This is a genomic window from Rickettsiella endosymbiont of Aleochara curtula, from assembly GCF_964030935.1.
Lineage (GTDB): Bacteria > Pseudomonadota > Gammaproteobacteria > Diplorickettsiales > Diplorickettsiaceae > Aquirickettsiella.
This window is the reverse complement of the sequence record NZ_OZ034990.1, coordinates 115344-173014: the sequence shown is the minus strand read 5'-3', so window position 1 is coordinate 173014 and position 57671 is coordinate 115344. Positions and strand designations below refer to the sequence as shown.

Annotated in this window: 49 protein-coding genes and 1 tRNA gene (2 of these 50 cut by a window edge); 17 read left to right on the top strand and 33 right to left on the bottom strand. The window is 39.2% G+C overall.

Annotated features, from left to right (window positions below):
* The 3 genes from AAHF87_RS00670 to AAHF87_RS00660 all read right to left on the bottom strand — a co-directional run.
* On the bottom strand, positions 1-661 hold the 5' portion of the coding sequence (locus tag AAHF87_RS00670) for an SPFH domain-containing protein (protein ID WP_342146298.1). It extends 248 nt beyond the left edge of the window; only the first 661 of its 909 coding nucleotides appear in the window; its start codon is at positions 659-661; the stop codon falls past the left edge of the window.
* Between the two features lie 43 nt (positions 662-704).
* A complete protein-coding gene (locus tag AAHF87_RS00665) occupies positions 705-2138 on the bottom strand; it encodes a hypothetical protein (RefSeq protein WP_342146297.1) in 1434 nt (477 codons plus the stop codon).
* 142 nt (positions 2139-2280) lie between these two features.
* On the bottom strand, positions 2281-3804 hold the full coding sequence (locus tag AAHF87_RS00660; RefSeq protein ID WP_342146295.1) for a hypothetical protein: 1524 nt from the start codon (positions 3802-3804) through the stop codon (positions 2281-2283).
* 137 nt (positions 3805-3941) lie between these two features.
* On the opposite strand from AAHF87_RS00660, the gene AAHF87_RS00655 reads away from it, so the two are divergent.
* Positions 3942-5180 (top strand): tyrosine-type recombinase/integrase, encoded by a 1239-nt coding sequence (locus tag AAHF87_RS00655; protein WP_342146293.1) that lies wholly within the window; start codon positions 3942-3944, stop codon positions 5178-5180.
* A 145-nt stretch (positions 5181-5325) separates the two neighbouring features.
* On the opposite strand, the gene hemF is transcribed toward AAHF87_RS00655, so the two are convergent.
* Positions 5326-6243, bottom strand: a complete 918-nt coding sequence (gene hemF / locus AAHF87_RS00650) for an oxygen-dependent coproporphyrinogen oxidase (protein ID WP_342146291.1) — start codon at positions 6241-6243, stop codon at positions 5326-5328.
* A gap of 46 nt (positions 6244-6289) precedes the next feature.
* Here hemF and hemJ point away from each other — a divergent pair, with 46 nt between their 5' ends.
* A complete protein-coding gene (hemJ, locus tag AAHF87_RS00645; protein WP_342146289.1) occupies positions 6290-6718 on the top strand; it encodes a protoporphyrinogen oxidase HemJ in 429 nt (142 codons plus the stop codon).
* Here hemJ and AAHF87_RS00640 read toward each other — a convergent pair.
* From AAHF87_RS00640 to ftsY, 3 genes are all read right to left on the bottom strand, one after another.
* A complete protein-coding gene (locus AAHF87_RS00640; RefSeq protein ID WP_342146287.1) occupies positions 6713-6892 on the bottom strand; it encodes a rubredoxin in 180 nt (59 codons plus the stop codon). The genes hemJ and AAHF87_RS00640 overlap by 6 nt on opposite strands.
* A gap of 236 nt (positions 6893-7128) precedes the next feature.
* Complete coding sequence (locus AAHF87_RS00635) at positions 7129-9525, bottom strand: hypothetical protein (protein WP_342146285.1); 2397 nt, start codon at positions 9523-9525, stop codon at positions 7129-7131.
* A gap of 72 nt (positions 9526-9597) precedes the next feature.
* Entirely contained in the window at positions 9598-10593 is a 996-nt protein-coding gene (gene ftsY, locus AAHF87_RS00630) for a signal recognition particle-docking protein FtsY (RefSeq protein WP_342146283.1), read from the bottom strand.
* 292 nt (positions 10594-10885) lie between these two features.
* Between ftsY and rsmD the strand changes: the two genes are divergently transcribed.
* From rsmD to epmA, 5 genes are all read left to right on the top strand, one after another.
* On the top strand, positions 10886-11458 hold the full coding sequence (gene rsmD / locus AAHF87_RS00625; RefSeq protein ID WP_342146281.1) for a 16S rRNA (guanine(966)-N(2))-methyltransferase RsmD: 573 nt from the start codon (positions 10886-10888) through the stop codon (positions 11456-11458).
* Between the two features lie 79 nt (positions 11459-11537).
* On the top strand, positions 11538-12020 hold the full coding sequence (gene dotD / locus AAHF87_RS00620) for a type IVB secretion system lipoprotein DotD (RefSeq protein WP_342146279.1): 483 nt from the start codon (positions 11538-11540) through the stop codon (positions 12018-12020).
* Positions 12007-12885, top strand: coding sequence for a type IV secretory system conjugative DNA transfer family protein (locus AAHF87_RS00615; protein WP_342146278.1), 879 nt, complete (start codon positions 12007-12009; stop codon positions 12883-12885). The genes dotD and AAHF87_RS00615 overlap by 14 nt, the downstream gene beginning before the upstream one ends.
* The gene (gene dotB / locus AAHF87_RS00610) at positions 12854-13996 is read left to right on the top strand and encodes a Dot/Icm type IV secretion system ATPase DotB (protein ID WP_342147851.1); all 1143 of its coding nucleotides are present in this window, start codon (positions 12854-12856) and stop codon (positions 13994-13996) included. The genes AAHF87_RS00615 and dotB overlap by 32 nt, the downstream gene beginning before the upstream one ends.
* Entirely contained in the window at positions 13983-14963 is a 981-nt protein-coding gene (gene epmA, locus AAHF87_RS00605; RefSeq protein WP_342146276.1) for an elongation factor P--(R)-beta-lysine ligase, read from the top strand. The genes dotB and epmA overlap by 14 nt, the downstream gene beginning before the upstream one ends.
* A 297-nt stretch (positions 14964-15260) precedes the next feature.
* On the opposite strand, the gene pncA is transcribed toward epmA, so the two are convergent.
* The 7 genes from pncA to prfA form a co-directional block, all read right to left on the bottom strand.
* A complete protein-coding gene (pncA, locus tag AAHF87_RS00600) occupies positions 15261-15878 on the bottom strand; it encodes a bifunctional nicotinamidase/pyrazinamidase (protein ID WP_342146275.1) in 618 nt (205 codons plus the stop codon).
* Positions 15879-16067: 189 nt separating this feature from the next.
* Positions 16068-21095, bottom strand: a complete 5028-nt coding sequence (locus AAHF87_RS00595; protein ID WP_342146274.1) for a pentapeptide repeat-containing protein — start codon at positions 21093-21095, stop codon at positions 16068-16070.
* A 179-nt stretch (positions 21096-21274) separates the two neighbouring features.
* Entirely contained in the window at positions 21275-22762 is a 1488-nt protein-coding gene (locus AAHF87_RS00590) for a nicotinate phosphoribosyltransferase (RefSeq protein ID WP_342146273.1), read from the bottom strand.
* Between the two features lie 236 nt (positions 22763-22998).
* Positions 22999-23982 carry an RNA polymerase-binding protein DksA gene (gene dksA, locus AAHF87_RS07275; RefSeq protein ID WP_425287988.1) on the bottom strand — a complete coding sequence of 328 codons (984 nt, stop codon included), beginning with the start codon at positions 23980-23982 and terminating at the stop codon, positions 22999-23001.
* Positions 23983-24138: 156 nt separating this feature from the next.
* Entirely contained in the window at positions 24139-24981 is an 843-nt protein-coding gene (prmC, locus tag AAHF87_RS00580; RefSeq protein WP_342146272.1) for a peptide chain release factor N(5)-glutamine methyltransferase, read from the bottom strand.
* 165 nt (positions 24982-25146) lie between these two features.
* The gene (locus AAHF87_RS00575; protein ID WP_342146271.1) at positions 25147-25476 is read right to left on the bottom strand and encodes a hypothetical protein; all 330 of its coding nucleotides are present in this window, start codon (positions 25474-25476) and stop codon (positions 25147-25149) included.
* 198 nt (positions 25477-25674) lie between these two features.
* Positions 25675-26757 (bottom strand): peptide chain release factor 1, encoded by a 1083-nt coding sequence (prfA, locus tag AAHF87_RS00570; RefSeq protein ID WP_342146269.1) that lies wholly within the window; start codon positions 26755-26757, stop codon positions 25675-25677.
* A 165-nt stretch (positions 26758-26922) separates the two neighbouring features.
* Between prfA and AAHF87_RS00565 the strand changes: the two genes are divergently transcribed.
* From AAHF87_RS00565 to AAHF87_RS00545, 5 genes are all read left to right on the top strand, one after another.
* Positions 26923-27246, top strand: a complete 324-nt coding sequence (locus AAHF87_RS00565; RefSeq protein WP_342146268.1) for a hypothetical protein — start codon at positions 26923-26925, stop codon at positions 27244-27246.
* Between the two features lie 295 nt (positions 27247-27541).
* The gene (locus AAHF87_RS00560) at positions 27542-28669 is read left to right on the top strand and encodes an ABC transporter permease (protein WP_342146267.1); all 1128 of its coding nucleotides are present in this window, start codon (positions 27542-27544) and stop codon (positions 28667-28669) included.
* A gap of 47 nt (positions 28670-28716) precedes the next feature.
* Positions 28717-29505: an ABC transporter ATP-binding protein gene (locus tag AAHF87_RS00555; protein WP_342146266.1), complete on the top strand. Its 789-nt coding sequence runs from the start codon at positions 28717-28719 to the stop codon at positions 29503-29505.
* Positions 29495-30295, top strand: coding sequence for an MlaD family protein (locus tag AAHF87_RS00550; RefSeq protein ID WP_342146265.1), 801 nt, complete (start codon positions 29495-29497; stop codon positions 30293-30295). The genes AAHF87_RS00555 and AAHF87_RS00550 overlap by 11 nt, the downstream gene beginning before the upstream one ends.
* A gap of 1 nt (position 30296) precedes the next feature.
* The gene (locus AAHF87_RS00545; protein ID WP_342146264.1) at positions 30297-30944 is read left to right on the top strand and encodes an ABC-type transport auxiliary lipoprotein family protein; all 648 of its coding nucleotides are present in this window, start codon (positions 30297-30299) and stop codon (positions 30942-30944) included.
* Between the two features lie 259 nt (positions 30945-31203).
* Here AAHF87_RS00545 and AAHF87_RS00540 read toward each other — a convergent pair whose 3' ends face one another.
* Both AAHF87_RS00540 and AAHF87_RS00535 read right to left on the bottom strand, forming a co-directional pair.
* Positions 31204-31413 (bottom strand): hypothetical protein, encoded by a 210-nt coding sequence (locus AAHF87_RS00540; protein WP_342146263.1) that lies wholly within the window; start codon positions 31411-31413, stop codon positions 31204-31206.
* A 245-nt stretch (positions 31414-31658) separates the two neighbouring features.
* Positions 31659-32714 carry a hypothetical protein gene (locus tag AAHF87_RS00535; protein ID WP_342146262.1) on the bottom strand — a complete coding sequence of 352 codons (1056 nt, stop codon included), beginning with the start codon at positions 32712-32714 and terminating at the stop codon, positions 31659-31661.
* Between the two features lie 180 nt (positions 32715-32894).
* On the opposite strand from AAHF87_RS00535, the gene AAHF87_RS00530 reads away from it, so the two are divergent.
* The 3 genes from AAHF87_RS00530 (at position 32895) to AAHF87_RS00520 (ending at position 35793) form a co-directional block, all read left to right on the top strand.
* Positions 32895-34070: an MFS transporter gene (locus AAHF87_RS00530; protein ID WP_342146261.1), complete on the top strand. Its 1176-nt coding sequence runs from the start codon at positions 32895-32897 to the stop codon at positions 34068-34070.
* A gap of 239 nt (positions 34071-34309) precedes the next feature.
* Positions 34310-34966, top strand: coding sequence for a hypothetical protein (locus AAHF87_RS00525; protein ID WP_342146260.1), 657 nt, complete (start codon positions 34310-34312; stop codon positions 34964-34966).
* 314 nt (positions 34967-35280) lie between these two features.
* Positions 35281-35793, top strand: a complete 513-nt coding sequence (locus AAHF87_RS00520) for a hypothetical protein (RefSeq protein WP_342146258.1) — start codon at positions 35281-35283, stop codon at positions 35791-35793.
* A gap of 115 nt (positions 35794-35908) precedes the next feature.
* Here the strand turns inward: AAHF87_RS00520 and hemA are convergent, their stop codons facing one another.
* Genes hemA through accB form a run of 5 tightly spaced genes read right to left on the bottom strand, consistent with a single transcriptional unit; the run spans position 35909 to position 40060 of the window.
* Complete coding sequence (gene hemA, locus AAHF87_RS00515; protein WP_342146257.1) at positions 35909-37123, bottom strand: glutamyl-tRNA reductase; 1215 nt, start codon at positions 37121-37123, stop codon at positions 35909-35911.
* 5 nt (positions 37124-37128) lie between these two features.
* Positions 37129-38019, bottom strand: a complete 891-nt coding sequence (prmA, locus tag AAHF87_RS00510; protein ID WP_342146255.1) for a 50S ribosomal protein L11 methyltransferase — start codon at positions 38017-38019, stop codon at positions 37129-37131.
* Positions 38020-38023: 4 nt separating this feature from the next.
* Entirely contained in the window at positions 38024-39364 is a 1341-nt protein-coding gene (gene accC, locus AAHF87_RS00505) for an acetyl-CoA carboxylase biotin carboxylase subunit (RefSeq protein ID WP_342146254.1), read from the bottom strand.
* On the bottom strand, positions 39354-39569 hold the full coding sequence (locus AAHF87_RS00500; RefSeq protein WP_342146253.1) for a hypothetical protein: 216 nt from the start codon (positions 39567-39569) through the stop codon (positions 39354-39356). The genes accC and AAHF87_RS00500 overlap by 11 nt, the downstream gene beginning before the upstream one ends.
* A 59-nt stretch (positions 39570-39628) precedes the next feature.
* Positions 39629-40060, bottom strand: a complete 432-nt coding sequence (gene accB, locus AAHF87_RS00495) for an acetyl-CoA carboxylase biotin carboxyl carrier protein (RefSeq protein ID WP_342146251.1) — start codon at positions 40058-40060, stop codon at positions 39629-39631.
* 150 nt (positions 40061-40210) lie between these two features.
* Here accB and recG point away from each other — a divergent pair, with 150 nt between their 5' ends.
* The gene (recG, locus tag AAHF87_RS00490) at positions 40211-42370 is read left to right on the top strand and encodes an ATP-dependent DNA helicase RecG (protein WP_342146250.1); all 2160 of its coding nucleotides are present in this window, start codon (positions 40211-40213) and stop codon (positions 42368-42370) included.
* A gap of 10 nt (positions 42371-42380) precedes the next feature.
* Here the strand turns inward: recG and AAHF87_RS00485 are convergent, their stop codons facing one another.
* From AAHF87_RS00485 to icmT, 11 genes are all read right to left on the bottom strand, one after another.
* Positions 42381-43232 (bottom strand): hypothetical protein, encoded by an 852-nt coding sequence (locus AAHF87_RS00485; RefSeq protein ID WP_342146249.1) that lies wholly within the window; start codon positions 43230-43232, stop codon positions 42381-42383.
* A 212-nt stretch (positions 43233-43444) separates the two neighbouring features.
* Positions 43445-44179 (bottom strand): hypothetical protein, encoded by a 735-nt coding sequence (locus AAHF87_RS00480; RefSeq protein ID WP_342146248.1) that lies wholly within the window; start codon positions 44177-44179, stop codon positions 43445-43447.
* 82 nt (positions 44180-44261) lie between these two features.
* Positions 44262-44642 (bottom strand): hypothetical protein, encoded by a 381-nt coding sequence (locus AAHF87_RS00475; RefSeq protein ID WP_342146246.1) that lies wholly within the window; start codon positions 44640-44642, stop codon positions 44262-44264.
* Between the two features lie 192 nt (positions 44643-44834).
* Complete coding sequence (gene lpdA / locus AAHF87_RS00470; protein ID WP_342146245.1) at positions 44835-46247, bottom strand: dihydrolipoyl dehydrogenase; 1413 nt, start codon at positions 46245-46247, stop codon at positions 44835-44837.
* A gap of 46 nt (positions 46248-46293) precedes the next feature.
* Complete coding sequence (aceF, locus tag AAHF87_RS00465; RefSeq protein ID WP_342146244.1) at positions 46294-47607, bottom strand: dihydrolipoyllysine-residue acetyltransferase; 1314 nt, start codon at positions 47605-47607, stop codon at positions 46294-46296.
* Positions 47608-47713: 106 nt separating this feature from the next.
* On the bottom strand, positions 47714-50380 hold the full coding sequence (aceE, locus tag AAHF87_RS00460) for a pyruvate dehydrogenase (acetyl-transferring), homodimeric type (protein WP_342146242.1): 2667 nt from the start codon (positions 50378-50380) through the stop codon (positions 47714-47716).
* A 68-nt stretch (positions 50381-50448) separates the two neighbouring features.
* On the bottom strand, positions 50449-51315 hold the full coding sequence (gene ampE / locus AAHF87_RS00455) for a regulatory signaling modulator protein AmpE (protein WP_342146240.1): 867 nt from the start codon (positions 51313-51315) through the stop codon (positions 50449-50451).
* Positions 51316-51578: 263 nt separating this feature from the next.
* Positions 51579-52754 carry a cation:proton antiporter gene (locus AAHF87_RS00450; protein WP_425288007.1) on the bottom strand — a complete coding sequence of 392 codons (1176 nt, stop codon included), beginning with the start codon at positions 52752-52754 and terminating at the stop codon, positions 51579-51581.
* A 4-nt stretch (positions 52755-52758) separates the two neighbouring features.
* Complete coding sequence (gene putA / locus AAHF87_RS00445; RefSeq protein WP_342146238.1) at positions 52759-55896, bottom strand: bifunctional proline dehydrogenase/L-glutamate gamma-semialdehyde dehydrogenase PutA; 3138 nt, start codon at positions 55894-55896, stop codon at positions 52759-52761.
* Between the two features lie 220 nt (positions 55897-56116).
* Positions 56117-56455 (bottom strand): type IV secretion IcmS family protein, encoded by a 339-nt coding sequence (locus AAHF87_RS00440; protein ID WP_342146237.1) that lies wholly within the window; start codon positions 56453-56455, stop codon positions 56117-56119.
* A 6-nt stretch (positions 56456-56461) separates the two neighbouring features.
* Entirely contained in the window at positions 56462-56722 is a 261-nt protein-coding gene (gene icmT / locus AAHF87_RS00435; RefSeq protein WP_342146235.1) for an IcmT/TraK family protein, read from the bottom strand.
* 325 nt (positions 56723-57047) lie between these two features.
* Between icmT and AAHF87_RS00430 the strand changes: the two genes are divergently transcribed.
* A tRNA-Phe gene (locus AAHF87_RS00430) sits at positions 57048-57123 on the top strand.
* 147 nt (positions 57124-57270) lie between these two features.
* Here AAHF87_RS00430 and AAHF87_RS00425 read toward each other — a convergent pair.
* Positions 57271-57671 carry the final stretch of a CocE/NonD family hydrolase gene (locus tag AAHF87_RS00425; RefSeq protein WP_342146234.1) on the bottom strand. The gene runs 1261 nt beyond the window's last position, so the window shows 401 of its 1662 coding nt (coding positions 1262-1662); its start codon lies beyond the right edge, outside the window; it ends in the stop codon at positions 57271-57273.

Here is a 57671-nt window from a genome sequence, read left to right as displayed (position 1 = left end):
TAGCTTTACGTTGGTTAGCAATACCCTCACCTTGTAAGCGCTTACTTTCTGCTTCGGCTTCCGCTTGTTTTACCTTCAGAATCTTTTCTGCTTCCCCTTTAGCTTGTGCTGCTACTTGTAAGCGCTGTTGCTCATTGATCTCATTCATGGCATGTTTAACTTTCTCATCAGGATCAATATTTGTGACTAAGGCTTTCACAATCTCGTAACCAAATTCTTGCATGGTACCGGTTAATTCATTTTTAACCGCATTCGCAATACTGTCTTTCTTTTCAAAGACGGCATCCAAACTCATGGTTGGTACTTCGGCACGCACCAAATCCAAAACATAAGCGGTGATTTGTTCTCTCGCATTCTCTAATTTATAAAACGCATCATAAACACGGTCTTCTTTAATGCGATATTGAACCGAAACCTGGATCTTAACGATCACATTATCTTGGGTTTTGGTATCTAAGGTGACATCCAATGGATAAATACGCAGCGAAATAGCGCCGGCAATACGTTCGATGAAAGGAATTTTGAAATTTAAGCCGGCATGTGCACAGCGGGTATATTTCCCAAAGCGTTCAATGACGTCAACGGATTGTTGACTCACGGTGAAAAAGCTCTTAAACAAGAGTATGCCTAGAGGTATAATAAGAATGATTAGTAGTGACATAGGATTAGCCTGGTTAAAATTTAACCTATACTAACATAGGTATTCATCCGGTGGCCACATTCGTTCGTCGTGCTTCCATGCCATAATCAGACTTTTGCTTCAACAACGCTTGGCAAGCGTCGCTAATATCTTCGCAATCCCCTTTTTTTCTAAAAAACGATTGTTTAAATAATTGTGAGGGAACTATCTCTTTTTTTCCAAACCTATCGTGTGCAGATAGAATTTCATCTAAAATAGTTACCTCAACCTTATCTTTTGTCTCATTTATAAAATTTTCAATATCGTCTTTGAGGATCAAAATTTTATTATTTTTCAATTCTTCATCGTCTTTATTTTTCTGCAAAGCACCTAAAACTTCATTGAGTAATGTTTGGTTTGCTTCATATTTATCGGTTAACAAGGTACTCGCAAGTTGTTTTAACCCTTCAATCTTTGCTTGTATTTTTGGTTTTTCAGAAAAAAAACGTATCAGTGGGGAAGAATTTTTTAGTTTGATTTCTAACTGAATAATTTTGACAACTATTTCTTTTAATAGATAAATTCTATTTCCTTCAAAATTCATAATGTCTAGCTGTAATCTGGCAGTACGGCATTTTCTGTAATAATAATTATTATTTGCAACATCGAAGAATGCATTGTCTTGGGATAATTGACCGGCCTTAGGCTCAGGTACACCGCTGCTTTTCACGTAGTAATAAATAGCCTTGGCCATATCGATTAATAGGAAAAAGCTCGCTATTGCAACCAGGGCCCAAAACCAAGGTCCAGTCACTAAACCCAGACTCACTAGCGTTAAAACTAGCGTTATGGGCACTGCGACCAATAATATTTCACGATGTTTTTTGAGGTTATTTTCGTATTGCTTTTTTAACCAAACTTGATCGAGATCAGTGTTCGCGTTTTTATGATGAATAAAACTAAACCCTAAAGTAAAAAAACTTATCGCAAGCTTCGATAAACTGTAAATAAGAAAAAAAACTTTAATGTTATGGTAAAGAATCAAACCTAACGGTGCTATCCCTTGCGCGAGCATCGCCATCATGAAAGCCAGCATCAACAGGGAAATAAAGACTTTAAAACAGGCATATAAAAATTTGGTGACTTCAACTAAATTTTTATTATCTTGATCAGCAAAATAATCAATAAGCGTTAAAAAAGCTCTAAAAAAATGTAGAAAATATAGAAAAAGATATAAACCCTCAAATGCAGCTAAATAAGATCCATGCAGAATCGCTTTAAGCCATTCATCAACTTTATTCTCTTTAAGCCAATTCTTGATAATACTGCCGAAGCGTTTCAGCACGAGCAAGATCAGCCGCCAAAGTGAAATGCTAGCCATAGACCGATACGTTTGCCGTAATTGGCGTGCAAAACCGTTAATTAAGCGGCGCAATTTTTCTAAAGCCAAGCAGGCTTTAAGCTGGGCAATATACTTCTTTACTTCGAAAAGAAACCAATCGTAAAGCACGTAAGGCATAGTCTTTACCCTATGACATGTTTCTTAATTTCAACCCTCATGGCATGAAGCGGCTCATTATAGTTAAGTTTCCTTTTACTATCCTTAACACCGCAAAAAATAATTTTTGGTTTAATTAGCTCAAATAGACCCCCAAGATGGATTAGCTAAATTTTAACTGCTCCTCTATATTTCGGGATTCTTTAAATGCCTGTGATAAGGCTTCACAAGCGCCGACTTTCTTCCAAAATGACTGATAAAATAACTTTGGTTTAACCACCTCTTGCTGTTCCAACAATTTTCGTCGTTTGGCCATAAAAAATAATTGTGCCAGGAAGTTTTTATCCCGTTGCGGATGTTGATAATCGATACCATTAAGCTCGGCGGCTATCCCCAATACATCAAATAACTCCAATAATTCGAATAAATTATCTTCTAATATGGCTGCTCTTTTATTTACAGGTAAATCAATAATTGCTTGGATAAAAAGATCAATTAAGGCTTCTTTGTTATTGGTATTTAAGGCCCAAGCTAGCTCTTCGAGTAAATATTCTTTTTTAATCGTGAGTTTTTTTTGTGGGGAAAAAAATCGACGCGTCGCACCTAATTTTGAAATTTTTTCTAATTTATTTTCTAACTGCAATAATTTCACAAAAGCAGCTTTTAAAAGAAGTTTTTTATTGGCTTCATTGACAGCTTCTGCATGCGGCAGCTTTTCTGAAACTTCCTTTTGTAAATATAATACCGGGGAAAAAGTTTGATAATAATCCCGACTGTTACGACCAAGGTTTGCATTTAATTGTGCTTCGCTAAGATTAACTGGCTCAGGATTCGGTATATAAACACTGTAAAAATAATAATAAATAGTCAATATGGCATCTTGTGCGCATAACAACACCAGCGCAAACGTAATCGCCGCAACCCCTAGACTAGGCGCAGCGACCGTTACTAGCAAAGCCACTATACCCAGACCGAACATCCATAAAAACTTTTTAATTTTTGCAATCTGATAGTTTTTTAACCATGCACTTTCACCCACTGTACGTTTATTTTTGGCGATTTTATAGCTTAAATAAACTGCAGCCGCAATGAATGCCACACACATCAACCCATCAGCCAACAGCAACAACGGATTGGTGAGTATTAAGATGCTAGCACCCGCGTTGAGCATACAAGTTAATAAGACAAACAACACACCCGCACCCAGCATGCAGATATGTTTACTGATATTATCGCGATATTGAGCACGCCTCCATTGCTGTTCGATACAGTATTTATCTATTTTTAGATAATAAATCGTACTTACCAGCAAAACTATCGAGCTATGGATAAGTTTTAGGATGCTGTAAGCAAAAAATGAGCTTAACAAAATGGTAGGCAGCGTAGCGAGGCCACATCCGAGTAAAACGATGGCAATAACCGCTATTGATACCTTAAATATCGCAAATAATAACTTACAGGTATCGCCCAAGTTTTTATTTTTAGTTTTATAAAAGTAGCTAAATATTCTTAAAGCGGCCCTTATTAGATGTAAGATATATAGGCTGAACGTAAAAGGCAGGGGAAGTTTAGTCAGATATTTTGCGATACTTTCGAGGCGCTTCAAGACGAACGACAAGGCCCGCCAAAACTCAGTGGTAGTGATATGTTCCTTTATACTAGAAACAATCCCGGGCATTAAGTTCATTTACCCCCTAACTAGGAAGGCCGGCATTATACTAAATTTTTTTAAAAATTTCTTGTGAAATATTAATTTTTTTTATTAATTCATTATTTTTTCATAAAAGCTTGTTAAACTAGATAAAATCTTATTAAAATATCCACATGCCATTTATTTCTCCGATTCCACTATTCGATAGTTTAAAATTTATTGATCCCAAAAAACATCCTCAACAAATTCTAGACATTAAGCAAAATAACGCTTACGCCGGCCAAGATTATTCTCAAGCCTCACAGTTTCTGTATAGTTACCGTGGCAGTGAAGCCACATTTAACGCTTATCGGCGCGAAATTGAACGTTTATTACAATGGAGCTGGTTTGTCTTGGGAAAATCTATTAAAGAATTGCGTCGTGAAGACTTTGAGACCTTTATAGAATTTTGCCAAAAACCTCCCAAGGAATGGATAGGTGTTAAGACCGTTGCACGTTATTTCGTGCATCAGGGCCAGAGAAGCCCGCATCCCGATTGGCGACCTTTTGTGGCTACGATTAATAAAATGGCCAGTCAACAAGGCATCATGCCGGATATAAAAAAGTACGCCTTGTCTCAAAAAGCCTTGCAAGCAATTTTTGCAGTCTGTGGAAGTTTTTATAATTATCTGATTCAAGAAGACTATATCGATTTCAATCCGGTAGCCCAAATTCGTCAAAAAAGTAAATTCATTCGGCAGCAAAAAAGCAATCATCAAGTGCGGCGCTTGAGTGAACTACAATGGTCGTATGTGATAGAAACCGCAGAAATATTATTTGAAGAAAAACCGGATCTGCATAATAGAACCTTATTTATTATGAAGGCCTTATATGGCATGTATCTACGAATTTCTGAACTCGCCGCGAGCGCACGCTGGGAACCTCAAATGGGTCATTTTCAAAAAGATGCGGATGGGAATTGGTGGTTTTTAACGGTGGGTAAGGGAAATAAAGAACGTTTGATCAGTGTCAGTGACGATATGTTAAATGCATTAAAACGTTACCGAGAAAGTTTAGGCCTAATGAGTTTGCCTAGTCGCGGCGAAACCACGCCATTAATAAGCAAAGCCAATGGTCAGGCCGCTATTCAGAGTACTCGGCAAATTCGCTGTATCGTGCAAGCTTGTTTTGATGCTGCTTTTGAACGTATGGTTAAAGACGGTCTCAAAGACGAAGCCATAGAATTAAAAACTGCGACGGTACATTGGTTGCGCCATACCGGAATTTCCGAAGATATCAAACATCGACCGCGCGAACATGTCCGCGACGATGCCGGGCATAGTTCTAGCGCCATTACTGATCAATATGTCGATGTTGAAATGCGCGCCCGGCATGCTTCGGCGAAAAATAAAAAATTAGATCCTTTGGCATAATCACTGTGGATGGCCACGCTCACTTCGTGAGCTCGCCATGACGCTGCTCTAGTTGTCGTTGCGAGCGCATGTTTTTTATTCGTCATTGCGAGCGCATGTTTTTTATTCGTCATTGCGAGCGCGTAGCGCGCGGCAATCCAGAAAATTAAGCTAACCAATCTCTAGCGACCAGAAAATTTTCGGTTAATTCGGCTTCTTTAGAACCTGCCCGCGGCTGCCAATTATACTGCCAATTCGCTTGTGGCGGCAGTGAAGTTAATATCGACTCCACTCGCCCGCCACTTTGTAAACCAAATAGTGTCCCACGATCATAAATCAAATTAAATTCCACGTAGCGACTACGTCGATAGGCTTGAAACTGACGCTCGCGCTTGCCATAAACCATGTCTTTACGTCGTTGCATGATAGGAAGATAGGCTGATAAAAAATGATCGCCGACACTTTGTATAAACTCAAAACATCGCTCAAAATCCCATAGCTTCAGATCATCAAAAAATAATCCACCGATACCGCGTGCCTCCTGTCGATGTTTTAAATAAAAATAGTCGTCACAATTTTTTTTGAATTGCGGATAAAGCGCTAACCCAAATGGGTCGCAGCTTCGTTTAGCGATTTGATGCCAATGACGGCAATCTTCTAAAAAAGGATAATAAGGCGTTAAATCAAATCCACCACCAAACCACCAATGCGCAGCTTGCTGATGCGTACCGGGCAATGCAATAAAACGCAAATTCATATGTACTGTAGGCACATAAGGATTACGCGGATGGATAACTAAAGAAATACCGGTTGCTTGAAAAGCGGCGGCGGCCAAGGATGGATGTCGCTGACTGGCACTCGGCGGTAAATTTTCACCAAACACATGCGAGAAATTAACCGCGCCACGTTCTATCAACGCCCCTGACGTCAAAACACAGGTTTTTCCGCCACCACCTTCGCTGCGTAACCAATCATCGATTAAAAATTTTTGTTTTTGTTCTTCTTTTTCTAAGCTTAAACAAATCTTAGCCTGTAATGCGAGTAAATAATCTTTGATTGTCGGAATAATTACGTCATAATTCATAGTAAAGATTGTATAATTAAATTATCAAAAGAACTTGGAGCTACTCATGCCCTGGATTAAAGCATTGCATATTATCGCAATGGTCGCGTGGTTTGCAGGTCTATTTTATCTACCACGCTTATTCGTTTACCACGCCGATGCCAGAGATAGTATCAGTATTGAACGCTTTAAGATCATGGAACACCGTCTTTTTTATTATATTATGACGCCAGCCGCTTTATTAACGCTGCTGTTCGGGTTTATTTTATTTAGCTTTGCCAGCAACTACTATGCTTCTGCCAGTTGGATGCAGCTAAAATTAGCTTTGGTCGCTGTATTAATCTTATTTCACCTCTATTGTGGAAAATGTTTACGCGATTTTAAAGTTGATCACAATCCACATTCGAGTTTATTTTATCGTTGGCTAAATGAATTTCCGACTCTGTTGCTCATCGCCATCGTTATCGTCGCCGAGGTACGTCCTTTTAGCTTATAACTCCACCATTTCAAAATCTTCTTTCATCGCACCACACTCAGGACAGCGCCAGGTCATAGGCACATCTTCCCAACGCGTTCCGGCTGGAATACCATCTTCTTCCCAGCCTTGTTCCTCATCATAAACATAGCCACAAAGTAAGCACATATATTTTCTAAAAACTGTGTCAGTCATTTTTCCACTCTTTATAGATTAACTCTAAACTTTATTATTATTTGGATTGCTGTTGCATAAAGCCGTTGCGGATAGAACTTAGCGTTCTTCATTGCGAGCGCCATAGTTTTTTACCCGTCATTGCGAGCACCGTAGGTGCGCGGCAATCTAGCCATGATGGCGATTTCAATTCGCGAAACTCCCGTTTAAATCCACGATAGAGAATATAAAGAAATTATTGCTTTTTAGCAAAGTTTTTAAGCAATTTTAGCTATATAAGACCTCTCAGCATCAATATCCTCAACTACTGCGCTGGCTTGATTATTCACAGCTGGCCGAGAAAAAAAGGCGAAAGGTCTTAATATTTTTTTTGAAAACACGGTACTACGCGCAACGCTCAGCGCATTAAAAAAATCTGCGTTAGCACTGAAAGTTTGTTGTTTAGAGGAATCCATTTCTTCAGCCGATGTGCTTAAACATTTCATAACGCCTTGAGTGGTCAGATAAGCAGCGGTTTTGAATGCCGGTGCTAATGCCATTTGCACGAATAATTTATTTAATAAAGCGATGCTTTCTGGAAAAATTTCAAGTGAGCCGCTTAATTGCCAAAGATTAGAGGGGGCATATTCTAACTCGGTAACCACAAGAAAAAATAATAAATTGATATAATTTTCTAATTTTCTAGAAACAAAACCCTTTAAGTTTTCTTGCATAAAATCGGTCAGTATAGATGCCAACGCAGCCAATCCACCACTTAAAAAATTCGTGTAACCTAAAGCCACTAAAATAATACGCGGTATGAATTTTAATACAGTTTTATGCGCATGCCCTATATAACAAACATCGATTAAACCTTCAAAAAACCCTTGTAGTAAAGGTATCGTTAGCAATGCTGAACATTGCTGTAACGGTTTAATAAACGCTTTGTCATAAATAGGCTGATTATTACTCAGCTCAGTAAAATATTCTTGTTTGCGAAGTGATGCCTGAATTACAGCGTCCTCAAGTAGGAATTCATTGGTTTCATTCAACACTAAACCTTCAACTTGTCTTGTCCAATTGAGAAAATTTAAAACTTGAATATGGCAAGTTTTTTTCGCTTCGTGATTAGTAAAAATAACCGTAAAATTATAATGATCGCTACGATTGGCCAGCATAGAACAATTTTCTAGGGACATATTGTTAGATAATGCATCCAATTGACAATTTAAACGCCGACCTCTCGGTAAAGCCACAGCACGGCAAAGAGCAATCAGATCAATAACCGTTTCATTACCCGCTAATAAATAGTTTACTTCTGGATTACCTAGTAAAACTCTATTTTCAGCTGGCACTTTTTGTTTAACTATTAAAATCACTTCTCGTTGTATGGAAGTCATACTATTCGTTAATGTGACTTTAAAAGGGAAAATACCACTTTCTCTGCTTTCTCCTTTAAGATTGCAATCGGAGTCTAATGTTAAAGACAATGAAGTATTTTCAGATTCGGTTAAAAAACAAGTAATTAATCCTTGGTCTAAGCTAACTATTTTAAAACTATCATACAAAGGAGCTGAAAAATTGTTGTACTGATAAGTTCTTAAGCTAATTTTATCTTGCGCTAGGATAGGATAAGTAAACCCTTCCAGTTGGCGTAAATTTTGTATCAGATGGATTAATTTTCGTTGATCCGAGTTAGGCATATAAATGCCTTCCACCAAATAATAACTTGGCAAAGCAAACATTAAGCCTACCAAACTATCAGGGGCTATCGAATAACTTGCTTGTGCCAATGCTGCTAAATCTTGATAAGTATACAACAAAGGACTACCCGCATATTTTTCAAATAAATAAAAGTAATTTTTTCTTAGCTCAACAGTTACATTGAACTCTGTCAATATCTGGTTAATTCTAGTTTTATTGACACTTAAATAAGGTTCGAGTTCTGTGAATGCATAATGTTGAATAGAAAAAAGCGAGACGAGTGTATAACGTGTAGTTTCTTGGTAAGAAGTGTAAGGATATATATTAATGACTTTTGAGAGTGCATGAAGCTTTTCATTCCAAGCCAAAGTATCATTCCAATAAATTTCTTCTATATCCGGCGGGGGAATATTTACAGTTAGAATATTATCGCTATCTTTCGCAAAATGCGCATGTTTCACTCCTAATAAATGATTAATTTCATGTAAAATAATTCCAGGGCCATAATTCAAAAAAAAATTATTTTCTACATTACAAATGACACTTGAAAAAGGCTGCAATTTGATGTCAGATTGATTATTTTCAGTATCATCAAAATAGTTTAAGTCTTGTTTGTTATAAAGAAGGCTGGCTCGAGTACCACAACCCTCAATATCGGTAATATTTTCGCCGATCTTAAAAATAATTTGATTTTTGTATTTGGATTTTAAATAAGGAAGATCTAAAGAACAAACATCAGGAACGGTTCCCATATCCATAGGTTCGTACTTTAAGCGCGCAAAGCCTAGCTTATTAAAAGTCTCTATAGCTATTTGTACTCTTTCCACATAATCGACTTTTTTAATGGCTTGCTGTGAGTAAGCGTAGGTTAGCGTCAAGGTTTGACCGGGCTGGCTAGTCCATAAGCTTTTTAATTGGTCTTGATCTTCTAAAACAAAACGTTTTTCACGTAAGTTTTGTTCTTCGATCATAAAAACTCCTTTTTTTATTCGTTTTGATTTTGCAATTTTACAATAGGTATGCCTAGTGTATTTTTATAGAATTTATTTATCAATAGAAAATAAAGCGCGAACGAATTCCTGTGCCGAGAAAACTTGTAGATCCTCAATACCTTCCCCTAAACCGACAAAACGGATCGGCAACGCTAATTTTTTTGCGATGGCAAAAATCATACCTCCTTTAGCAGTACCATCTAATTTAGTTAACATCACACTGGTTAAGGAAATAGCTTGGTTAAATGCCTCAGCCTGTACCAAAGCATTTTGTCCAGTACCTGCATCCAGTATTAACATAATTTCGTGAGGGGCTGTTACATCTAGTTTGCTGATGACTTTTTTTACTTTTTGTAATTCTTGCATTAAATTTTGCTTGGTGTGCAAGCGACCTGCCGTATCAGCAATTAATACATCTATATTCCGTGCTTTAGCTGCTTGAAACGCATCATAAATGACTGACGCACTATCTGCGCCCTGATGTTGAGCGATAATGGGGATATGATTGCGTTCAGCCCAAATAGTTAACTGCTCAGTCGCCGCCGCGCGAAAGGTATCACCTGCCGCTAACATGACTTGCTTGCCTTGCTTCTGCAAATAATGCGCCAGCTTCCCGATACTCGTTGTTTTACCAACGCCATTAACACCCACCACTAAAATAACCATAGGGTTGTGTTCAGAGTGAATCACTAGCGCTTGTTCGCACGGTTGCAGCAGCTCACTTAATTGTTGTTGCAATACCTCCCATACTGCCTGACCATCGGCTAATTGATTGCGTGCCAATTTCAACGTTAAATGCTGAATAACTTCTTCCGTCACCGCGGGGCCGACATCGGCCGTTAACAGCAAATTTTCGATTTCCTCAATTAATTCTGTATCAACCTTTTTTTTACCTAATACTAAACTCGCAAGGCTTTCGGTTAATTGATGACGAGTTTTCTGTAAACTTTTCTTTATGCGATTAAAAAAACCATTTTTACTGTTAAGTGAAACTTCTTCTTCAAGAATATCGGCTTGAGATTCTTTGCGTTTTAAAAATTTAAACATAGTCACTGCAGAGTCAGCTAAAAACGCTTATAATAAATGACTTATCACATTCAACGCAACGAAGAGTTTCGCGGATAGATGCCACGCTTATTAACATTCGCTCGCCATGACGCGAAGTGATTGTCATTGCGTGTTGTATACTTAATTGTCATGGCGAGTGCATAACAAATTAATCGTCATTGCGAGCACCGTAGGTGCGTGGCAATCCAAGAAATATAAGACAAAAGATGGCCACGCTCACGTCGTGAGCCCGCCATGAAGTTTGCGAACTTATGATTAGAGTGTATTTTTTATGAAAGAAAATGAAGTCAGGATCATTGGTGGGCAATGGCGTGGTAGAAAACTGCATTTCCCTGTTATCCCTGATTTACGTCCCACTCCGAATCGTATCCGAGAAACTTTATTTAATTGGTTAGCGCCCTATCTCAGCGATGCAAATTGCTTAGATTTATTTTCCGGTAGTGGTGCTTTAGGCTTTGAAGCACTGTCGCGCTATGCTAAATCAGTTAGTTTTATTGAAAGGTCCTCAGTATTAGTCGCCTATTTAAAAGCCCAGCTCAAGCATCTTGGGGCTGAAAACCGCGCCCAGGTTTATCAAGCTCAATTTCCTTTTGTGTCAACAGAACTATTTGAAACAAAAAAACCACTTTTTAATATAGTCTTTTTAGATCCTCCTTTCCATCAGAATTTGCTCGCTTCAGCCTGCACCTGGCTAGCCCAAGAGGGTCTATTGGCGCCTGAAAGCTTGATTTATATGGAAGCCGAAGCGAAGCTTAAAAAACTTATATTGCCTGAAAATTGGGAGATTCAACAGGCAAAAACCGCCGGCCAGGTGCATTATGCCTTAGTTAAATCGAACCCCTAAAAGCATGGCTTGACTTTACATTACCTTCTTGTTTCAATGCAGCGGTAGGGTACAAAATTTTATCTAAAATAAGATAAGCATGAAAAAAATAACAGTCGCGCTTTTTGTGAGTCTACTATCAGGGTGTGCTTCACAAAACTTACCGAATTCCATAACTCCTGCTATCAACGCTCACTCGGATGATGCCTCAATTAGGCTTGCCGAAGCAGCACGCTCGGTTAGCCAGTCATTAAATGAGTTGAAAGAGCTGGAAAAGGCTTCCAGCCCTCCCATTAGCAAGCCACTGCCCTATCCCAGCGCTTCAGGACTAGAGAAAACTATTGCCTCAGTCGATTGGTCAGGCCCCATAGAGCCGCTGTTACAGCGTATTGCCAAGCTTGCGCATTTCCATTTACGAATCATAGGAAAACAGCCAGCCGTTCCGGTTTTAGTGACTATTTCCTCACAAAATACGCCACTCAATTATATCATCCGCAATACCAATCTTCAGGCAGGCAAAAAAGCTAATATCATCGTCTATCCAGGTATTAAGACCATAGAACTACGTTATGCTAAATATTAATATTAAGTATTTCGAAAAATTTTTACGAAAATATCCGAGAATAGTATTTGGCTTGAGCCTATTTGCGCTGCTCAGTGCCTGTAGCACCGTACAACCTAATTATAAAACCGTTGGTAGTTTAGATAATTTAGCGCAGCTACAAGACTTACATGCCCAGGTCACGAAGGACAAGAAGCAAATGACCGCTTTACGTTCACAAGCACTACAAGACATCGCGATGAGTGTCGGTGCGCAAGCGGGTTTAGCTTGGCGTTCAGAACAGATTAATCAAGTATTAACTAAGAACTCATCACAATTAGATCGTATCTTTAATTTCAATTTAATTTTACTCGATCACAACGTCATACCTCCTGTGCTAGTCCAAGGAAATAATTCACTGAAACTCGCGGATAGCCAAACTTTACGTATCGACGATCGTACTTACCAGATTATTAGTCAGGCGCGCTTCACCACAGCACCGCCGCAGTGGCGTAATTATGTATGGATGGATTACCAACATCCCGAATTACCCTTACCCGCTTTTTTGCCAAAAACACCTGAAGAACGACTCGTCTGGAAAAAATATGCTACGTTGGGATGGCAAGATGGGATTGATCAAGCCGATGCTATTTTTAATGATAATTTAGCGCGCCTAACCCGCGATTACACTGGTATGGCTTTATATCGAAATTTATTATTGAAAGGCATGGTCAGTAAACCTTTTGTAGCACATACTGATCTTGGAGTTACCGGCGATAGTTCTGATTTACATATTAATGATCAAATATTGCGTATCACTTCCTTACCAAAATTACAAGTTAATCCGGGCCGATGGAAATCCATCGTGACGCATGATGATGATGACAGCCCATCTACTTCCCGATGAACCGGTACGCTTCACTTCGGCTTGTCTAGCGCGACTACTCATCCACTGTCAAAAGTTGGGCGCTTCGGATATTACGTTACAAACCGGCGAGCCCGTCTTTGCTGAAAGTTACGGTCGCCTACTGCGTATCACACAGCGTAAATTATCTAATACCGAAGTCTCTGAAACACTCAATCTTATCTATGGTCCTAATGGTAGTGCGCAAATTTTAAGTGGCGTTGATATCGATACACACTATGAATTTCGACCCAATCGCAACGAACGTTATCGATTCCGTGTCAATGCCACAGGTTGCTTAGTAGAAGGTCATGACGCGATACAAATAAGCTTTCGTACTATTCCGAGTACGCCACCTAAAATGTCGGATCTGAATTTAGAAAGCGAATTAATCCATGCCTTAGCACCTGCGCAAGGCATCGTGTATGTCACTGGCGCAACCGGTTCCGGTAAAACCACTTTGTTAGCGGCTATTATCCGCGATCTGGCTGAAAAAGAAGATTCACATCGTAAAATCCTTACCTACGAAGCGCCGATAGAATTTGTCTATGACTCAATTGACATGCCCAGTGCTATCGTCAGTCAATCCGAGATACCTAGACATCTACCCAGCTTCGCCGCGGGCGTCCGTAATGCCTTACGACGTAAACCTCGACTCATATTAGTCGGCGAATCACGGGATCCGGAAACCATCGGTGCTTCTATCGAAGCCGCATTAACAGGACATCCTGTCTACACAACGTTACACAGCAATGGCGTGGCCGAAACCTTAAGACGCTTAGTCAATTCCTTTCCTGCTGAAGAAGCAAAAGCCAGAATGATCGATATTATTGAAACTATACGTGTGGTAATTTGGCAGCAATTGGTGCCTAGTATGGATGGGCGCCGCATTGCCTTACGCGAGTTTTTAGTTTTTGATGAAAAACTGCGAGATTATTTATTAGATTCTAATTTAGATAATATCAGTGCCACTACGCGACGCATGTTAAAAGAACAGGGTCAACCGATGTCTGTGGATGCCAAACGTAAATTTGACGCCGGTCTCATCAGCGAACGTGTCTATAAACGCTTAATGCTTAGTGCAGAATTCTCTGAGCACCATGATGGAGTTTAAAAACACTTGGCAGCCTACTACCACGCTGCCAATGTTACATTGTCGCGCCAAACTCTTAGCCGACATTCGTAAATTTTTTGCCGAACGTCGAGTGTTAGAAGTAGAAACTCCTTTACTCAGCCAAGCAACGGTCACGGACCCTCATCTGCATAGTTTCCAAACACAATATTACTTGGATAATAGCCAGCACCAACAGACACTTTTTCTACAAACTTCTCCTGAGTTTTCTATGAAACGTTTGTTGGCGGCGGGATCGGGACCCATCTATCAAATTTCCAAAGCATTTCGTAACCAAGGAGAATCGGGGCGTTATCATAATCCTGAATTTAGCTTATTAGAATGGTATCGACCTGACTATGATCATCATCAACTCATGGACGAAGTCGAAGCTTTATTAAAAAAATTATTAGCGTGTGGACCCGCACAACGTTTTAGTTATGCAGAAGTTTTTCAACGTTATTTGAGTTGCAATCCTCATCGACTAACCCTTAGCGAGTTAAAACAACTCTCGCTTGGTTTAGGCCTAGGCACTGAAAATTTAGATCTAAACACCATTGCAGATTATTTAAATTTCTTAATGTCGAATATTATTGAACCGCAATTACCTAGACAATTGGTTTTTATTTATGACTACCCGGTTACTCTAGCTGCTTTAGCCAAAGTGCGCAACGATACAATACCGGTGGCGGAACGTTTTGAGGTTTATCTAAATGGTATCGAACTTGCCAATGGCTTTCATGAATTAAATGATGCTAACGAGCAACGATTACGCTTTCAAAATGATCTCTGCACTCGTGAAAAACTTGCTTATCCATCCGTACCCATCGATGAGTATTTATTAGCAGCTTTAACACACGGTCTTCCTGATTGTGCAGGCGTTGCTTTAGGCCTTGATCGCCTATTAATGCTTATGGCAAACGCGAATAAGCTTTCAGACGTTATTAGCTTTTCCATCCAACGTTCCTAGTATAATCTGCGTCTTTTATTTTAATTCTGTGTTGGCTGATTGTTTCCGTGCTCATGCATTTCGCAATGCACTCCGCTCCTCTACAATCATCCGTCTTGAACTAAAACAAAATACTTGATTATTCCTGAATATATTTGCGTCTTTTGTTTTATTCCTTCGGTAAAAAGTGCATCTAGCGATTCATATAGTATATTGATTGTCATCGCAAGCGCCGCAGGCGTGTGGCAATCTAGGAACTACAAAACTATAGATGGCCCCGCTCATTACATTCGCTCGCCTTGACGGTAGCTAAATTTTTCATTCTACTTCATCACTTTGAATAATTTTTACGCCGACGGTTTTCATTTCAGAAATGGCTAAACGTCCATCTTCTGGATTGACGTTCACCGCTCGACATCCATCTTCAATCAAGTAGGTTTTGAAACCCAGTTTACAGGCATCTAACACGGTATATTTAACGCAATAATCGGTTGCTACGCCCATAATATATACTTCACTAATCTGCAATTCTTTGAGAAAGTCCGCTAAACCGGTTTCTTTCTGCTGATCATTTTCAAAAAAACCACTATAACTATCAATTTCGGGATCATTACCTTTACGAAAAACTTTGATAATATGATCCAATTTTAGATCTTTGACAAACTCGGCACCTTTAGTGTTTTGCACGCAATGTACCGGCCATAACATTTGCGATAAGCCGGCTTGTTGAATAAACTCTCCAGGAAAGCGATCTTTATGATTATCAGCAAAACAAGAATGATCCTCAGGATGCCAATCCTGCGTAGCGATAACATATTTGAAATGCTCTTGAACGCGATTAGCCACTGGAATCACTTCGTCAGCGTTATCCACTGCTAATGGACCTCCAGGCATAAAATCATTTTGTAAATCCACTAAGATCAAGGCTCTTTTCATAAAAGTTAGATTCCATGAACAAAAAATTATTATATTAATTAAGCAAGCACAGTGCCACTCACCATTTTTATTTTAATCTGTTTTTCCATCTCAGGAAAGAGAAAGATAGTTAGTCTCAGGAAGACTAAGGATATTCACCACATGGAACTTTAACAAAAAAGATCATTTTGGTGCTGCAGAACGCTAATGCTATCGATATAAATTTTTTTGAAATTTATCAGTTTTTCTTTGTATTTTTTGTTGCGAACTAAACTGTTTTTTATTTAAAGGCACATAATTCTGTTTAGCACAGCATTTGATACAAAAATTAATAAAAAAAAGTGAGGAGTTTATATCACAATGTGCAGTAACAAACTTTATCGGCTTATTCTTAACCGTTGAACCAAAATTTACATCGGTTAATTTTAAAGTATTAGTATTAAGCCTATCTTTATAAATATGATTTTTTTTATTGTATGATTTCATTTCTAAATTTTTACCGAATTGACTAAGCAATAAATGATTGTTAGACGTTAACGGAGCATTTTTGATTAACTTAATAGGAATATTGCGAGAGGAATGAGTATTTTTAGTTAGTTTTTCTGACAAAGGAAAAAATTTATCAGGGTTCTTTAAGTCTGGTAATATTTTTTTAATGTTTTTTGTTTTAGCTTTTAAAGAATCAGGTTGATAACTAGGCTTAGTTTTTGTTGTGACCTCTTGCTTCGGTAATGTTAATTTATTTTCATAGAATGAACGTTTAGTTTTATTAAATTTAGCGGATTGTTCATGCTTAGCTAAAAATTGATCAGCTATCTGCCAAGCTTGATCATTTCTTAGGCTTATTTCCTGTTCTATAAAATTCAGGGCTCGCTTTTTACGATACACATGAGATTCATTGCTAATCTGGCTTGAGTTAAAATAAAGATTTACGTTTTCCGGGACTCTATCATTCATATACTCATCAGAATTTTCTATTGATAAATCTGATGAGTTTAACGGTTGAATTAAGGGAATTACTTCTTGCAAATAGCCATAATCTTGTAAAAAAAGCGTTATTTCATTGCTGCTTAATCTATTACCCTGTTTATAGTGGGTAAGATTATTACAAATAATATTTAAAGTTTCGATTAAGTTTATTTCAGAAAATTCGTTATCTTGTTCTAAATCATAACCTAATTCAATAAAGGTCGATTCAATCCTTTTAATCAATTCTAAAAGGAGAGGTTGTTCATACCAATTAAACGGAAAAGGTAAACTACCATTAACCAATGAGCCTCGAGAATCTAATACAGTTAACGTGCGTGGAGTTTCTTTGAAATCAGAAAATTTAGCTAATAAAAGTTTTAATTCAGAGAAATTTTTTTTCAAAAAATCACCAATATTAACGAAAAATTCGACAATTTTTTTACGTGCATAATCATTACCAATTTCTAGATCGGGGCGCATTCGATACATGGAATCCATGATGTCGGTTATCAATAACTCTTCAGTAGAACAAGCAGCTTGATCGATACATCGATTAGCAATATTGATTGCAGATTGAATTTGATTAGCATTAGCCCCTCTACTATGTCCTATATTTTCCACAAGTACAGGAACCATTTCCTTTAATTGAATTTTAGTTAACTCATCAATAGATTTTATTTGTGCTGTTTCTGGCTTACTTAGCGCTTCACCAATAAAAAATAACACCATTGCAGCCAAATCATAGCGTGCACCGTGCGTTTTACCTATCATTCTGCCTTGACCAATTTTTTCCTTGACTTTACGCGCAATATGTCGTAGTAAATTTTTAGATATTTTTTCGTTAAATCGAGGGTTTTTAATAATGATTAAACTCTGAGAAAATTTCGTTTTAAATAAGATATTTTTACCTGTACCTACTGAGATAATTCGATTTTCAAGATAGATAGAAGAATAATCTCTCTGTTGATTAAAATAATGAAAGACAACATTACAGAAACCTATTTTTTTTAAATATTGTACTTCAGTTAACAAATTTTCATTCGTTGTAATGGATTTAGTTATATAGAAATGTAACTTAATTAAACTACGATCTATTTCAGAAATACTATTAATCGCATAAATGCTCATTCTATAGAGTTCACTTACGTCAGTCTCATATCCCCAATAGAAATTGGCTTCATTAACATTTTGCAAATAGTAAAGTGGTTTTTGAAAAATAGGTGTATCTTTAATAATGAAATTTTGAGCAGAAGACCGCGCTAATAGCTCAACATCTTCCAAAGTGATCATATTTTGATGTTTTCGCTGAATTTTTTGTAATAATAGATGCACCGAACACAATTGATTTGTTTGTCGCTTAGATCTCTTAAATGAACAACCTAATGGTGAAGGCTTATATTGAGCATATTCCAATTTTAGATCAATAGCTGACATTGCTTTTTCTGTTAGTACCTGACTTAAATAAAAACTATTTAAATCACTGCCTCGAAAATTACGTAAACCCAGTTTAAAAAGATCAATAAATACATTTTTTGGTAACTTGGCATTCCACACCGGATAAGCGGCTAATTTTCTCGGAATCGGTCCCTTTATCGCCTTAACTCCAGAAAAATCCCGATGTCCTGATTCATAGAATTCAAATAATATATTAGCTGTCATCTCAACTTGATTAAAGCTCACATCTTTTAGCGTGTAGAATTTAAATCGAGTATCGCTTAAAAAATTTACTTGCTCAAAATGAACTTTATCTAATTTCGTTTTAATGGCTTTTAAACTAAGATAAAATTTAGAATTCATGGGATCGCTAGAATGGAATATCGATCCAGTTAGATCAGATTCTATAAAATGCACATAAAAACTCAGTCCAAAAAATTTAGCATTTTTAAAATCTGTTCGATAGAAATTTAACGGTTCATAACCTTCATCTAAAAAGTCCATATTAATATACACTTTACACTCATCAAAATTTTTAAAACCTAAATTATACATATATTTAACTAAACTCACTTCTAATTGACTACCTTGCAACTTTGTTTCTGAATTGATAGTTAGCAGATGCATTTTAGTTTTACGTAGATCAACATTGATTAAATTAGCTTTAACTAGTTTAAGGCCTACTACATTAAGCTGGTTTAAATTACAACCTTCTAAATTTGCGCCAGAAAAATCAAGAAAACTTAATCTATCTTTTATATCAGCACGTTGAAAATCAATCTCTTTTAAATTTGCTCCTGTAAATTGATACATATCTGAAAAAAGAAATTTTCTAAATACATTGGTAGATAATAACGCCCCGGTGAAGTCAAGTTCTTTATACGGAGAATTATTAGGACTTCGAAAGTTCGTCTTTCGCAAATCTACATGCCTAAATGAAACATCAATTAAATAAGAATAAAAAATTGTGTCTTCTAATTGTGCATTATCAAAATTAGCATGTTGTATTGATTGATAAAATTTAGTTTTTTTAAAATTTAAACTGGCAAAATTATTCCAATCTAAATAGTGAAAAGGTAGCTGTTTAAAATTAAGCTCTGAAAAATTTATGAAATTATTATCAATCAAACGGTTTAAAAATACTTTGGTCACACTCAAAGCTTGGTTTTTACTGATCGTATCGTAATTTTCTAGTTTATAATTGATGGATAAACCAGGGAAAGTACAGCGAATATCCGCTTCCGATAAACCTTCGTCAATTAGTTTATGGATAAACTCTTTCCCACAATTTTGAATTAAGAGTACCCTATTGGCTTTGTTAGGCATATCGTGTAATAACTGCATAAATAAATGCACAGAGCCATTCTCTCTGATCAATACAGCCAGCTTTTCTGAAAAAATATTATCTAGGAAATAAACATGATAAGACGTAGGCAAATGTTTTAGAATAGTTAATAGTGATTTAGTATTAGTAACAAATATAGTGTGGATTAAAATTATAACAGTCGGAATAAAATTTGGCTCATAATGTGAAAATAAATCCTGTTTAATTCTATTCACAGTAGGTATTAGGCTTGCTAAGCGATCTTCTTTAATAAGTTGCAACAAAAATTTTCTTTCCTGATTCACCCATACCCAAGTTAAATCTATAATCTCTGGAAATCCGTAATATTCTAATTGATGCAAGTTTGACAAAGTTATTTTTTTACTTTCAAATCCTGTAAATATTTTTCTTGATAATAATCTTTGCGTCACGGTTATCTTTAAATTGTCTTTTGGCTTTAATTCATTATTAGCATCAAAAATTTCTTCTAATCCAACTTTATTTTCTTTAAACCAACTATCCTCTCCGATCAAGTTTAATTTATTCATTATGATAGCAACTTTATCTGTGTAATCATTGTCACTATGCATAATAGTATTAAAACTTTCATGTAATTTAGCAGTAAAATAATCTACTAAATTTTTAGCGGTAACCTGCTGTTCCAACTCTTTTATATAAGCGTTAACAATGGCAGAACGAGTAAATTGGCTTAACTTATTTCCCAATTCAATCGCACCCAAATCTCTTTCGATCAAAATAGGAAAGCCAGACTCTTTTGCTTGGCTCAATAAATAATTGTGTGCGTGTAATAAATTAGCGGTTATTGCACTATGAGATGCCTTGCAAACTAATACTTGATAACTGTCAGGTATAGCAAATGGACGTTTTGCCGCTACATTACTAGCGGTATCTTTTGCAAAAGAACGTAACCAAAGTTTAATTTGCTGATTACCTTCTAAATTTGCTTCTAGTTGTAGAGCCGCACTATTAATTCTGGCATAACAACCGGCGATGCAGTGTGCTAACTCATTGTCGGCTAATAAATTTATAAGAATATTTTTACGCTCTTGTAATGGAATTATTGAATTGTGCAAAAGAACTGTTATTCTTTCTAATAATTTTTTTCCATCACCATAGAGTAATACCATCCCATCGCTAGGTTGTTCTAGCTTTCTCATAAAATTTGTTAAACTTTCTGCATGCTCTAGATTATACGTTCTTGCCCAATTTTTTATTTTAATTAAGGTTAAGCTTAATTCATTCTGCAAAATTATAAAATTATCCGTATACAATTCACTACCCGCACGTTTATACACAAATCTATTTAAGTCATTTAGTGTATGTCGTCCTGCATAATAAATGGGAACTTGTTGTTCAATTAAATGAGGATAAATTTGTTGTTTAATTGATTGATCAAGTTCCTCTAAATTATGCTTGTTAAAACTAGCTTCGCTATCGCTTATTAGGTGTAGTGAATAAAAGTTGGCAGTTAGCAGCGAATCTTTTGGCATAAGACATCCTTGTCATTTTTTAAAAATGAAAATAAAATATTTAATTAATATATATATTAATTAAATAAAAAAATATAGTCTTTAAAAAATATAATTAGACAGTGGAAAATTTAAAAAATTCGGTGGTTACGTAAAACATTAGTCCACGTTGCGGCCTCGCCATAACGGACACATGAATTTTACCGTACAGATGATTTAGCTTTTAAAATAAGCGCTAATTTTAAATTATATAAGTTCTCTTCTAAACCTACTGGATAAGCATGCGGATTTAATAAGCGGCGAATACTTTCATGAAATTGCTGTAATTCCTGATGAGTTTTTTCTTGAATGGATTTTAATGAAGGTACTTTATAAACTAATTCTCCTTGTCTAAAAATTGCAGTCAATAAATCACGGTGCGGTGTTGTTGCCGGAATGGTACGGCGTTTGGTCGGATCGACCGGATCAATTATCGTGATATTTTTTTCCGAAATACCTAATCTTTCATCATAAATGGCATCCGCCATCGCCGACCCATTCACTTTATCAGCATAATAACGTCGCACAGATAAAGTCCCAGGAGTAGAAATTTTAATGGTTTGTTCAGATAACTTAAGTTTGTTTTCCCAAATTCCTGCTGCCGACTTAATCGCACTGAGTTTGTAGACACCCTCGAGAGCGGGTTGCTCATAGGCGGTAATTAAATGTGTGCCTACTCCCCATACGTTAATACTGGCGCCCTGCTCCTTCAAACTAGTGATCACGGAGGGATTCAGATCATTACTACCGACTATCACCGCATCCTGGTAACCTGCCGAGTCTAAAAGTTTGCGTGCCTGTTGACTTAAATAAGCTAAGTCACCGGAATCTAAACGGATACCTGCTAATTTAAAGCCATTGGGTTTTAATTCTTCTGCAATTTTAATCGCATTTTTTACACCGTCGAGTGTGTTATAAGTATCCACCAAAAAAATACAGCGATCCGGAAAGGTTTCTGCGTAGGCGCGAAAAGCTTCTAATTCATTAGCAAAACTTAACACCCAACTATGCGCATGTGTTCCACGTACCGGAATACCTAATAGTTTTCCGGCTAATACATTAGAGGTCGCGGTACAGCCTCCAATATAAGCCGCACGGCTCGCCATTAAAGCACCATCAAAACCTTGTGCGCGACGTAATCCAAATTCTAATACTGGCTCACCCCGTGTGGCTTGCAACAGTCGCGCGGCGCTGGTGGCAATGAGACTCTGAAAATTAACAATATTCAGTAAAATACTTTCTAATAACTGACATTGTAATAAAGGTCCTTTAACACGGATTAAAGGCTCTTGCGGAAAAACCACCGTCCCTTCTTCAACGGCATCGATATCACAACAAAATTTTATGTGTTGTAAGTACTGCAAAAAATCGGCACTAAATAATAGCTTGCCTTGTGTGTCCGTTAACCCAGCTAAATAATCGATATCGTCTTGTGTAAATTGAAAATTCAAAAGATAATCAATTAATGTGCCTAAACCTGCACAAATAGCATACCTGCCATTAAACGGCGCTTGGCGAAAGCTATGATAAAAAACCGCATCGCGTTCGTGTATCCCCGCCTTCCAATAGCCATAGGCCATGGTTAATTGGTAAAAATCGGTTAATAAGACTAAAGACGATTTATAGAGTTGTGTTATTGAGTTTTGCATTGAAAATAAACCGGCGAGAAAGTTTCGCAAATTGAGTTAATCATATAGAAAAACCATCGTCATGGCGAGCTCACGAAGTGAGCGTGGCCATCCAGTTGCGGGATTTCTAGATTGCCGCGCGCTGCGCGCTCGCAATGACAAATAACTTATTCAGCAAGGTTTAAATTTTTCTCTAGGTTTAGTTGCGCAATTCATCGTTATTTAAATAAAATAATTCGTATTTTTTGATTAGTCTGTCAACCACCGGTTTGTTTTTCTCGAATCTCATCCAAAGTTTTACAATCGATACAAAGACTGGCGGTAGGACGTGCTTCTAAGCGGCGAATACCAATTTCCACGCCACAAGAATTACAGAAGCCATAGTGACCTTCATCGAGTTGCTGTAAAGCTTCCTCAATTTTTTTAATGAGTTTACGTTCACGGTCGCGTGCACGTAGTTCTAAATTGAATTCCTCTTCCTGAGTCGCGCGATCGCTAATATCAGGTAAAGAAGTACCTTCATCTTGTAGATGATGTACCGTTCGACCCATATCCTCCAACAACACGCGTTTTCGCTGTAATAATAAACGGCGAAAATACGCCTGCTGGCTCGAGCTCATATAGTCTTCCCCAGGACGTTCCTTATAAGGCGCTATATTTAAATCGATTTCTGAATTAATAGAAGTCAATTCTAGCCTTGTTTCTGGTAAAGAACGTTGTTTTTTCGATTCTTTCTTAGGTTTTTTATGTTCTGCCATTTTAGTTTCTATTGATGGTTGTTGTTTTACCGCAGGTAGCGCCTGGGAATCAGACTTTGCTTGCTGTTGTTTTTTTTTAGAAGGAGCTCGGATAACTTTAGCCTTCGCTACTTTTGTTGATTTTTTTTTAGCTATAGGCTTTCTACTTCTGGTAACACGGGAGGACGTCGACGTTTTCTTTGAGGTTTTGCTTTTACTAGGCTTTTTTTTTACCCGACTAACTGCTTTTTTTTTAGTCTTTCTGCGTGTAGCAGGCTTACGACGAGTCGCTGTTTTCTTACGTGTTGCCGCTTTTCTGCGACGTGGTTTTCTTGTAGCTTTTTTAGCAGCGCCTACTCTTTTACGACGACGCGTAGTTTTCACACCCGTAGTAGCTCTCTTCTTTCTTCGTTTTGTAGCTTTTTTACGTGTAGGTGTGGACTTTGCAGCTGTAGTGCGTTTTTTACGTCGCTTTGCAGCCGCAGGTTTTCTTTTTACTGGCATAAAAAGTTCTCCTCTTGAGAATTTAACATTTGCCGGAATTGGCACACACACATAAACCAAACACATCTATACCAAAAATAATTCGACATGGCAATCATTTCAAAGCACCTACCATGTCTCTTCTTTTTATTAATGATTTATAGATCATATTTTCAATTAATTCCATTTTCCACTACTAACTCGTTGATGACCGGCCAAATCTTTGTAACTTTTTATCTGCTGATAGCCATATTTTAAAAAAAATTCCTCAACAAAAACTGCCTGCTGATACCCATGCTCTAAAAATAAAATACCGCCCTTCCGAAGATACGCACGTGCTTGTTGAATAATAATTTCTAAATCATTTAATCCTTTTTCCCCTGAAATTAAAGCATTTTTCGGTTCGTAAGCCAAAGCACATTCCGTCTGCAAGTGTGGATCATCTAATGCAAGATAAGGTGGATTACTAAGAATAACATCAAATTTTTCATCAACTAATAATGCCTGGCACCAATCACCTTGACGTAGTTCTATGCTTTGGATGTGATAACGGCGGATGTTGCGCTCGGCAACCTGTAAAGCACCAGGGGAACAGTCACTTGCAACGAATTGCCATGCGGGTCTACTCAATGCTAATGCGACAACAATTGCCGCCGAGCCTGTTCCCAAATCCGCTATTTTACGTGGTTCAATGCCAAAGGTATCAAGCACTTTTTGCACTAATAATTCCGTTTCTGGCCTGGGAATAAGTACTTCGGGTGTCACTTCAAAAGACAATGACCAAAATTCTTGTCGACCTAGCAAATAAGCAACGGGTTCTCCTGCTAGTCGACGTGTAATCAGTTGTTGTATGTTTTTTTGCTGGCGGGTTGTCAGTAACCTATCCGGATGTTGACTATGCAATTGTGCCCGCGTAAGTCCTAAAACATGGCCAAATAACAATTCGGTATCTAAATAAGCGCTAGGACTGCTCAGCTCTAACTCTTTTATCGCGCTACGCCAGCAGGAAATTAACAGCATAAGAGGGACAACACAGACAAAAATTCCAGTGCGAAGATTATGCTCATAGCAATGGAGTTTTTGGCAAGCCGCCGCAGAAATGAAGCAACCGGAGTGTATTCATATACATGAGGATTGCGAATTGAGCGGCAACATAGCCAAAAATTTCATTGCGAAGAGCATCGCTTAAAACTCTTTAGGAATTTGCTTACGTCGTATATAAGAGACAAAAAATAGGATAATTAATAAGGGTAATAACACCGGTAATAACACGGGAAATAAAATAATCGCGACGATAGTCCAAATAGCCGCAATGGCGCCGATTATTAATGCGCCAGCCCAGGTTAAAATAAACAACAGTAAAATACTCAACGAAAAAAAGAACACTGAAGCGACCAAAAACCCCCAAACACTAAAACCAATCACCACGGCTCCGGTAAATAAAGCCAGTGTAATGTGACCGCCAATAATCAGCAATAACAGAATAAACAATGCGATAGCGAGTGATCGAAGCATTTAACATTCCTCCATTATGGATAGTGTGATAAATCATTATTTTCAAAAAAAGAGATTCCCTTACTCGTCATTGCAAGCACCGAAGAATATTGATCGTCATTGCGAGCGCGTAGCGCGCGGCAATCCATGGATGGCCATACTCATTACATTCGCTCGGCATGACGGTGATTCTTTTGCTCTTTTCCATTACTTATGAAACTATTCGCCCAAGGCGGCTAATTCATCGGCTTGATATTCACGCGTCAAGGATTGAATAACCGGTTCTAAATGACCTTCCATAATATCAGATAATTGATACAAGGTTAGATTTATCCGGTGATCAGTTAAACGACCTTGAGGAAAATTATAGGTGCGGATACGCTCTGAACGATCGCCACTGCCGACTAAATCTCGACGTGTTTCTGCTTCCTCGCGTTGTTGCTTGGCTTTCTGTGCCGCTAATAATTTGGATTGTAACAAAGACATCGCGCGGGCTCGGTTTTTATGTTGCGAGCGTTCATCTTGACATTCCACCACCAAACCGGAGGGTAAATGCGTAATGCGGATGGCGGAATCGGTTTTTTGTACGTGCTGTCCTCCAGCACCTGAGGCACGAAATGTATCTACTTTTAAATCGGCTGGATTGATTTTGACATCATCCACGACATCGATCTCGGGTAATATCGCCACCGTACAAGTTGACGTATGAACTCTGCCTTGCGCTTCGGTTTCAGGCACGCGTTGCACGCGGTGTGCACCGGATTCAAATTTCAAATGCGCATAAACAGCAGCTCCAGTTATACGCGCAATGATTTCTTTATAACCACCTTGCTCGCTAGGATTCATATGGATAATTTCCACCGTCCAACTCTGATTCTCTGCATAACGGGAATACATCCGAAATAAATCACCGGCAAAAATTGCTGCTTCATCGCCTCCGGCAGCCGCACGAATTTCTAAGAACACATTGCGTTGATCATTAGGATCTTGCGGTAACAATAAGCGTTCTAATTCTTTTTCTAAATCGACTTGTTTCTGTTGTGCAAATTTAATTTCTTCTGCAGCGAGTTCACGCACCGCCGAATCGGCATCATGTAAACACTGTTCGGCTTGATTTAGGATAGTTAAGTTAGTCCGATATTGCTGAAAACATTGTACGACAGGGCCTAACTGAACATACTCCTTAGATAAATCACGGAAATGATTTTGATCCTTAATCACGTCCATATCACCCAATAAAGCGGTTAATTCTTCGTAACGTTCGACGATTAAGGTCAATCTATTGAATAAAGAGGTCTTCATATGACCACTTTATACCTAAAGCGCACCACGAAGTCGAGTGCTGAATAGGAGGCTATATAAGGCAGCAAAATTGAATCTTAATGATTCATAAGCTATTCTAAAAATGAGTAGACCGCTATAGCGGGCGCTATAAGGTTTTACACTATAGTAACCTAAGGGGATAGTATGAAAAAATTATTACTAATGGCTTCAGCTATTTGCATGGGTTTATTAGGTGGTATCAATGTGGCAACAGCCCACCCAGGCCAAAGTGCTTGTGCGTTTGATGCTCACTTAGTAAAAAAGGCGGGTTTTGTTTCTGGATCGTATTATGACTCGGCAACCATACGTCAGTTATTGTCCAGACTTAACGTCACACCACGTGCTTGTACAAATATTGCATCATGTCAATATCGTTATGTTTGCAGCGAATATCATTATCTCGCTACCAATAAATTAATTCCAAACCGAGGCCCAACTATTTATTGGCATACTTCACAACCTTTCTAATAAAAGATCGGGCAAATTCAGGTATCCCTTCCTAGTGAAGGGATATTTTTTTATGCTGAGAAATTTCGCAATAGAACTTAGCAAAAAAATGATTTAAGCTTTCTTGGATTAAGGCTTTTCGTCATTGCGAACGCATAAAATATTATCGTCATTACGAGCGCGTATAATACTAATCGTCATTGCGAGCATCGAAGAATATTTAACGTCATTGCCAGCGCCTAGCGCGCGGCAATCCATGGATGGCCACGCTCATTCCATTCGCTCGCCATGAGGGTACTACTTTAGGTTATGCATCATGTCAACAGTTAATGCTTCTATTACGCTTTCAACCCAGCAAGAAAATCAAATTGATTGTTTCGGTTCCTGGACCTTAAATGGCATTCATAAAAAAACTTTAGATCAAGCCTTTAAAAAGCTCAATCGCAATCTAAGCTCGCCAGTCATTTTAAATGCTGAAGCTATCACACGCATGGATAGTAGTGGTGCTTGGCAACTTTACCAATGGAAAAAGCAGCTCGCTAAAAAAAGCGACGTGCAATTCGTGGGTTTAAGTAAAAAACATCTCGCACTGTTTGCCATGATAGAAAAGGCGGCGCAACAATTAAAACCATTACCTCATGCCAAACGTTATACCGGCTTAGCCCTATTAGGTAAAAAAGTCTTCGAACAATGGCATGAGCTTAAATCATTTTTACGTTTTATCGGTAAAACCTTTATTACCGCATGGCAAACGGTGTGGCATCCCAGTCAATTGCGTGGTCGTGCCATTCTAAGCATCATTGAAAATACCGGTTTAGACGCCTTAGGTATTATTGCCTTATTATCTTTTATGATCGGTATTGTCATAACCTATCAAATGGGTTTTCAATTAAGAAATTTTGGTGCAACGCTGTTTATTATTGATTTATTGGGCCTTGTGATATTACGTGAGTTTGCGCCGCTGTTAACGGCGATTATGATAGCGGGCCGCAGCGGATCGGCGTTTACTGCACAATTAGGTATGATGAAAATCAAAGAAGAAGTCGATGCCTTAAACACCATGGGTGTTTTGCCGAGTCAATTATTAATTTTGCCACGTATTTGGGGGCTGTTAATTGCATTACCGTTACTCACGGTTTGGGCAGATATTTTTGGCCTACTGGGCGGCATGGCCATGACACATAATATGTTAAATATTAGTTACACCGATTTCTTACAACGTTTTCCTAAAGTCGTTTCACCCTCCTCGCTCATCATCGGTATTGGAAAAGCACCTGTATTCGCATTGATTATCGCCAACACCGCTTGCTTTCAAGGTTTACGTGTCAGTGGTAGTGCCGATAGTGTCGGCAGACAAACCACACGCAGTGTGGTACAAGGCATTTTTTTTATTATTGTCGCCGACGCATTGTTTTCGATTTTATTTAGCCAGTTAAATATCTAATCGCCATAATTCACTGCTGTCATCAAATAAAGCGCTATACTGAGATTATGCAAGCATCTGACCCGATTATAAAAGTCGAAAATGTTAAACTTACTCTCGCTGGTCAACCGATCCATCGCGGTATTAATTTACAAGTGCAGCGTGGAGAAATTATTGGCATAGTCGGAGGCAGTGGCTCAGGAAAATCAACCTTGCTGCGTGAGATTTTAGCTTTACTGACGCCTACTTCTGGTGTTATCGAAGTATTCGGTAAAAATTTAAGCAAGATTTCTTCAGCGGAGTTACTTAAGTTACAGTGTCGCTGGGGCGTATTATTTCAACAGTCGGCACTCTTTACTTCGCTTAATGTGATTGAAAATATTTCATTCCCGCTACAAGAACATACAAAATTGGACAAAACAACGATCCAAGAACTAGCTTTAATTAAATTATTAGCCGTAGGTTTACCGATGGACTCGGCCACAAAATATCCATCTGAACTCAGCGGTGGCATGCTAAAGCGCGCCGCGTTAGCGCGTGCTCTGGTCATGGATCCCGAATTACTGTTACTCGATGAACCCACTGCCGGTCTCGATCCACAAGGCGCTGAAGAATTTGATGCACTTGTATTAAATTTACGCAGTATTTTAGGATTAACCATCGTCATGGTCACGCATGATTTGGACACCTTATGGCAAATTACTGATAAAGTTGCTTTTTTAAGTGCAGGACGCGTTTTAGAATTTGCACCCATGGTACGTCTGACGCAATCCAAGCAAGCTGCGATAGTAGCTTATTTTCAAGGCCCACGCGGACGCATGACACAACATCTTTATGAGGGGAATCATGGAATCTAAAGTCAATTATACCTTAGTCGGTGCTTTTGTTCTTATTTTGACCGTCGCCCTCATTATTTTTATTACTTGGTTATCGGCAGGGCTATCCACTAAGCATTATAAAACTTTTCTGGTCATCATGCATGAATCCGTAGCAGGCTTAGGTGTTAACTCTTCGGTTAAATATAATGGTGTTAATGTGGGTACCGTCAAGAAAATTTCTTTAAACGACCAGAATCCTGAACAAGTGCGCTTGATGTTACAAATAGAAGAACATACACCCATTACCGAAGGCACAACAGCCACATTAAATAGTCAAGGTTTAACCGGTATCACCTACCTGGCATTGCAAGGCAGTGATTCTAATCTAAATCCTATTCCTCTACTTCCTGGTGAACAATATCCTATTATTAAAAGTGCGCCTTCTTTGTTCCTACGGTTAGATACGACATTACGGGATTTAAATAATAATATGAATCAGATTACGCACGATATTAATGGCGTATTAGGTGGTGAAAATCCAATTTTATTTAGAAAAATTCTAAATAATTTATCTATAACGAGTAATCATTTAGCCGCGCAAAGTAAACGTCTCGATGCTATTTTAATTAATACTGCACGTTCAACACGCGCATTTCCGTCCTTAATGAATACCTTAACGCAACAAACGCTGCCTTCTACCAATCAAGTTTTAAATAATTTAAGCATTATGACGGATAATTTACTAGAACTCTCAGACAATTTAAGACAAAACCCCAGCATATTAATACGGGGACAAAAACCGCCGCCTTTAGGACCTGGAGAGCAATAACATGCCTAACTTTCTACGTGGCATTGATTTCCGGAAAAATAAGTGCTTCCATAAAGCGGCATGTTGTTTGCTGAGTTTCTTAGTGTTGTCGGCCTGCTCGATATTCGAGCCGATTAAAACTCCACCGATGCATTATTTTACGTTAGCCATGCCTGACCCCGATTGGGATTGTTGTGCACAACAAGGGCGCGCCACGATATTAGTCAATCAACCGCGTGCTAATGCGATTTATAATAGTCCACGCATGATTTATATCCCCGCGTGTTATCAAATCCAATATTTTGCACAAAACCGCTGGGCAGACATGCCCACACAAATGTTACAATCTTTATTAATCAATTCTTTACAACATACCGGTTACTTCCAAGCGATTATTAATACCCCTTCCACCACTTATTATGATTGGGTATTGAATACGCAATTACTCAGTTTTCAACAAGAGTTTATAACCGTTCCCAGTCGTTTCCGCATTGCAATACGTGCGCAACTCATCGATGCCCGATCCAGGCATGTCATCGCCACACAGGATTTTGTCGTCGTACAAACCGCAGCACATGATGATCCCTACGGTGGAGCGCTGGCTGCTAACCTAGCGGCACGAAAAATACTCAATGAAATTAATTGTTTTTGCTTAAGAAATTTAAGCTGAAATCATGTAAAAAAACATCATCTTAGCGAGCGTATGTTTGCAATAAGCGTGGCCCTCCAGTTTTGTATTTCCTAGATTGCCGCGCGCTACGCGCTCGCAATGACGATAAATACGCTATGCGTCCACCAATGACGATCAATACGCTATGCGTCCGCCAATGACGATCAATATTCTATATGCGCTCGCAATGGATGCCACGCCCACAGTCGATATTCTATGCGCCCCTAATGACCAGTAAATTATTTTAATTTTCGCGACTTTAAATACAGGGTATTTGGCTTTTACCCTGCACATTTAAACTTTCAGGAAATAAATTAATGACATTTAAATAATGATCATTTTTTTGTGCTACATCCTCTACCCTAACATCAATTTTTTTGTCATTGCTGGTTTTTTTCAAACTACGCACCTTTTTTCGCAACGAATAATGACGACTTGTTTTTTTAATGGGTTTTCGTACCAGTAACATACAGCTGTTTATCCTCAATCAATGTTAAAATTACACTATCATTTTTTAAAGTAAAAAATATTAGGCGAGTATAATTAGATTTTATTAAGCCTATATTAAATAAAAATTAAATCGACGCTAAATATTAACGATATATATTTACGAATATTAAAATTTAATAGTTAACATTAAGAATTATGATTATTTAAAACCCACACTATCAGTTAAAACTAATAGTGTGGATCAAAATTAATGTGTTTAATTCACTATAAGGAATTAGTCATAACTTCAACACTTTTAGATACTTGTTGATTTTCAGATGCAGCTGATGAAACTGGAGTAAAAAATTGGGTATCCTTGTACGCTGGAACAGGCGATACTTTATTTACATTTTTTCTCAAGTCTTTAATAAAAGCCGTCAATTTGTTATATGGCTTTTCATCCAAAACTTTAAGCATAGCTTCATCACAAGCATCCAAATGAGCTAAAACACTTTGAGAAATCTTACGAAGAGCCTGGCGCTTCAAATCTTGTGTAATACTTCTTTGGTTCTTTATTTCCTTAATAACTGTTTCTACCATATTCCGTAAGGCTTTAACATAAGTTGCTAACCAATCTTTTGTACTTTTAGAAATTTCTTCCGTTTCAGATTCATCCCCTGCTAGAGTAGTTTGTAGAGCCAAAGTCATATGAAAATGTTCGGCCATGTATTCAAGATACTCTTCCGCTTGTTCAGGAAATAGCTTATAGGCATTACGAAGCTTATCAGACCAATCATCTTTGCCAATAACAAAATCCACGTACACATCGCCCATCATCAGATAAGGCCTGTAATCATCGAGTGCTGGATGGCTGACTAAAAGAGATTCTTTTACAAGCTGATCTCTCCAATGTTCCTTTTGTAATTCAATCTGAATGTTAGTCGCATTATTTATGTTCTTCTGTTGCTGAATAAAAGCAATATCTTGCCAATCAACTTGGTTATAGACACAATAGGCTAGCAATGGAAAGGAAATAGGTTTGTCATGCTGACCTTCTCTATAGGTCGTCTCGTAAATATACTCTTCTTTAAAATCAACGAGATCTTCAATTAATCTAAGCTCTTTTACAACATCCGTTCTTTTTGCTTCTATCAATTTGCAATATAATAAGAAAATATCAGATTCAGATAATCTTATGCCGTCCGGATAGTGGTCTTTCATTCCATCTCTAAACAAATTAACAATCACTTCGTCCGAACTTTTTATTTGAAGGTTCTCCATGATCATTTTAATAAATGATGCATCTCGATTCCAATCGTTTTTTTTAATAACTTTCGTCATAAATGAGCCCTTTAGTTTATTATTTTTAAAAATACTAATAAATAGTAAGTTTTTACATTTTAGACTAATAGTATTAATTTTATATTAACGAGTAAGATAAAAAATTTCTAAAAAATAAATATAATTTGTTATACTCACGAAGAAAAATTTAAAAATGGAATATTTAAAAAATAAAAGCTAATGATCCAATTCTTCCCTCTATTATTAGTTTGTTACGAAATAATTAACTATTTAGCCAACGATATGTACTTGCCGGCTTTGCCGAGTATGATTCACGATCTCGGAATCAATACTCGCTTGGCGCAACAAACGGTGACGGCTTGGTTTTTCGGTGCGAGTTCATTGCATTTATTATTCGGTCCGATCTCGGATCGATTTGGCAGAAGACTCGTACTACTGTTAGGGGGTGTATTGTTTACTACCGCCACTTGGATTTGTGCACTCACATCAAATATTCATGTTTTATTGATCGCACGTTTTGTTCAAGGCGCTGTGGTAGCGACTTTAAGCACGGCCGGTTATGCCAGCATTCATGAAACCTATAATCGTAAACAAGCCATTCAAATTTTGGCATTGATGAGCAGTGTCGTCATGTTAGCGCCTGCCGTTGGCCCTTTAATAGGTGGAATTTTTTTACAATGGCTAAGCTGGCGTTGGATATTTGTTTTTTTAGCGCTGGGTGCCAGTATCACTTGGTTAGGCTTATGTTGTGTCATGTCAGAAACGCAATCTAGCACACAACGCTACATGTTCCGATGGTCACAGGTGCTCATCAATTATCGGCAGATAATAAAAAATAAAGCCTTCATGTTTAATCTATTTATTATTAGTTTTAATGTCCTAGCTAAAGTGGCGTGGATCGTGGGCGGTCCATTTTTAATCATCACTCAATTTAAATTGAACACCTTATATTTTGGCCTGATCCAAATCTTGGTATTCGGCAGTCAGATTCTCGGCGCACACATAGTCAAACGTGTTATCCATCGCGTGGAAATAAATCGTTTAATTAATCAAGGCCTCAGCATTTCCCTATTCGCGAGCCTATTAGCCGTTTGTTTGAGTTTTATTTTCCCCGACAAATTGTTAGGACTAGTCATTTGCTTGATGATTTTCTGTTTTGGTACCGCACTTTCCGGCCCCTTACAACGACTCTGTATCGAAGCCAGTCCCGAACCGATGGGCGCGCGCATGGCCGTGTATGCCACTTCGATTAGTTTATTTTGCAGCTTAGCCAGTTTTTTATTTAGTTTTACCTACACCGGTAACTTGCTTTGGTTTGCAAGCTTACTGTTTATACTCGCCAGTCTCGCCAGTCTCGTACGCTGGTTTAGCTTAAAATATTTTTTTAGTGTTTAAATCTTTAATGCAATTACTTCGCTTTTAATAGTTTTTTAAGCTTAATGATATAGAATTAAAAGTGATAATTATTTATCATAAACTAATTTCGATAAATATCTAAATAATAAAACGAGGTGAGCATGCCAGTTTCTCTATTTAACCGAGATAAAAACACCATAGATACAAGATTACTTTGACCCAAAAGTCGTGAGTATTTAACAGGTTTAAATGGTTTTTCACTACCTGATAATCTAGATTTGGAAGACCTTTGTTTTCAAATCAATGCAAATGGCAACGAAGAACCTTATCAGGATAAACCACAAGGAAAGAGGGAAATTCTAGCTAATTTACTTGTGTCTGAAAATAACTACAATGATGAGTGCGCACCGCTTCATCAACAAGCCCAAAGCAAAGCAAAGAAACTGCGTCTCTGGACTATCGGTGTCGCTTTACTGACTATAGTGTTAGTTGCTGCTGCGATTGCATTGATCCTATTTGTTCCTCCCGTGACTGCGTTTGTTCTACCATTATTTGCTGTTATATCTACTGCTATTGGAAGCTGGTCACCTTTATTATTACTTACTACACTGTTACCAAGCTTAGCTGTACTCATATCCAGCTTAATATCCGCAAGAGCAGAACACAAAAGCCAAACAAAACTTGATGTACGCGTAAACATATTACAGGAAATAAATGAAGAAATAAAAAATATCGAAGCTAAAGCAGTAATTGCTGAGTTTTCAACTTCCTCATCCCAGATAAAAACTCTTGAAAGAAGTTCATCCGAGACAATATTTGAAAAAAGAAACCTCAGTCAAGGATCTAGCTCTAGCTTGTTTAGATTACCCTCAGTAAGATCTAGTGATCAAGCCATTGAATATGATCTTATTAATTTACAATCCGCTTCTCTTTGATCTACAACCCGGTTGAGGCTGAAGTGCTGTTAGCATTTCAGCTTTGTCCTGCGAGCACGTAAAATATTCATCGTCATTGCGAGCACCGAAGGTGTGTGGCAATCCATGGATGGCCACGGCCTCACTCACGTTTCGGCCTCGCCATGACGGTCTCATTAATTTTTCCTTATGCTGAGAGCCAAAAACATCCTCCAATCCGACCTAAGTTTACCTTAAGCTTAAGTCAGTACTATAGAATACGCCCACAAGCAGAAAAGTATCATTAAAAGACGGTTACTTTGATGATAATAATACTTCTCAAAGACGAGGTCTTTATGTTGACACTCGAAACAAAAGAATATCAGGAAGAACAAAAAAAACAGGAGGAATATCTAAATTCTAGGTTAAATCAAGCAGATTTACGATCTAAAAAACTTGGCTTAATTTCTATTGGCATCATCATCGCGCTAGCCATAGCTTTCCCTTACGCTTTACCATTATTGGGTGGACTTGCAACTTTAGTCGGAGTACTAAGCCTAGCCACGGGAGCTAGTTTGTTATGCTGCTCAGTCATTCCTGCTTTTTTTGGTGAAAGACTCATTGATCCTCAATGGTACAAGGAATATGCAGAGGAGCAAAAAAAATTGACTCAAAAAATACCAAAAGCTCAAGAAAAATTAAGTAATAATGTTTTATATCCTATCCAGAAAGGCGAGCTTAAATTAAATGGATCGGCAGCGACCCAAAAGTGTACCGATAAACCTAACTTGAGTAGTTGTTTTTTTAATAGCGAAAAACCACGCGTTGATTCTGAACAAAATACTATTTCTAAATGTTTAACACACTAATCGGCATAGTCAAAAATAAAAATACTCGTCATGGGCGAGGCCGAAACGTCAGTGAGGCCGTAGCCCTCATGGGTCGCCACAAACTTCGGTGCTCGTAAATGACGCTGAATATTTTTTACTCTAGATCTTTTTCGTTCAGTTTGGCAGCATTGCTTAATGCGACACTCGGTGTGTGGATCAGTTTGTTGGTTAAACGATAAGCCAACTGTTTGATAATATCATCTTGTGCATGACCTTTTTTTAACAAGGCTAAGGCTTTTTTGACTTCTGCATCACGGAATTGTTCGGCTTGCTGGCGATACGCACAAATAACCGGTGCAGCCGCTTTAATTTTCAATTGTTGCAGATACTGTTGTACTTTTTCTTCGATCAGACTCTCAGCTTTTACCGCAGCAGCCTTTCGGCCTTGTTGATTTTTCTGGATCATGCTATGCAAATCATCGAGTGTGTAAAGGTAGACATCTTCCAATTCATTCACACTGGATTCGATATCCCTAGGCATGCCCAGATCGGCGATAAATAAAGGCCTTCGTTTACGTTCTTTTAAAGCTTGTTCCAACATCTGCTTTTTAAGCAACGGGACCTCACAGGATGTCGCGGCAATAATGATATCGGCCTTGGCTAAAAAATAAGGAATCGCATTTAAACAAATCGCTTGGCCGCCGATAGCTTTGCCGAGTTTTTCCGCTGATTGAGGTGTACGATTAGCAATCCAGAAATGTCGAATGCCTTGCGCAAACAAATGCTTAGCCACTAAAGCAATGGTTTCCCCTGCCCCCACTAACAAAACCTGTGTATCCGCTAGATGAGCAAAGATTTGTTTGGCGCAAGTCACCGCGGCGAATGCGAGAGAAACGGGGTGAGCAGTAATATCGGTGGCACAACGTACTTGTTTGCTGACAGAAAACACATATTGAAACAATCGATTAAATTGCGCACCGACACTACCTAAGGAATGCGCTAGCGTATAGGCATGTTTTATCTGTCCTAAGATTTGTGGTTCACCCAAAATTTTAGAGTCCAAACCGCTGGCTAAACGTAGTAAATGACGTAAAGCCTGTTCTTGCTGGTAAACATACCAATGCGATTTGAGGCTATCTTGCGGAAGTTTTTTATGTCGATACAACCAGTTCATGGTAGTTTGTGCATCGCCATTGATACAATAAAATTCAGTACGATGGCACGTTGATAAAATCACTGCTTCTTCAGTTTGCGTATCCTGTAGTAGTTCGCGCAACGAGCTCGCCAAATAGTCTTTATTAAAACTAAGCCGTTCCCGGATCGCAACATCGGCTGTTTCATGATTAATTCCACAGGCAAGCAATTTCATATTGTTTACACGGCTCTCCCCACCAGACTCGCCCATTCCTGTTGATGACGAATATCGATTATTTTAAACCCTGCGTCGCTATAAACTTGCTGCACCGCTTCAATTTGCTCTGTTAAAATCCCTGCTAATACACAATAAGCTCCTGGCTTAATTAAAGATCTAAAATAAATCGCTAAATCGATTAAAGGTTGTGCCAAAATATTCGCCAGCAAAATATCCACTGGCGCTTGCACTTGAAAATCAGTTGGCAAAAAAATCTTTAATTTTTCTGGTGGTATAGCATTTTGATCGGCATTCATCCTGGTTGCTGCCAAGGCTTGTGGATCGTGATCGATAGCAGTCACGTGTTTTGCGCCACATTTCATAGCGGCGATTGCCAAAATACCGGAACCACAACCATAATCAATGACGGTTTTTTCTTGCAAGGGATGCGCATCTAACCATTCTAAACATAAGGCGGTACTCGGATGCGTACCGGTACCGAAAGCTAAGCCGGGATCTAAACGTATATTCACCGCGGTTTTCAGCGGCGGCTCATAAGCGCTAGGACAAATCCACAGCTTTTTTCCAAAGCGCATCGGCTTAAAATCTTGCAACCATTGTCGTTCCCAAGCTTGGTCGGCTAATATTTCGCTATGCGAAGCTAAAATAATTTTTTCATCAAACGTTTGGTATAAAGCATCCATCAATGTGGAAACTGACGTATGTTCGTCAAATACGGCACTGATTTTAACCTGCTCCCAAAGCGGAGTGCTATTTAGCGGAGGCTCATATAGACTTTGTTCATCTATTGCTTGCCAGGTAATCGATAAAGCGGAGGCGTTTTCTAAAAAATCACTTACGGCATCGGTATGCTCGCGCAATGTATTCAGATGTAATTGCAAGCAAACAGTCATAGAATTACAACGGTAAACGTTGCTCAAGATAATGAATATTCGTCCCACCTTTAATGAAATTTGCATCACGCACTAAGGCTTGATGCATAGCAATATTCGTCTGTATGCCTTCGATAACAATTTCATCGAGGGCATTACGTAATCGAGCCAGTGCAATTTCGCGTGTCTCACCATACGCAATTAATTTACCTATCAAGGAATCGTAATAAGGCGGCACACAATATCCGGTATAAATCGGTGTGTCGACACGGATCCCCGGACCGCCCGGAGCATGATATAAGGTAATGGTTCCAGGAGAGGGCATAAACGTTTTCGGATCTTCGGCATTGATCCGACATTCGATCGCATGACCCCGTATACCTATTTGCTTTTGTTTATAGTTTAATTTTTCACCGGAGGCGATATGCAATTGCTCAACCACTAAATCAACACCGGTAATCATTTCAGTAATAGGATGTTCGACTTGGATACGCGTATTCATTTCGATGAAATAAAAATGTCCATCTTCATATAGAAACTCAAATGTACCTGCACCACGATAATTCATATCACGACAGGCCTTTACGCACAGCTCGCCCATATGCTGGCGTTGCTTTTCAGTAATCCCGACGGCGGGTGCTTCTTCAATTACTTTTTGGTGACGGCGTTGCATAGAACAATCACGTTCACCTAAATGTATAGCATGACCTTGTCCATCACCTAATACTTGGATTTCGATATGTCTGGGATTGGTTAAAAATTTTTCCAGATAAACACTCGCATTTTTAAAATTAGCTTGTGCTTCGGCGCGTGTAATCGCAATCGCATTTAACAGCGCTGCTTCACTATGCACTACGCGTATCCCGCGTCCACCACCACCACCGGCCGCTTTAATCAAAACTGGATAACCAATTTTTTGCGCAATTTTTAGATTTTTTTTATCATCATTATCTAATTCACCTTCAGAACCCGGCACGCACGGTATCTTGGCTTTACGCATCGCGGCAATCGCCGATACTTTATCACCCATCATGCGTATCGTCTCAGGCTCAGGCCCGATAAAAACAAAACCACTTTCTTGTACGCGTTCAGCAAAATCCGCATTTTCAGAAAGAAAACCATAGCCTGGATGTATACCCATCGCATCGGTAATCTCAGCCGCACTAATAATAGCGGGAATATTTAAATAACTCGCCGCAGCAGGAGGTGGGCCAATACAAACCGTTTCATCTGCTAATTTAACATGCTTCAAATTAACATCGGCAGTAGAATGCAAAGCAACCGTTTGTATGCCTAATTCTTTACAGGCACGTAAGATACGTAAAGCAATTTCGCCACGATTTGCAATAACGACTTTATTTAGCATTATTTTTACCTATCAATTTTTCTAGTAAGAAATAGTTTTGTGAATAACGCAGCAAAAAAATCTCGTCATTGCGAGCGCCGCAGAATATTGACGTCACTGCGAGCCCGTAGCATGCCAATCCATGGATGGCCACGCTCACTTCGTGAGTTCGCCATGACGGATAGTTGGTTTTTGGCATTGCAAGCGCAAAAATATTGATCGTCATTGCGAGCACCGCAGGTGCGCGGCAATCCACACATTCGACTCGCCATGATGTTTTTTATACTATTCTATTATGAATAAGGGTTGATTATATTCTACCGGCATACCATTTTCTACCAATCTCGCTTTAATCACGCCCGCTTTATCGGCTTCAATCTGATTCAGCATTTTCATGGCTTCGACGATGCACAACACATCACCTAATTTAACTGTCTGATTTACTTTCACAAAATGCTCTGCATCCGGCTTAGGTGCTAGATAAACCGTTCCAACCATCGGTGAACGTACTTTATGACCACTTACTTCAGCTTCTGGAGAAACTGATTGAGTTGGCATAATCGCATTTGAGGGACTAGGCTGTAAAAGTGTCGTATGGGTAGCGGGTGATAACTGTCGCTTAATGCGTATCGATTGATCCCCTTCAGAAAATTCAATTTCAGTTAAACCATGCTCATTCAGGAGTTTTATAAGCTGATTAATTTTTTCCGAATCCATAAAAAACGGCCTCTTTTTCAAACAACAATATGCCGCATATTGGAGCATATCCTAGCGGACTTTGCTAGTCTTTCTGTACTTAAGTTTGCTAAGCTGGGGCTTATGCATTTTTTATTTGTTTTAAATATTCGCTCGCATTGAGATGGTATTATGCAAAACCTAGGCTTGAAAAACCCGAATGCTGCTCACAAAATGATCTTGTCTGAAATCAGCTGCACACAACTGCTAGGCGTTGGTCCAAAAATTAGCCATTATCTCAGCAAATGTGGAATACTGAACTTACAAGATCTGCTCCTACATTTACCCTTGCGTTACGAAAATAGAACGCAACTTACTGCTATCCAAGACGCACGCTGTGGTACTCATGCATTGATTGCGGGCGTTATACATGAAGATTGTCATGCGATTAAAAGCCGAAAAAGCTTTTCTTGTAAACTCAGCGATGAAACCGGTAGTATTAACCTACGCTTTTTTCATTTCAAACCTAAACAATTTCATCAGTTCAAAAAAGGGCTACGCTTACTTTGCTTTGGTGAAGTACGTGCCAAAAAAAATAGATTTTTTGAATGTGAAATGCTCCACCCTGACTATGAATTTTTACGCGGTAATAGCCCGCTTATTTTACCAAATTATCTAACCGGTGTTTATCCCAGCACCCCCGGCATGTCACAGCGACTTTGGCATAAACTTATCTCTCAGGTATTTCATTTATTATTCACACGCGCTGAAACTAAACTAATTAAGAAACAACAACATTATTTTCCTGAATATTTACCTGAAGATTTATTAAAACGCATAAAATTACCTTCGCTTTTGGAAGCTTTATACTACATCCATCGCCCTCCTGCTGATGCACCTTTAGAAGAGTTAGCCAGTGGCAAACATATCACTCAGCAACGTTTAGCGTTAGAGGAGTTGCTTGCGCATTCACTCAGCGTGCAACAAATGAAAAGAAAACGTGCTGCAGAAACAGCACCCCGCTTAAAATCCGATCCTGCTTTAATTAAACGTTTTTTGACGGCCTTACCTTTTCAATTAACCCAAGCACAAAAACGCGTTATCAAAGAAATTAATCGGGATATGCAAGCCATCATTCCCATGCAACGTTTATTACAGGGAGATGTCGGTTCCGGTAAAACTGTCGTCGCCGCCTTTGCTGCATTACTTGCTATTGCTAATCGTTATCAGGTCGCATTAATGGCTCCCACCGAGCTGTTAAGTGAACAACATTACCAACATTTTTATCGCTGGTTAACGCCCTTAGGCTTTCATGTGGTTTGTTTGAACGCAGGCTTGCAAGGCAAAGCTAAACAACAGACATTGGCTGAAATAAAAACCGGTAAGGCACATATTGCTATCGGCACGCACGCTCTTTTTCAAGAAGGTGTGCATTTTGCCAATTTAGGTTTCATCATCGTCGATGAACAACATCGGTTTGGTGTGCAACAGCGTTTAGCATTATGGAAAAAAGGCCAGCAAGAAAAATTACAGGCTCATCAACTTTTTATGACCGCCACTCCGATTCCTCGAACCTTGGCCATGACCAGTTTTACTGACTTAGATATTTCTTTCCTGGATGAATTACCCCCCGGCCGTCTGCCAGTACATACTATTGTTCTTTCTGATCATCGTCGTTCACAAGTCATAGAAAGGGTACGTGCCACGTGTACACAACAAAAACAAGTCTATTGGGTATGTCCACTCATAGAAGAATCGGACTTACAACATTATCAAGCCGCTGAAACGACTTTTAAAACTTTAAAAGCCGATTTAACGGATCTACGCTTGGGATTGATACACGGAAGACTGCCTAGCGCAGAAAAAGAACGTATTATGCGTAACTTTAAAAATGGTGAAATAGATTTATTAGTGGCCACTTCGGTCATCGAAGTCGGTGTCGATGTGAGTAGCGCTAATTTAATTGTGATAGAAAACGCCGAGCGTTTAGGTTTAGCGCAACTTCATCAATTACGCGGTCGCGTAGGTCGAAGTGAGACCAAAGGTTTTTGTATCTTGCTCTATCAAACTTTATCGCCCCTGGCCAAAGAGCGCTTAGGCATTATGCGCAATAGTAATGATGGCTTTATGATCGCGCAACGCGATTTAGAATTACGCGGTCCTGGTGAAATTTGGGGCCTGCGCCAAACTGGCTGGAAACAATTACGTATTGCCGATCTTAAACGCGATCATGATTTAATTCCGCATGTCTTAAATCTTAGCAGCACGCTGCATGCAGAATATCCTTATTTGATCGAGCCTATTATTCAACGTTGGGCACAGAACAATGATGGCAGTTATAGCAAGGTTTAGACTGATTGTCTTAAGTTCGCATAAAATTACGAAAAACCCTGCTATCCATAGACTCATTGATATCAGTTGCCGTATTAGAACGTCGGGAGGGGAAACAGGACGAATGCTGTGACAAAACCAGTACACGGATATCTATGGGTGGTGTTACTTTCCTTGTAGAAGTTGTCTCTCTATTCTCGATTGCTTGTTGATAAGTAGGAAGTTCTGAATATGCCGGCGCAGTAGGGAATAACGCGTTATTTTTCATCACCTCGTGGTAAGCGGGTGGTTGGTTAGCTTGAAACAATAAGTTATTTAATTTATTTTCTACTACTGGCAGCTGGTCAACATTTTTTTGTCTAAAACAAAATGAGAAAATTCCTATTCCCAACTTTAAGCAACCTATCACTGCATTTATAACTCCATAAGCCGCAGCAGCCACAACCGGAATAATAAGTAAAGATATCCAACTGGCAACACCTGGAAACATGCCCATAAGAACAACCATCAACGCCAAACCGCCGACACCACCCCCTGCAATAAACAATAAGCCAAAAAAAATTTCCTTAAACGCTGCCTTTATCTCAGATTTTATTTCATTATTTTTATCCTTTTTTTCGGCACATTGCAGATACTCTCTCAGTGTACCAACCTCTTCAGGCTTAATTTTATTCAATTGCATTTGCTTTAAAAAATCATGAACTAATTGCTTATTACTACTCTCAGGTAAGCCCGTCAGTCTGTGGGGTGCACAAAAATTATGGGCTTGATTATCAAACACATTGATATTCACGTAAAGCCTAGATTCGATTCGGGTTATATACAGTCCATTCAATCCTTTTAAAACAGATGAAAATTGACTTTTTATACGATAAGTTTTCATGCTTACTCCTCGCCTATGAATGGAGCAAATCCATTCTTTAATTAAATATTAGATTGCCGCGCGCTCGCGCGCTCGCAATGACGTCAATATTCTGTGTGCTCGCAATGACGGTCTATATTCTACCCACTCGCTGACGATCTATTCTACCCACTCGCAATGACAATTATTTTACATGCTTGGAATGAAGATTTCCGCCACTTTCGAAATTCCTGTTAAATAGAATAACATCTTTTTTCTCTTGGATCAGTGTCATTATTACTATCATTGCAATCGTCGTTATTAAGCGTAGGATAAAAAAAACTCGAAACACGCGGAAATACAGTCGGCATTGCATATCTTTCAACATCACTCATCGAATCTTCCAATAATACATCCTCTAGTACATTCTCATAAGGAGGAGGTATGGACTCAGCAGATCCATAAAAATTTTCAACCATGAGCGGTAAACTTGAAGAAAGTGATCTCAGAAAGCTTATTTTTTCCTTGAGCTTATCTTCTAGAACAGTTAAGTTTTGTTCATGTTGGCTCAATGACCAAACTGAAAATATCCAAAAACCTAAGGCATAAAGATCAGCGACTAAACTACAATAAATTAATCCGGTGTTGTCAGGAAAAAATACTTGCGCAAGATGTAAAACAATAAAAAGTCCCGTCATCATCCCCGGCGTCACCGTATAATAAGTGCGCTCCGTATCTATTTGTTTTAATAACCGCAAATATTTTCTAATTATCCTGCCAATACACATCAGCTCTTCATGATCGACATAATCTTTTTCTAGTTCCTTAAATAACTGGTCAATGATGTAATGCGGGTGGTAGCGCTGAACCTGGCTAATCTCCACGCTGACAAAACCTACTGATTCGCCAGTTATTCTGAAACCTGGTAAACCTCTTAAAAAAGAGGCGAATTCTAATTGAATGCGGTAATTATTTTCATTGTTTGGCATTTTTTTCCCTAAAACATTTCATTTAAAATGCAGTGCTATTATTTACGCACCAAAAAGTTTATTCCTTTTATAAGAATGCCAACTAAAAAGTGTAGCGCCTGGTTGAAGTTTCTCCATTATCAATATCAACAATTTCAGATGACGAAGACGATGAAATATAAAATCTTGGAATGCTAGTGTTGGAAGAATTAGGTGTAGGATAAGGAGTGGGTGGCATCGATACCTGCTCTTCCCTTTCTTGCTGTGTATGCTCTTGCTCAGAATCTAAAAATACTTTGTCTAATGAAGCAGAAGTATTAACGGAAAAAATACTCGAAAATGACTGCGATAGGTACCTTGGCCAATTATTTTCTTGTTTTTTCAGGCGGTCATGTAAGTCTGGATCGGTAAGGGTTCTTATTAAGCAAACTCGGCATTTGCCTTCAATAGTGGATGTTTCTGAGCTGGTTTTATTATTTGGCATTTTTCTTCCTTAAATAACCAATAGCGCCGTCATTTTATACTCAAATAAAAAAATAATATATTATTTTTTTCAAGCGCTCGCCATGACATTAATCTAGTCATCACCGCGAGCACGTAAATAACCGTCACTGCGAGCACCGTAAAATAATCGTCATTGCGAGCGCCGCAGGCGCGTGGCAATCCAGGACTCAAATTAATCTGTTTTTTCCTTGGGCATATACAAATCAGTAATCGTCCCCTCAAAGATTTCACTGGCTAACATCACCGTCTCAGAGAGTGTCGGATGTGGGTGTATCGTCAACGCAATATCTTCGGCTTCACAACCCATTTCTATAGCTAATGCCATTTCAGCAATCAATTCTCCAGCATTAGGGCCGACTATGCCTGCCCCTAAAATACGCTGGGTTTTAGGATCAAATAACAATTTGGTCAGACCTTCATCGCGCCCTTGCCCTAAAGAGCGGCCACTAGCTCTCCATGGAAAAATGGCTTTTCCATAGGGAGTTTTTTCTTCTTTAGCAACAATTTCCGTTAAGCCAACCCAAGCAATTTCCGGATCGGTATAAGCCACAGAAGGAATGCAACGCGGTTCGAAAAAGTGTTTTTTACCCGCGATCACTTCGGCTGCAACACGGCCTTCAGCTACCGCTTTATGTGCCAACATAGGATTACCAATAACATCACCGATAGCAAAGATATGTGGAATGTTGGTTCTCAGTTGTTTATCGACCGGAATAAAACCTTGTTCGGTGACGTTGATACCTAACGCTTCAGCACCGATGAGTTTGCCATTCGGTTTACGCCCTACAGCAGACAAAATTCGATCAAATCGTTGTGGTTTAGCATCTCCCTCACCTGCAAAGCTAACCCAAAGTCCATCTTTCTTAGCTTCGACTTTGGTTACTTTAGTTTTTAATAAGAACTTGTAATGTTTTTGCAAGCGCTTATAGAGAGGCATGACTATATCTTTATCAGCGCCATTAATAATCATTTCACCCGCTTCTACTACAGTAATTTCACTGCCCAGCGCATGATAAACCGTGGCCATTTCCATACCGATAATGCCACCACCTAGCACCAAGAGACTACCTTTGACTTCGTTTAATTCGAGCGCGCCAGTTGAATCGAAAATCCGCGGATCATCCGGTAAAAAAGGCAAGCGTATCGGTTGTGAACCCACGGCAATGATCGCTTGCTCGAAAATAATTTTTTGTTTGCCAACCGTTAACTCATTTTTACCGGTAAATTTTCCTTCACCAACGATGCATTCAACTTTACGTTGTTTAGCCAGCATGGATAAGCCGCCGGTTAATTTTTTCACTATACCGTCTTTCCAGGTACGTAACTGTTTGATATCAATTTTAGGTTTACCAAAACTCACGCCAAACTCCGCCATGGCGCTAGCATCTTCTATCACTTTAGCAGCATGTAATAATGCCTTAGAGGGAATACATCCAACATTTAAACAAACCCCACCTAACGTCGATTCTCTTTCTACTAATATCACTTTTTTGCCTAGATCGGCGGCGCGAAACGCTGCACTATAACCTCCTGGCCCGCTACCTAAGACGAGTACTTCGGTTTTTTTAATTTCTAATTCAGCCATAGTTTCCTCAATAATTTTATATAAATAAACGTACCACTCGTTGAGCCTATAGTAACCAACGGCGAATATCGGATAAACAACCCGTCAAATGCATAATAAAACGTGCTCCTTCCGCACCATCGATGACACGGTGATCATACGATAAAGATAAAGGTAACATTAAGCGCGGAACGAACTCACCGTCTTGATAAATGGGTTTAAACTGCGCTTTGGATACACCTAAAATAGCGACATCCGGTACATTCACGATAGGCGTAAATGCCGTGCCGCCGATGCCACCTAAACTTGAGATGGTAAACGAGCTGCCTTGTAAATCAGCGCCTGTCAGTTGTTTGGCGCGCGCTTTTTGACTCACCGTTCCCAATTCTTGCGCTAATTCTAAAAGACTTTTTTTATCTACATCGCGTATCACCGGAACCACTAAACCTTCAGGCGTATCGACGGCAATACCGATATGATAATATTTTTTCAGGATTAGTTCCTCGCCGTCAGCCGACAAAGAAGCATTAAACGATGGAAACGCTTTTAAACTGGTTACCACCGCCTTCATAATAAACACTAATGGTGTTAATTTAATATTTTGCTTAGCAGCAAACCCTGCTTGTGCTTTGCGAAAAACTTCCAGCTCAGTAATATCCGCGTCGTTAAATTGTGTGACGTGCGGCACCAACAACCAATTACGATGTAGATATTGCGCGGTTAATTTTTTAATCCGAGATAAAGCCTGTTTTTCTGTTTTACCAAATTGGCTAAAATCAATCTCCGGCGCCGAGGGTAAACCCATTTGGCCATGAGCACTTTGACTGAGATGTGCTTTAACAAATTTTTGTAAATCTTCCTTAATGATGCGACCTTTTTGTCCGCTACCGCTAATTTTATTCAAATCGAGTCCAAACTCTCGTGCTAAACGTCGAACACCAGGCCCGGCATGGACATCTTCTTGTTCTTCGTCATTGTCTTCATCACCTTCCTCTTTCAATTCTGCTGACCGAGAAGAAATTTCTACCTTGGTTAATTCTGGCGCAGCCGTGGCAGTGCTTGCATCTGGGATGGATATTTTTTCTGTGCTGGCTGGAGCAGCAGAAGTAGTCTGTGATTTTTCATCAGAAGTACTAGATTCTTCTGTTTCTAAAATAGCAATCAAATCACCTTTAGAAACTTTATCACCCACTTTAACTTTTAATTCTTTCAGCTTTCCGGCTAAAGGCGAAGGAATATCCATCGATGCCTTATCACTTTCTAACGTAATTAAGGCATCTTCTACATCGATAACTTGGCCCACTTTAACGGGGATTTCAATAATAGCCGCCGCGGCCACATTACCTAAATCTGGAACATAGATTTCTTTTAAACTAGACAAACGTTTTCTCCTCTTTTGTCATTGCGAGCACCGAAGGAGCGTGGCAATCCATGGATGGCCACGCTCACTAACGTTTCGCTCGCCATAACGGGCATACACAAAAACATTAAATGGTAAAAGGGTTAGGTTTTTTAGGATCGATAGCATACTTTTTAAATGCTTGTTCGATCTCGGCCGCACTCACTAAACCTTCCGTCATTAAGGCATGTAAACTAGCGATGACAACATAATGGCGATTCACTTCAAAAAACTGACGTAATTGCTCGCGCGTATCGCTACGTCCGTAACCATCAGTTCCAAGCACCACATAAGGTGCTTTAACAAATCCGCGAATTTGGTCGGCATTTAAACGGATATAATCAGTGGCTGCAATCACCGGGCCTAATCGATTCTGTAAACATTGTGACACATAACTTTGTTGCTCGGTTTTATCAGAATTTAATAAATTTTGTCGCTCAACATTTAACGCTTGTTTACGTAATTCTGAAAAACTTGTCACACTCCAAATATCCGCGGTCACGCCAAAATCTGTTTTTAATAATTCCGCAGCGGCTATCACTTCATTTAATATCGTGCCTGAACCTAATAATTGTACGTGTCGTTTACTCGGTTTAGTTTCGGATAAACAATACATCCCCTTAAGGATGCCTTCTTTACTAACCTCACTTAAGGCAGGATGCGCATAGTTTTCATTCATTAAGGTCAGATAATAAAATACATTTTCTTGCTCTTGCATCATGCGCCGCAAGCCATCTTGAATAATCACCGCTAATTCATAACCAAAACACGGATCATAAGCCACACAATTAGGCACTACCGAAAAAAATAATAGATTATGTCCGTCTTGATGTTGTAACCCTTCGCCGGCTAAGGTTGTTCTACCCGCCGTTGCGCCTAAAACAAATCCTCGCGCTTGCATATCACCTGCAGCCCAAACAAAATCGCCTACGCGTTGATAACCAAACATCGAATAATAAATGTAAAAAGGAATCATGCTTAAATTATTGGTACTGTAAGAAGTCGCAGCTGCCATCCATGAACAAAATGCACCGCCTTCATTAATTCCTTCTTCCAATAATTGGCCTTTCTTATCTTCACGGTAATACATCAATTGACCCGCGTCGACCGGATCATAAAGTTGGCCCACGGGGGAATAAATACCGATCTGGCGGAATAATCCTTCCATACCAAACGTACGTGATTCATCCGGTACTATCGGAACAATACGCGGACCTAAGGTTTTATCTTTTAGTAGATGTCGCAAAATTTCCACAAAAATCATCGTCGTAGAGATTTCGCGTCCTTTAGAACCTTGTAATATATTATCAAAATTGCTTAATGGCGGCGCTGCTAAACTTTCATCAGACCGTGTAAGACGCGCGGGTAAATAACCGCCCAGTTTTTTACGCTGTTCTTTTAAATACTTAATTTCTAGACTTTTTTCATCGGGGAGATAAAAACTTAAATTTTCAACTTCAGCATCGCTCATCGAGAGTTTAAAACGATCGCGAAACGCCAGTAATTGTTCTTGCGTCATCTTTTTTTGTTGATGCGTGATATTTTGTCCTTCACCCGCCGTGCCCATACCATAACCTTTAATGGTTTTTGCTAAGATAACCGTAGGTTGACCTTTATGTTCAACGGCGGCTTTATAAGAGGCATAGACTTTTTTAATATCATGACCACCGCGCTTTAAAAGCCATAGTTGCTCGTCAGTCATGTCGGCAACCATCGCTTTTAATTCTGGATATTTTGCAAAAAAATGTTCGCGAATATAAGCACCATCTTTAGCACGGAAATTTTGATATTCACCATCTATGGTTTCCATCATTAATTGCGGTAGCAAGCCTTGCTTATCTTTTTTAAATAATGGATCCCAAGCACTGCCCCATAACACTTTATTCACGTTCCAACCGGAACCGCGAAACACGCCTTCTAACTCTTGGACTATCTTGCCATTGCCACGTACCGGTCCATCCAGTCGTTGTAGATTACAATTAATAACAAAAATCAGATTATCTAATTTTTCCCGTGCGGCAATACAAAGTGCACCCAGCGATTCCGGTTCATCCATTTCTCCATCGCCACAAAACATCCATACTTTTCTATCCTTACTGTCCAAAAGGCCACGATTTTGTAAATATTTCAAAAAACGCGCTTGATAAATGGCCTGCATGGGACCTAATCCCATAGAAACCGTAGGGAATTGCCAAAATTCTGGCATTAGCCAGGGATGAGGATAAGAAGAAAGACCTTTACCGCCGATTTCTTGGCGAAAATGCGCTAATTGTTCTTTTGTGAGGCGTCCTTCTAAAAATGCTCGCGCATAAATACCCGGTGAAGAATGTCCCTGGATGTACAATAAATCGCCAGGATGCCCTTCATTAGCGGCATGAAAAAAATGATTAAAACCCACTTCATACAGCGTCGCCGCCGAAGCATAGGTCGCTATGTGGCCACCTAACTCAGAAGAAACTTTACCGGCTTGTAATACCATCATCACCGCATTCCAACGAATTAAGGCGGCAATCCGTTTTTCTAACTTTTCATCCCCAGGAAAAGCCGGTTCTAATTCGACAGGAATGGTATTCACATAAGGTGTGTGTAGACCCGCCGTTATATCTAAACCCCGTTGACGCGCCTTATTGATCAGTTGTTGGATAAGGAATTGTGCCCTATCTGCACCTTCCATCTTTAAAACAGATAAAAGTGCATCTATCCACTCTTTGGTTTCAAGCGGATCCTTATCTAAATAAGGGGTTTGCTGTGTCATAGGAGGCTTACCTTTAGAAATTCTTCTATTGATTGATTGTTATTTAAGCTAATTATTTAGTGAGCCAATTATAACAGCACACCCAGTGTCACGGCGAATACGATAATTAAAAACAGGATTAAATCACGGTCTATGAGTTTTAAAGCAGAGCCATAGTTTTCATCGGTAAACTCAGTAGTTTCATCAAGTCCTAATGCGATACGTCCACTTTTTTCAATCAGTTCGCGATTAAATGAAACATCTCTTAGCAAATAATCTAAACAAAATTGGCTGGTTTGCACAAAATTACCCGCTAAGGCGAACAATATTGAAAATAACCGCACCGGCAACCAATCCAGTAACGCTCGAATTTGTTGTGCCGACTTCCCCAAAGCGGGATAACTGGCATGAATGTGAGCAGAACGTTCAACTAAACGATAAACTAATGCTGCGATCGGACCTAATAAAGCCATCCAAAAAATCACAGCAAACAAGGATTCATTAGCTTGCCAAAATATCGGCTGATGTATACCCTTCGCACTTGAGTTTTTGTCTGCGTTGCCGCTCAACTCGCCATCCTCATGTATATTAGATACATTCCGGTTGCTCGTTTTCTCGGCGCCTTGACCAAAACTCCATTGCTGTGGGTATATTTTCTTAGTATCAAAAATATTGATAGGACCCAAGCAATAAAAAAGCACCACAGCGCCAATTAAAAAAGCTAATAATCCTTGAATAAAAGCAGCACTTAAAAAATAAACTACTGCCACGGGTATAACGATAGGTAACACCACCAGTATTAAAGGAATAAAATATTGCTGTGCCCAAGTTTTATTTTTAGTGACGTCGTTAATCTTGCTAACATATTGCTCAAACCAATTAAAACGAGCTAAAAAATTACCTCGATGTAAGAAACGTTCCAGTCCTAAGCACAATAACAGTGTAATAAATGTCATGATATTCCTCCGGGCATCCAGCCCTAATATTTAAAAATTATTATTCGTTCGATTTTTACTCTTCGCACAGCAGAGTATATATTATCTCAGCACAGTACAAAAATTAATACGTCCGTCATGGCGAGGCCGAAGCGTTGTAGCCATCCATGGATTGCCACGCACCTACGGTGCTCGCAATGACGATTAATATTTTTCGCGCTCGTGACGAAAATGCTTTGCAAAGGCTGAAACCAAAATATGAGTATATATTGAAAAACCTTAGTTTAGTCTACTCGCATCTTTTCATTCAAGGCCAAAGGTGTAGGATAACGTAATACCACCCAATAAGATGAACCCACAAATGTCAAAATAGTGACCGCTTGGATCAGATAGTTTGCTTTATCACCAATTAAGGCAGGTGTAGATTCAGCGGCTAGATAAGCAATTAATAGAGAGAACTCACTGGCTTGCCCTAAACGCACACCGACTTCTCGCGCTATAACTTTTTTTTCACCTGACATCTGCAATAATACTTGAAACAACCACGGTTTAATTAACAGCACCAGTCCGGCTAATAAGAAGGCGGGTACAAAGACCATCGGTAAATAACGTAAATCAAAACTTGCGCCAATGGCAAAGAAAAACATAATTAAACAAAAATCACGCAGTGGTTTCAAATTATCAGCAATGAAAACCGCAATTGGTCCTTCTGCTATCGATACACCGGCTAAAAAAGCACCTATTTCTGCGGACAGACCGAGTGCGCGGGATAATTCCGCTAATCCTAAACACCAACCTAAAGCGACTAAAAAAAGATATTCTTGTACCCTGTCAAAACGAATAAATAATTTACTAATGAAATAACGTTGTACCACAAAAGCAAAACCGAGCAAGGTAGGGAAAGTAATCAAGGTTAAACCGAGATCAGCTAATTTAGAACCTGTTAAATGTGCACCATGCACAAACAACAGCATACCTATCGCTAATAAGTCTTGCAGCAACAATACGCTGATCATGGTTTCGCCGAGTGGCTTATGATGCAACGCTAAGGTCGGCAATAATTTAAGACCGATAATAGTACTGGAAAAGATTAGACTGGCACCGATTAATAGGCTTTCTAAGAGCGTAAAACTAAATAGATAACCGACGGCAAAACCTATGGTAGTAAATAACGCACTGAATACCAACGTCACTAAAGCAGTTTTACGTAAGCTTCGATAAAATTCTTGTGGTGTTAGATCCAGACCCACTAAAAATAACAAAAAGATAATGCCGACATCGCCAATGCCGCGTGCCAAACCTATGTTAGGTACTAACTTCAGACAACTAGGACCTAATATCAAACCTAATAAAATATAAGCTACTAGTAAAGATTGACGAGTATATAGAGCTATCGTCGCTAATACGGCAGCGCCGGTAAAAATGATAAAAATAGAAAAAACAAAACTATGGTCCATTATTCCGTTATTCCTCCAGGCAAAGCAAAGAGGCATTACCTCCAGCCGCCGTCGTATTGATGGACAATGAGCGTTCTAAACATAGACGAGGTAAATAATGCGGCCCGCCTGCTTTAGGTCCCGTTCCAGAAAGACCTTCGCCACCAAAAGGTTGTACGCCTACTACCGCGCCTATCATAGAACGGTTAACATATTGATTTCCGACGTGAACCTGACGTGAAATCGACTCGACGGTGTGTTGAATTCGACTTTGTATCCCTAAGGTCAAACCATATCCGGTATGATTGATAGCGTGGATCACCTGTTCACGATCTTTCGCCGCATAACGAATAAGATGTAAGATAGGACCAAAAACTTCACGTTTTAAAAGATCTAAACTCGGTAATTCAAACAGACTAGGCGCAAAGAAATTCGTTAGATCCAATCCATTCGGTAGCTTGCATTGATAGAGCAATTTAGCTTCTTTCGACATGCGATCAAAATGTTCCTGTAAAGTTTGCTTGGCCGCACTATCGATCACCGGACCGACATCGGTAAATAGCTCGCTAGGATCACCTAATTTAAGTTCGGCCATCGCACCGCAAAGCATTTCAATTAACGAATCTGCCATTTCCTCTTGTACAAACAATACACGTAACGCAGAACAACGTTGTCCAGCACTACCAAAAGCCGAATTCAATACGTCAACTACCACTTGTTCCTTAAGCGCTGAACTATCAACGATCATGGCATTCTGTCCACCGGTCTCCGCAATAAAAGGTAAAATTCCACCCTCGCGACTTGCTAAACCTTGATTGATTTCACGTGCGGTTTCAGTTGAACCCGTAAATACGATTCCTTTAATACGCGGATCGAAGGTTATTTTTGGCCCAATAACCGCACCGCTTGCAGGTAAAAGCTGGAGTACATCGCCAGGAATTCCTGCTTCATGTAAAAGCTGAACGGCCGCGGTGGCGATTAACGGGGTTTGGCTGGCAGGCTTAGCAATCACGGTATTACCCGTCACTAAAGCGGCCGTCACTTGGCCAATAAAGATAGCTAAAGGAAAATTCCAGGGACTAATACAGGCGATAACCCCTCGGCCCTGGAAACTTAACCAATTTTCCTCACCGGTCGGTCCCGGTAATAATTGCGGCATTAAATCCAAGCGAGCACGCATGGCGTAATAACGGCAAAAATCAACCGCCTCTCTGACTTCAGCAAGTGCATCATTGACTGTTTTACCACCCTCTTTGATGGCTAGAGCCATAAATTCACTTAAGCGTCGTTCAAAGAGATCCGCAGCGCGTTCTAAGCAAGCCGCGCGGGTTTCTATCGGTGTATTTGCCCAACTAAAATTTATCTGATAAGCGTTGCTTATTGCCTGCTCTAATTGTTCACTACTCGCCAAACTGACATGGCCAACAATTTGTTGTGGATTGGCGGGATTGCTAATAGCACGGGTTTTTTCGCCAGCTGCTAAAACACCTTTAATTAACGGTCCGGCGATGTAAGTTTTTTTAGCAGCACTCTCTATTTGACTAGCGAGTGGTTCCCAAGTTTCACTATCCGCAAAATCGAAACCCCGAGAATTTTTCCGACCGGGTCCATAAATATCTCTCGGTAGGGGAATTTTAGGATGTGGAATCGTATTCAATTGATATAATTTTTGCACCGGATCTTCTAGCATTTCTTCGATAGGGATGTTCGGATCAATAATACGATTAACAAACGAAGTATTGGCACCATTTTCTAACAAACGTCTCACCAAATAAGCGAGCAGGTCTTCATGCCCGCCAACCGGTGCATAAACACGGCAAGGAATGTTAAGCTGCTTAGGACCTACGATATGATCGTACAAGGTATATCCCATACCATGTAGACATTGCATTTCGAAGTCTTGATTCTTTCCCGCCAATTCGAGTACGGTTGCTAAGGTATAGGCATTATGTGTAGCAAACTGCGGATAGATTTGCGCAGAATGGGCCAATAATTTTTTTGCACAAGCCACAAAACAAACATCGGTTGCTGCTTTGCGCGTAAACACTGGATAGGCTTGTAAACCTTTTATTTGGGCATTTTTAATTTCAGTATCCCAATAAGCCCCTTTAATTAAGCGCACCATCCAACGTTTATTTTGTTGCTTAGCCAAATCAATCAACCAATCGATCACATAAGATGCGCGTTTTTGATAAGCTTGCACGGCCAAACCAAATCCTTCCCAATCCGCTAAATCAGCATCACAAAATACCGCACCGATAATATCTAAGGAAATATCCAAACGATCCGCTTCTTCGGCATCGACGGTTAGCGTAATGTTATTGGCTTTCGCCGCTAAAGCTAATATTTTTAATTGCTTAATTAAAAAAGGAACTACAACTTCTTTTTTAGCAAACTCATAACGCGGATGCAACGCGGATAACTTGACTGAAATACCCGGTGCATCATTCAGTGATTTGCCTGATGCCGCTTTACCAATGGCAATGATGGCGGTTTGATAAGCTTGAAAATAGCGCTCAGCATCCTTCTCGGTACGTGCCGCCTCACCTAACATATCGTAAGAAAAACGATAGCCTTTAGCTTCATAAGCCTTAGCCCGTTTCAAGGCTTCATCAATTCCTTGACCCATCACAAATTGGCGCCCTAGCATCTGCATGGCTTGTTTAACTGCCTTACGGATAATAGGTGCACTGGTTTTACCGACAAAGCGGCGGAATGCATTCGTTAAACCGCTGGTTTGATCCGACTGTAATAATTTCCCAGTTAACACTAAGCCCCAGGTACTGGCATTAACAAAAAAAGAAGCACTTTGACCGAGATGAGCAGCCCAATCGGCATTGGTAATTTTATCTTTTAATAAAGCGTCGATGGTATCGCTGTCCGGTATACGTAATAGTGCTTCTGCCAAACACATCAATGCAATACCTTCTTCACTGGATAAATCATATTCATATAAAAACGCGTCTAAGCCGCCTTTGGATAAACGCTGTGCTCGAATCTGCTCAATTAATTTAGCTGCACGTTGGGCAATTTTTTCGGTCACTTGACGAGGTAAAGCAGCTTGCTGCAATAAATGTTTAGCGCACGACGTTTCATCAGCATAATAAGCTTGCGCTATAGCTAACCTTAACGGATTTTTCTTAACTGATATTAAGGGAAACGACATTCGGGCCTCTATAAAAATTCCAAAAAATTATTTTTTTAATACTCTTCGCACTAGTTTTTGTCTGCGTTGCTGCTCAACCCGCAATCCTCATGTATGTTTATAGACTAAGGTTGTTCCTTTTCGCAGCGCTTTGACAGCAATCCAATTGCTGTGAGTATATTTCTAAACTGAACTAATATTCTATAGAATAATTCATGGTGATTGTCTTTTAAATGCTGTACTAGTCGTACATGAGTTCATCAAGCGGGGTTTGTGCAGTTGAGCCTCCATTTTGCATCAACTCACATAATACATCTGTAATACAAAGATAGCGTAAGATATTAGGTGTGACCTCATCAAAATTTGCCTTCACACCTAGCAACGATTGTTCTATCTCATCAAAACTAACACCAATTCCATAACCTAAACAAAGCGAGCACAGCTGATCGGCACGACGGGCAATAGCAGGCAACAATCCTACCTCCGAAAAAACCTCATCGTAGGTAATGGGCCTACCCTTCAAAGTAAAATTGACCCGTAAGGCTTTAGCAATGGAGTGTAAGGCTTTTTTTAATTCCATGGGGTCTTACTCCTTCCACCATGGAATAGCCATCTTACGCGGCCCAGCCAATACGGTGCGCAACCAACGTAAAAAAACCGTAACAGAAAAACCATAGCGTTCCAATAAGCCAAAAAACGCCATGGCTACTAACGCCAATACAAAGCTCCAAACGCGAATATGTAATAAAAACAAGAGTAACGGGAAAGCGGCACGCGCATCGATTAAAAAAAATCGTGGTATGCGTGCCGAGTCACGCCAATGTGCTGCTGTAGGAACCCGTGCCATAAAATAGTCCCATGACCTAATTTGGTTAATATTCTATCATTTATGGCGGGAATCATACAGCAACTGATTATAAATTTAAAGCTGAGAAATAGCATCTAGGATATGCGTTTCAGCACTCATGCCCACTCTTCTATCCAGGTGTTTTAAAATACCGTCTTGTACTCATATTGACTAATAAATTTTATGATTCGCTTGACTCAACTTTAACTAAACGCTTTAATACGCAACCTGGCGTCAGGTTTAAAAAAAACGTAATCTGCACGAGAAAATGTAAACCTGGTCTAGTTTACAAAAAAAAGTAATACGCCCGAAAAAACGTCAATTTGGCCGAATAGCTCAGTCGGTAGAGCAGAAGACTGAAAATCTTTGTGTCGGTGGTTCGATTCCACCTTCGGCCACCAGATAAATCAAACACTTACATCCTCAAACCCAGTATAAAAAATCCCTTGCGCGACTTTTGCGGAATTTAGATTTACTTCTTTAGGTTATGAATATCGATGCGGAAATTCACTGCATCTAGCAAAGGAATATTTTGGTAATGTTAATTTCTAAGACTTTAAAAAAGATATTCCATCTTTTGGATAATCTCCCAATACTGGTAGGTTTATATGTGATAAATGATTGGGTCCCATATAAATTTGTACTATTGCCCTATTTGGATTTAAATCAGTATGCGGAAAATTAGAAGACGCAACTTTAAAACCTATACAATGTCCTGCTCCAAAAGTTATCGCAGTTGATCCCACATCTAAGTCAAAAATGTTTATCTCATTTTTTTTTAATCGCTCTCTATGAACGCTTGAAACCATATTATATGTAGAACCATCAGGATATATATCTAGTAATGTCATAACGATATCAAGCGATTCTACGTTTGTGCTTAGATATAGCCGCGCAGTTACTTTTCCAACAATTGTTAAGCTATCTGCTAATTTAGAGGAAACAAATA

Coding starts and splice junctions, on each gene's coding strand:
- AAHF87_RS00485 (WP_342146249.1), bottom strand. CDS start 43,232: ATGAAAACTTATCGTATAAAAAGTCAATTTTCATCTGTTTTAAAAGGA.
- lpdA (WP_342146245.1), bottom strand. CDS start 46,247: ATGGCTGAATTAGAAATTAAAAAAACCGAAGTACTCGTCTTAGGTAGC.
- AAHF87_RS00590 (WP_342146273.1), bottom strand. CDS start 22,762: ATGCAAAACTCAATAACACAACTCTATAAATCGTCTTTAGTCTTATTA.
- prfA (WP_342146269.1), bottom strand. CDS start 26,757: ATGAAGACCTCTTTATTCAATAGATTGACCTTAATCGTCGAACGTTAC.
- AAHF87_RS00565 (WP_342146268.1), top strand. CDS start 26,923: ATGAAAAAATTATTACTAATGGCTTCAGCTATTTGCATGGGTTTATTA.
- aceE (WP_342146242.1), bottom strand. CDS start 50,380: ATGACACAGCAAACCCCTTATTTAGATAAGGATCCGCTTGAAACCAAA.
- AAHF87_RS00475 (WP_342146246.1), bottom strand. CDS start 44,642: ATGCCAAATAATAAAACCAGCTCAGAAACATCCACTATTGAAGGCAAA.
- dksA (WP_425287988.1), bottom strand. CDS start 23,982: ATGCCAGTAAAAAGAAAACCTGCGGCTGCAAAGCGACGTAAAAAACGC.
- prmC (WP_342146272.1), bottom strand. CDS start 24,981: ATGCTGTTAATTTCCTGCTGGCGTAGCGCGATAAAAGAGTTAGAGCTG.
- prmA (WP_342146255.1), bottom strand. CDS start 38,019: ATGACTGTTTGCTTGCAATTACATCTGAATACATTGCGCGAGCATACC.
- icmT (WP_342146235.1), bottom strand. CDS start 56,722: ATGGCACGGGTTCCTACAGCAGCACATTGGCGTGACTCGGCACGCATA.
- AAHF87_RS00575 (WP_342146271.1), bottom strand. CDS start 25,476: ATGCTTCGATCACTCGCTATCGCATTGTTTATTCTGTTATTGCTGATT.
- putA (WP_342146238.1), bottom strand. CDS start 55,896: ATGTCGTTTCCCTTAATATCAGTTAAGAAAAATCCGTTAAGGTTAGCT.
- AAHF87_RS00500 (WP_342146253.1), bottom strand. CDS start 39,569: ATGACGATCAATATTTTTGCGCTTGCAATGCCAAAAACCAACTATCCG.
- AAHF87_RS00440 (WP_342146237.1), bottom strand. CDS start 56,455: ATGGAATTAAAAAAAGCCTTACACTCCATTGCTAAAGCCTTACGGGTC.
- accC (WP_342146254.1), bottom strand. CDS start 39,364: ATGCTAAATAAAGTCGTTATTGCAAATCGTGGCGAAATTGCTTTACGT.
- ampE (WP_342146240.1), bottom strand. CDS start 51,315: ATGACATTTATTACACTGTTATTGTGCTTAGGACTGGAACGTTTCTTA.
- pncA (WP_342146275.1), bottom strand. CDS start 15,878: ATGAAAAGAGCCTTGATCTTAGTGGATTTACAAAATGATTTTATGCCT.
- AAHF87_RS00545 (WP_342146264.1), top strand. CDS start 30,297: ATGCCTAACTTTCTACGTGGCATTGATTTCCGGAAAAATAAGTGCTTC.
- AAHF87_RS00635 (WP_342146285.1), bottom strand. CDS start 9,525: ATGATCGAAGAACAAAACTTACGTGAAAAACGTTTTGTTTTAGAAGAT.
- AAHF87_RS00595 (WP_342146274.1), bottom strand. CDS start 21,095: ATGCCAAAAGATTCGCTGCTAACTGCCAACTTTTATTCACTACACCTA.
- epmA (WP_342146276.1), top strand. CDS start 13,983: ATGATGGAGTTTAAAAACACTTGGCAGCCTACTACCACGCTGCCAATG.
- hemA (WP_342146257.1), bottom strand. CDS start 37,123: ATGAAATTGCTTGCCTGTGGAATTAATCATGAAACAGCCGATGTTGCG.
- accB (WP_342146251.1), bottom strand. CDS start 40,060: ATGGATTCGGAAAAAATTAATCAGCTTATAAAACTCCTGAATGAGCAT.
- AAHF87_RS00660 (WP_342146295.1), bottom strand. CDS start 3,804: ATGAACTTAATGCCCGGGATTGTTTCTAGTATAAAGGAACATATCACT.
- AAHF87_RS00535 (WP_342146262.1), bottom strand. CDS start 32,714: ATGACGAAAGTTATTAAAAAAAACGATTGGAATCGAGATGCATCATTT.
- AAHF87_RS00530 (WP_342146261.1), top strand. CDS start 32,895: ATGATCCAATTCTTCCCTCTATTATTAGTTTGTTACGAAATAATTAAC.
- rsmD (WP_342146281.1), top strand. CDS start 10,886: ATGAAAGAAAATGAAGTCAGGATCATTGGTGGGCAATGGCGTGGTAGA.
- AAHF87_RS00665 (WP_342146297.1), bottom strand. CDS start 2,138: ATGCCTTACGTGCTTTACGATTGGTTTCTTTTCGAAGTAAAGAAGTAT.
- AAHF87_RS00550 (WP_342146265.1), top strand. CDS start 29,495: ATGGAATCTAAAGTCAATTATACCTTAGTCGGTGCTTTTGTTCTTATT.
- AAHF87_RS00480 (WP_342146248.1), bottom strand. CDS start 44,179: ATGCCAAACAATGAAAATAATTACCGCATTCAATTAGAATTCGCCTCT.
- AAHF87_RS00655 (WP_342146293.1), top strand. CDS start 3,942: ATGCCATTTATTTCTCCGATTCCACTATTCGATAGTTTAAAATTTATT.
- hemF (WP_342146291.1), bottom strand. CDS start 6,243: ATGAATTATGACGTAATTATTCCGACAATCAAAGATTATTTACTCGCA.
- AAHF87_RS00540 (WP_342146263.1), bottom strand. CDS start 31,413: ATGTTACTGGTACGAAAACCCATTAAAAAAACAAGTCGTCATTATTCG.
- ftsY (WP_342146283.1), bottom strand. CDS start 10,593: ATGTTTAAATTTTTAAAACGCAAAGAATCTCAAGCCGATATTCTTGAA.
- AAHF87_RS00555 (WP_342146266.1), top strand. CDS start 28,717: ATGCAAGCATCTGACCCGATTATAAAAGTCGAAAATGTTAAACTTACT.
- recG (WP_342146250.1), top strand. CDS start 40,211: ATGCAAAACCTAGGCTTGAAAAACCCGAATGCTGCTCACAAAATGATC.
- AAHF87_RS00615 (WP_342146278.1), top strand. CDS start 12,007: ATGCTAAATATTAATATTAAGTATTTCGAAAAATTTTTACGAAAATAT.
- AAHF87_RS00520 (WP_342146258.1), top strand. CDS start 35,281: ATGTTGACACTCGAAACAAAAGAATATCAGGAAGAACAAAAAAAACAG.
- AAHF87_RS00640 (WP_342146287.1), bottom strand. CDS start 6,892: ATGACTGACACAGTTTTTAGAAAATATATGTGCTTACTTTGTGGCTAT.
- AAHF87_RS00560 (WP_342146267.1), top strand. CDS start 27,542: ATGTCAACAGTTAATGCTTCTATTACGCTTTCAACCCAGCAAGAAAAT.
- dotD (WP_342146279.1), top strand. CDS start 11,538: ATGAAAAAAATAACAGTCGCGCTTTTTGTGAGTCTACTATCAGGGTGT.
- hemJ (WP_342146289.1), top strand. CDS start 6,290: ATGCCCTGGATTAAAGCATTGCATATTATCGCAATGGTCGCGTGGTTT.
- dotB (WP_342147851.1), top strand. CDS start 12,854: ATGATGATGACAGCCCATCTACTTCCCGATGAACCGGTACGCTTCACT.